The 57671-nt window shown below is 49.1% G+C and carries 49 protein-coding genes, 2 pseudogenes and 1 CRISPR repeat array (1 of these 52 running past the window's edge); of the genes and pseudogenes, 37 read left to right on the top strand and 14 right to left on the bottom strand.

Annotation, left to right across the window (positions count from 1 at the left end; genetic code table 11):
• Positions 1-333, bottom strand: the 5' portion of a protein-coding gene (locus tag JUF22_RS11835) for a MerR family transcriptional regulator (protein ID WP_203646528.1). 48 nt of this gene lie to the left of the window's left edge; 333 of the gene's 381 nt are visible here — the first part of the coding sequence; it begins with the start codon at positions 331-333; its stop codon lies beyond the left edge, outside the window.
• A gap of 70 nt (positions 334-403) precedes the next feature.
• On the opposite strand from JUF22_RS11835, the gene JUF22_RS11830 reads away from it, so the two are divergent.
• The 7 genes and pseudogenes from JUF22_RS11830 to JUF22_RS11795 all read left to right on the top strand — a co-directional run bounded on the left by JUF22_RS11830 (position 404) and on the right by JUF22_RS11795 (position 9923).
• Positions 404-1114 (top strand): SDR family NAD(P)-dependent oxidoreductase, encoded by a 711-nt coding sequence (locus JUF22_RS11830; RefSeq protein WP_203646527.1) that lies wholly within the window; start codon positions 404-406, stop codon positions 1112-1114.
• 108 nt (positions 1115-1222) lie between these two features.
• Positions 1223-1762: pseudogene (locus JUF22_RS11820) on the top strand (plasmid pRiA4b ORF-3 family protein).
• Positions 1763-2126: 364 nt separating this feature from the next.
• Positions 2127-3932 carry a MucBP domain-containing protein gene (locus tag JUF22_RS11815; RefSeq protein WP_203646522.1) on the top strand — a complete coding sequence of 602 codons (1806 nt, stop codon included), beginning with the start codon at positions 2127-2129 and terminating at the stop codon, positions 3930-3932.
• Positions 3933-4287: 355 nt separating this feature from the next.
• The gene (locus tag JUF22_RS11810) at positions 4288-6960 is read left to right on the top strand and encodes a SpaA isopeptide-forming pilin-related protein (RefSeq protein WP_203646515.1); all 2673 of its coding nucleotides are present in this window, start codon (positions 4288-4290) and stop codon (positions 6958-6960) included.
• Between the two features lie 3 nt (positions 6961-6963).
• Positions 6964-8403, top strand: a complete 1440-nt coding sequence (locus JUF22_RS11805) for a SpaA isopeptide-forming pilin-related protein (protein WP_203646503.1) — start codon at positions 6964-6966, stop codon at positions 8401-8403.
• 44 nt (positions 8404-8447) lie between these two features.
• The gene (locus JUF22_RS11800) at positions 8448-9230 is read left to right on the top strand and encodes a class C sortase (RefSeq protein WP_203646496.1); all 783 of its coding nucleotides are present in this window, start codon (positions 8448-8450) and stop codon (positions 9228-9230) included.
• Positions 9231-9923: a class A sortase gene (locus JUF22_RS11795; RefSeq protein ID WP_203646494.1), complete on the top strand. Its 693-nt coding sequence runs from the start codon at positions 9231-9233 to the stop codon at positions 9921-9923.
• A gap of 86 nt (positions 9924-10009) precedes the next feature.
• Here the strand turns inward: JUF22_RS11795 and JUF22_RS11790 are convergent, their stop codons facing one another.
• Complete coding sequence (locus tag JUF22_RS11790) at positions 10010-10567, bottom strand: hypothetical protein (protein WP_203646492.1); 558 nt, start codon at positions 10565-10567, stop codon at positions 10010-10012.
• 257 nt (positions 10568-10824) lie between these two features.
• Here JUF22_RS11790 and JUF22_RS11785 point away from each other — a divergent pair, with 257 nt between their 5' ends.
• Entirely contained in the window at positions 10825-12144 is a 1320-nt protein-coding gene (locus JUF22_RS11785) for a replication-associated recombination protein A (RefSeq protein ID WP_203646490.1), read from the top strand.
• Between the two features lie 46 nt (positions 12145-12190).
• Here JUF22_RS11785 and JUF22_RS11780 read toward each other — a convergent pair whose 3' ends face one another.
• Entirely contained in the window at positions 12191-12619 is a 429-nt protein-coding gene (locus tag JUF22_RS11780) for a nuclear transport factor 2 family protein (protein WP_203646488.1), read from the bottom strand.
• Between the two features lie 161 nt (positions 12620-12780).
• Between JUF22_RS11780 and JUF22_RS11775 the strand changes: the two genes are divergently transcribed.
• Complete coding sequence (locus JUF22_RS11775) at positions 12781-12945, top strand: hypothetical protein (protein WP_203646486.1); 165 nt, start codon at positions 12781-12783, stop codon at positions 12943-12945.
• A gap of 80 nt (positions 12946-13025) precedes the next feature.
• Here JUF22_RS11775 and JUF22_RS11770 read toward each other — a convergent pair whose 3' ends face one another.
• Entirely contained in the window at positions 13026-14195 is a 1170-nt protein-coding gene (locus tag JUF22_RS11770; protein ID WP_203646484.1) for a DUF2075 domain-containing protein, read from the bottom strand.
• A gap of 252 nt (positions 14196-14447) precedes the next feature.
• A CRISPR array of direct repeats spans positions 14448-14782; the repeat unit is 30 nt; unit sequence GTATTCCCCGCGGATGCGGGGGTGATCCTG.
• A gap of 173 nt (positions 14783-14955) precedes the next feature.
• Here JUF22_RS11770 and JUF22_RS11765 point away from each other — a divergent pair.
• The 3 genes from JUF22_RS11765 to JUF22_RS11755 all read left to right on the top strand — a co-directional run bounded on the left by JUF22_RS11765 (position 14956) and on the right by JUF22_RS11755 (position 16550).
• A complete protein-coding gene (locus JUF22_RS11765; protein ID WP_203646482.1) occupies positions 14956-15441 on the top strand; it encodes a hypothetical protein in 486 nt (161 codons plus the stop codon).
• A 36-nt stretch (positions 15442-15477) separates the two neighbouring features.
• The gene (locus tag JUF22_RS11760) at positions 15478-15960 is read left to right on the top strand and encodes a hypothetical protein (protein WP_203646480.1); all 483 of its coding nucleotides are present in this window, start codon (positions 15478-15480) and stop codon (positions 15958-15960) included.
• Between the two features lie 179 nt (positions 15961-16139).
• Positions 16140-16550 carry a UPF0158 family protein gene (locus tag JUF22_RS11755; protein WP_203646478.1) on the top strand — a complete coding sequence of 137 codons (411 nt, stop codon included), beginning with the start codon at positions 16140-16142 and terminating at the stop codon, positions 16548-16550.
• Between the two features lie 104 nt (positions 16551-16654).
• On the opposite strand, the gene JUF22_RS11750 is transcribed toward JUF22_RS11755, so the two are convergent.
• Positions 16655-17797: a hypothetical protein gene (locus JUF22_RS11750; protein ID WP_203646476.1), complete on the bottom strand. Its 1143-nt coding sequence runs from the start codon at positions 17795-17797 to the stop codon at positions 16655-16657.
• 289 nt (positions 17798-18086) lie between these two features.
• Here JUF22_RS11750 and JUF22_RS11745 point away from each other — a divergent pair, with 289 nt between their 5' ends.
• Positions 18087-18953 (top strand): hypothetical protein, encoded by an 867-nt coding sequence (locus JUF22_RS11745; RefSeq protein ID WP_203646473.1) that lies wholly within the window; start codon positions 18087-18089, stop codon positions 18951-18953.
• A 323-nt stretch (positions 18954-19276) separates the two neighbouring features.
• On the opposite strand, the gene JUF22_RS11740 is transcribed toward JUF22_RS11745, so the two are convergent.
• On the bottom strand, positions 19277-20287 hold the full coding sequence (locus JUF22_RS11740; protein ID WP_203646466.1) for an NADP-dependent oxidoreductase: 1011 nt from the start codon (positions 20285-20287) through the stop codon (positions 19277-19279).
• Between the two features lie 164 nt (positions 20288-20451).
• Between JUF22_RS11740 and JUF22_RS11735 the strand changes: the two genes are divergently transcribed.
• Together JUF22_RS11735 and JUF22_RS11730 are read left to right on the top strand one after the other, a co-directional pair.
• Positions 20452-20790 carry an ArsR/SmtB family transcription factor gene (locus tag JUF22_RS11735; protein ID WP_125765018.1) on the top strand — a complete coding sequence of 113 codons (339 nt, stop codon included), beginning with the start codon at positions 20452-20454 and terminating at the stop codon, positions 20788-20790.
• Complete coding sequence (locus JUF22_RS11730; RefSeq protein WP_203646664.1) at positions 20787-21470, top strand: type 1 glutamine amidotransferase domain-containing protein; 684 nt, start codon at positions 20787-20789, stop codon at positions 21468-21470. Before JUF22_RS11735 ends, JUF22_RS11730 begins: the two co-directional genes overlap by 4 nt.
• Positions 21471-21509: 39 nt before the next feature.
• On the opposite strand, the gene JUF22_RS11725 is transcribed toward JUF22_RS11730, so the two are convergent.
• A complete protein-coding gene (locus tag JUF22_RS11725) occupies positions 21510-21986 on the bottom strand; it encodes a MerR family transcriptional regulator (protein ID WP_203646464.1) in 477 nt (158 codons plus the stop codon).
• Between the two features lie 102 nt (positions 21987-22088).
• On the opposite strand from JUF22_RS11725, the gene JUF22_RS11720 reads away from it, so the two are divergent.
• The 7 genes from JUF22_RS11720 to JUF22_RS11690 all read left to right on the top strand — a co-directional run bounded on the left by JUF22_RS11720 (position 22089) and on the right by JUF22_RS11690 (position 29029).
• Entirely contained in the window at positions 22089-22826 is a 738-nt protein-coding gene (locus JUF22_RS11720; protein ID WP_203646462.1) for an SDR family oxidoreductase, read from the top strand.
• A 126-nt stretch (positions 22827-22952) separates the two neighbouring features.
• A complete protein-coding gene (locus tag JUF22_RS11715; protein ID WP_373306116.1) occupies positions 22953-23570 on the top strand; it encodes a sugar O-acetyltransferase in 618 nt (205 codons plus the stop codon).
• A 140-nt stretch (positions 23571-23710) separates the two neighbouring features.
• On the top strand, positions 23711-24208 hold the full coding sequence (locus JUF22_RS11710) for a hypothetical protein (protein WP_203646460.1): 498 nt from the start codon (positions 23711-23713) through the stop codon (positions 24206-24208).
• Between the two features lie 221 nt (positions 24209-24429).
• Positions 24430-25635, top strand: coding sequence for a hypothetical protein (locus JUF22_RS11705; RefSeq protein ID WP_203646458.1), 1206 nt, complete (start codon positions 24430-24432; stop codon positions 25633-25635).
• Positions 25636-25648: 13 nt separating this feature from the next.
• Entirely contained in the window at positions 25649-26146 is a 498-nt protein-coding gene (locus tag JUF22_RS11700) for a hypothetical protein (protein WP_203646451.1), read from the top strand.
• Between the two features lie 194 nt (positions 26147-26340).
• Positions 26341-27789 carry a carboxylesterase family protein gene (locus JUF22_RS11695; RefSeq protein ID WP_308439815.1) on the top strand — a complete coding sequence of 483 codons (1449 nt, stop codon included), beginning with the start codon at positions 26341-26343 and terminating at the stop codon, positions 27787-27789.
• Positions 27790-27862: 73 nt separating this feature from the next.
• Positions 27863-29029 (top strand): MFS transporter, encoded by a 1167-nt coding sequence (locus JUF22_RS11690; RefSeq protein ID WP_203646447.1) that lies wholly within the window; start codon positions 27863-27865, stop codon positions 29027-29029.
• Positions 29030-29124: 95 nt separating this feature from the next.
• Here JUF22_RS11690 and JUF22_RS11685 read toward each other — a convergent pair whose 3' ends face one another.
• The gene (locus tag JUF22_RS11685) at positions 29125-30480 is read right to left on the bottom strand and encodes an FAD-dependent oxidoreductase (protein ID WP_203646445.1); all 1356 of its coding nucleotides are present in this window, start codon (positions 30478-30480) and stop codon (positions 29125-29127) included.
• Between the two features lie 98 nt (positions 30481-30578).
• Between JUF22_RS11685 and JUF22_RS11680 the strand changes: the two genes are divergently transcribed.
• From JUF22_RS11680 to pepI, 9 genes are all read left to right on the top strand, one after another.
• Complete coding sequence (locus tag JUF22_RS11680) at positions 30579-31274, top strand: EAL domain-containing protein (protein WP_203646443.1); 696 nt, start codon at positions 30579-30581, stop codon at positions 31272-31274.
• A gap of 614 nt (positions 31275-31888) precedes the next feature.
• Positions 31889-33886 carry an Ig-like domain-containing protein gene (locus JUF22_RS11675; RefSeq protein WP_203646441.1) on the top strand — a complete coding sequence of 666 codons (1998 nt, stop codon included), beginning with the start codon at positions 31889-31891 and terminating at the stop codon, positions 33884-33886.
• 483 nt (positions 33887-34369) lie between these two features.
• Complete coding sequence (locus JUF22_RS11670; RefSeq protein ID WP_203646439.1) at positions 34370-36301, top strand: Ig-like domain-containing protein; 1932 nt, start codon at positions 34370-34372, stop codon at positions 36299-36301.
• 269 nt (positions 36302-36570) lie between these two features.
• Positions 36571-37035: a hypothetical protein gene (locus JUF22_RS11665; RefSeq protein WP_203646437.1), complete on the top strand. Its 465-nt coding sequence runs from the start codon at positions 36571-36573 to the stop codon at positions 37033-37035.
• Between the two features lie 24 nt (positions 37036-37059).
• The gene (locus JUF22_RS11660) at positions 37060-37578 is read left to right on the top strand and encodes a hypothetical protein (RefSeq protein ID WP_203646435.1); all 519 of its coding nucleotides are present in this window, start codon (positions 37060-37062) and stop codon (positions 37576-37578) included.
• Positions 37579-37722: 144 nt separating this feature from the next.
• The gene (locus JUF22_RS11655; protein ID WP_203646433.1) at positions 37723-39267 is read left to right on the top strand and encodes a hypothetical protein; all 1545 of its coding nucleotides are present in this window, start codon (positions 37723-37725) and stop codon (positions 39265-39267) included.
• Between the two features lie 23 nt (positions 39268-39290).
• Positions 39291-41252 (top strand): elongation factor G, encoded by a 1962-nt coding sequence (locus JUF22_RS11650; RefSeq protein WP_203646431.1) that lies wholly within the window; start codon positions 39291-39293, stop codon positions 41250-41252.
• Positions 41253-41524: 272 nt separating this feature from the next.
• Complete coding sequence (rsgA, locus tag JUF22_RS11645) at positions 41525-42595, top strand: ribosome small subunit-dependent GTPase A (protein ID WP_236000777.1); 1071 nt, start codon at positions 41525-41527, stop codon at positions 42593-42595.
• Between the two features lie 202 nt (positions 42596-42797).
• Positions 42798-43682: a proline iminopeptidase gene (gene pepI, locus JUF22_RS11640; RefSeq protein ID WP_203646422.1), complete on the top strand. Its 885-nt coding sequence runs from the start codon at positions 42798-42800 to the stop codon at positions 43680-43682.
• Between the two features lie 139 nt (positions 43683-43821).
• Here pepI and JUF22_RS11635 read toward each other — a convergent pair whose 3' ends face one another.
• The 3 genes and pseudogenes from JUF22_RS11635 to JUF22_RS11625 all read right to left on the bottom strand — a co-directional run bounded on the left by JUF22_RS11635 (position 43822) and on the right by JUF22_RS11625 (position 47277).
• Entirely contained in the window at positions 43822-44358 is a 537-nt protein-coding gene (locus JUF22_RS11635) for a hypothetical protein (protein WP_203646420.1), read from the bottom strand.
• Positions 44359-44492: 134 nt separating this feature from the next.
• Positions 44493-45713, bottom strand: a pseudogene (locus JUF22_RS11630) (RNA-guided endonuclease InsQ/TnpB family protein).
• A gap of 331 nt (positions 45714-46044) precedes the next feature.
• The gene (locus JUF22_RS11625) at positions 46045-47277 is read right to left on the bottom strand and encodes an MFS transporter (protein WP_203646418.1); all 1233 of its coding nucleotides are present in this window, start codon (positions 47275-47277) and stop codon (positions 46045-46047) included.
• Positions 47278-47677: 400 nt separating this feature from the next.
• Between JUF22_RS11625 and pyrF the strand changes: the two genes are divergently transcribed.
• Both pyrF and pyrE read left to right on the top strand, forming a co-directional pair.
• On the top strand, positions 47678-48394 hold the full coding sequence (gene pyrF, locus JUF22_RS11620) for an orotidine-5'-phosphate decarboxylase (RefSeq protein WP_203646416.1): 717 nt from the start codon (positions 47678-47680) through the stop codon (positions 48392-48394).
• Entirely contained in the window at positions 48391-49026 is a 636-nt protein-coding gene (gene pyrE, locus JUF22_RS11615) for an orotate phosphoribosyltransferase (protein WP_203646414.1), read from the top strand. The genes pyrF and pyrE overlap by 4 nt, the downstream gene beginning before the upstream one ends.
• An 87-nt stretch (positions 49027-49113) precedes the next feature.
• On the opposite strand, the gene JUF22_RS11610 is transcribed toward pyrE, so the two are convergent.
• Both JUF22_RS11610 and JUF22_RS11605 read right to left on the bottom strand, forming a co-directional pair.
• Positions 49114-49914, bottom strand: coding sequence for a M23 family metallopeptidase (locus tag JUF22_RS11610; protein ID WP_203646412.1), 801 nt, complete (start codon positions 49912-49914; stop codon positions 49114-49116).
• Positions 49915-50152: 238 nt separating this feature from the next.
• Complete coding sequence (locus JUF22_RS11605) at positions 50153-52918, bottom strand: YhgE/Pip domain-containing protein (protein ID WP_203646411.1); 2766 nt, start codon at positions 52916-52918, stop codon at positions 50153-50155.
• A 158-nt stretch (positions 52919-53076) separates the two neighbouring features.
• On the opposite strand from JUF22_RS11605, the gene JUF22_RS11600 reads away from it, so the two are divergent.
• Positions 53077-53658, top strand: coding sequence for a TetR/AcrR family transcriptional regulator (locus tag JUF22_RS11600; RefSeq protein ID WP_203646409.1), 582 nt, complete (start codon positions 53077-53079; stop codon positions 53656-53658).
• 103 nt (positions 53659-53761) lie between these two features.
• Complete coding sequence (locus JUF22_RS11595) at positions 53762-53920, top strand: hypothetical protein (RefSeq protein WP_203646407.1); 159 nt, start codon at positions 53762-53764, stop codon at positions 53918-53920.
• Between the two features lie 69 nt (positions 53921-53989).
• On the opposite strand, the gene yaaA is transcribed toward JUF22_RS11595, so the two are convergent.
• Positions 53990-54736 (bottom strand): peroxide stress protein YaaA, encoded by a 747-nt coding sequence (gene yaaA / locus JUF22_RS11590; protein WP_203646405.1) that lies wholly within the window; start codon positions 54734-54736, stop codon positions 53990-53992.
• Positions 54737-55199: 463 nt separating this feature from the next.
• Between yaaA and JUF22_RS11585 the strand changes: the two genes are divergently transcribed.
• Entirely contained in the window at positions 55200-56420 is a 1221-nt protein-coding gene (locus JUF22_RS11585; protein ID WP_203646403.1) for an RNA-guided endonuclease TnpB family protein, read from the top strand.
• Between the two features lie 408 nt (positions 56421-56828).
• Positions 56829-57023, top strand: coding sequence for a hypothetical protein (locus JUF22_RS11580; protein WP_203646401.1), 195 nt, complete (start codon positions 56829-56831; stop codon positions 57021-57023).
• Positions 57024-57671: the final 648 nt, after the last annotated feature.

Here is a 57671-nt window from a genome sequence, read left to right as displayed (position 1 = left end):
AATCACTTTCAGCTGCTCCTGCTTATCAGCGATTGCAGCGACGACTTGCTTACGCTGTTCGCGCATTAATTCAATTCGTTGCGGTAAGCTGCTAGCGCCTTCACGTACTAAAGCGGTGTAGTGTTGCAATTCAACAATCGACATGCCAGCCTCTCGCAAATAATGCAAATTGGTTATCCAGTGTAGGTCTTCATCATTAAAGATTCGCTGATTATTTTCATTGCGCTTTTCTGGTGGTAACAAGCCACATTCTAAGTAATATCGGACTGTTCGAATAGTAACATTAGCGGCTTTCGCAAACGCACCGATTCGCATCAATTTATTATTTGCCATTTCGACTTGACCTCCCGTTACGTTAGGCTGATATAGTAAATCCATCATAACAGAAAAGGAAGCTATGGATATGACTATTAAGACATTAATTACGGGTGCTGATCGCGGGATGGGTTATGAATTAGCCCTAGAACTTGGTTTGAAAGGCCAGTCTATCTATGTTGGTTCTAGGAATTTAGCGCGTGGCCAGGCCGCTGTTGCCCAGCTCGAGGCTGCTGGTGTGCAAGCTCAGGCGGTCCAGTTAGACGTGACCGACCATGAGTCGATTGTTGCCGCGAAAACGAGTATCGCTAATTTAGATATTCTCATCAATAATGCGGGTATTGCCGTTGATCATGAGACCAAGCCGTCAGAACTATCACTAGACGCAATTCGGCAAGATTTTAACGTAAATTATTTTGGCTTGATTGACGTCACGCAGGTCTTCTTACCACTTTTGAAGGCCGCACCGGCTGGCCGGATTATCAATATCTCCAGTGCGGTGGGGTCATTGACGCTGGCCAGCGATGCCAGTACCAGCATCCACAAGCTACAAGCATCTGGCTATCAGGCTTCTAAGTCAGCGGTCAATATGTTTACCGTCAAACTCGCCGCCGAACTTGAGGGGACGCCTGTTACGGTAAACGCCGTCAATCCTGGTTGGGTAGATACCAGTTTTGGTGGCGGTGGCGGTAATCGGACCGTGCAAGTGGGTGTGGCGCGGACTGTGGAATTGGCCACTTCTGATGCGTTGACTGATTCTGGCACGTTTTCGGATATTGATGGTATTGTGCCTTGGTAACCGGCTCAAAGCAAGGACGATTGACTTTCTAGATAGAATGCAATACATTGAAAATTATGGAACGGGTATTAGGTAAATATATAAACAAAAATTGGGAGACGTGACTACATGTCTGAAATTGCTGCACTAGAAATTTTAATCGAGCTAAAGGATGTTAAGCCGGCTGTTTCACGGAAGCTGATTGTTCCTGTGACAATTCGTTATGATCAGCTCCACGTGCTGCTACAATTGGCGTTTGGCTGAACCAATTCACATCTGTATAGTTTTCGAGTAGAGCATCAGCAGGACCGAGAATACGTGGGTTATGTAGATGATATGGATATCAGCGGGGAGCAAGTTCTAGCCAGTCAAGCCTATGTCTATCCGGATTTGCAGCAGAACGAAATTTTATACACGTATGATTTCGGCGAAGACTGGGAGCACGTGATTACCTTAAAGCGTGCTCTAACATTTGACGAACTTCAAGGTGTTCAGGTGCCAAGCTGTACCTGGAGTCGGGGAGCCAATCGTGCTGAAGATGGGCAGGATGCAGAGGATGCACTGGAATTCAATCGCCAAAGCTTGAATCAGGAACTTGCCTTATGGTCTCGTGCGGGGGAACAAATGATTCGGGCAGATGATTTGGGATTGATACCTAAGTATTATTAGAAGGGTTAATCGGTTGAAATACCAGCTTCGATAATGGGCCTCAAGTCTTACCAATACGTGGGTTATTTAAGTGCTAAAAGTCTCACGTTATTTTTTTAAGAACGGCATGATTCCGAAATTCTATCGGAATCATGCCGTTCAGTGTTTCTGGCGTTTTTAGGGTCTACATGACTTGAACGTTTTGACATTTTTTGCTAATCATTTTTGGTGTAAGACCCGTGCTTCTATGGGTGCAGAGTATGTTAAACTATGGTTGTTAGATAAAACGGTTTCATATAATACTTAGTTGAGTAGTTATTTATATATTGTGGTAATGAGTGGGAAAAGCAGATGGACTCAGCTAATACTAGGGAGGATGTAGTTCATGAAGCGAAGTGTGGTTGGTATTGCAGTAGCAGCGGGGGTAGCCTTTTTGGGTGTTCAGGTATTAGGAACGATGCCCGTGCTTCCTACGATTGGAACGGAGGTCGTTGCCCATGCGTCGGATGCAGAAACGGTTGTTGATTCGGGAACACTAGGGACGTGCCCATGGACCCTAACAGCTGATGGCGTTATGCATGTTAAAAGTGGGGAGTTACCGGAAGCAAAGCCGCAATATGAAGGTGGCGACCCTGTGACACCCTTCCTCAATATTCAAATACAAGAAAGCGGAGCCCCCAAGGAAAATGAATTTAATACAATTTCATTAGATGATAAAGTCACAACACCTGAAAATGCGTCATATCTATTTTCAGGGATCTTGGGCGACGAAACAGCACCACAGATAAAAAATTGGCAGAATTTGGATACTAGCAAATCAACCAACTTTGCTTTTATGTTTGATGCCAGTGCGCAGAACAGTGTTGACGCATCAAATCTTGATACGAGTAAAGCCACGGACATGCAGGGCATGTTTAGTTATACGAAAAAGGTTACGGGATATGAAAATCTTAAAACAAATGAAGTTACTATTATGAAAGGGATGTTTCAAGGTTATGGCGATCTAGATAATCCTTCGTCGTTAGATTTATCCAGCTTTGATGTCAGCAAGGTAAATGATGCTGACGGGGGATTTTCCGATATGTTTTCCAATTCCCATCTTAAGAGTATCAGTCTTGGAAATTGGCAGCCACAGGTACCTCTAACCGGAATATTTGATGGTGCAGACGTTTCCCAATTAACGCTAAGTTCAAAAGACAATCTGACCGGGTCAGAACTTTCCGATCTAGATCCAGACACCGACCCGGAACTGACTGACTACACTGGAAAATGGGAAAACAGTAACGATCAATACTTAAAACCTGATAATCCAAATAAAACCACGTATACGTCGGCTGATTTGATTAGCAAGTACAATGGGAGCACGGCGCCAGCTGGAAATCAAACGTATCAATGGGAACCAACAGTCACGCCAGGAAACCCCATTACGATTCATTACGTTGATCAGGATGGCAAAACAATTCAACCTGACAGCCAACTTCCTGGGACTTTAGGAGATAACTATACCGTTAATCCAGACACTATTAAGGGTTACCAGTATGTCAGTGCGACTAAGGGATCACTGAAGGGAACATATACGTCCAATCCGCAAGAGGTTACGTTGTCATATAAGGTGGCACCCGTGACACCAGTTACGCCAGGCGGTAATGGTGGTACGAGTAACGCAACAAGTGAGTCGTCAAACACAAATGATAGCTCCTCAACCGGTGATCAAGGTCATGCCGTCGTAATTGCACAAAAGGACCGGGCAATTTCGGCTGTTAAAAAGCTGGGGTTATACAGTACGCCAAACTTTAGTAAGAAGACGCGACAATTCTACTATGCTAAGCAGAAACGAACGTTGCGGCCCCAATTTGTGATTACTGGGGTTGCGCAATCCAAGAACGGCGTCAAGCGCTACTTGGTTCGAGACGTGAATACCGGCTCCAAGCGATATGGCAAGACCGGTTATATTACGGCTAAGCAGGCATTTACGGTGCATACGTATTACCAGCATAGTCCTAAACAAGTCAAAGTAATCTCGGGAACGAATGCGTATCGCGACAAAGCACTTAAGCAGCAAGTCAAGCATTTGAAGCGAGGGGAAGTATTGCGCGTAAAAAAGCTGGTTCGTTATCACTTAACGACGCGCTTGGTTCTCAATGATGGTAGTTTCATAACGAGTAATAAAACAAAGGTGATTGAAAAGTAACTGCTGCAGGTGAACTGAGAGTCATCGATTATAAGTAAGGAACAGTAGACTAGGCAGACTTGAATCGTAAATTTCGATTCGAGTCTGCCTAGTCTTTTTATGTCAGCCAATCATAGAATAAAAAAGATACCCGCGGCCGTCAGAACTACGTCATTCTTTAAGTGTGTCGTCGGGGGTAGTTAGCGAAATTGTTTAGAAATCGTCACAACAGTTTTAATGTGTAACACAGCAATGGTATTAATAATATAATAAAATACATATGATGTTCATAAGTTATTCACAAATCACTGATATTCTGAAATCACTCGAAAAAAGAAAACAGCTTGCAACCCACAGGGATAGGGAGGATTGCCTCATGAAAAAACTATTAGCAATTATTGCAGTGCTAGGATGTGTCCTAGGTTTGACCTCATACTTACGCATTCAAGCACAGGACCGAAACGACATTATTGAAAAGGCAACCCTCCAAGACCAAACGGGGCGAGTTGTTAAAAAGCTGACCAGCCATCAGGCACAGGACCTGCAAGTGGCACTGACCGTCAAGCTTCCTGCTGGGGAGACGATGGTGACGTTAGCCGATCAGGACAATGCCAAACTAATGACTGGAGAAATCACTGTAGATTCAAACCAGGAAGTTACGGCAATGGTTGATCAGAAGCGCCAACTTATTTTCAAGAATGGCCAAAGCCAGGATCAGACGGTAGATTTAGTGGTACCGATGAAGATCACGCCGGCACCACTCAGCAAGGACTTACAGTTGAAATTAAACGTTGCTGACCCAGACCAAGAATATGAATTAGAAAAAATTGCGGTTGTTTCTAAAGAAGCTGAAACGACAACCGAGGAAACTAAAGAAACAACGGGTGAAGCGGACGCAAAACTAGCAACGGAAACGAATGACGACACCAAAAAGGCTTCAGACAAAACGTCAGACACGAAAACGGCAAAGAAGTCCGAAAAGAAACCGACGAAGAAATCAGTTAAGCCGTCAACAAAGAAAGCGACAACGTCAAAGGACAGTAAGACTACCAAGGGTACACAGTCAAACCAGCAAACTGCTGGTAAGACCCAATCACAGAAGTCAGCGACGACTGACAGTGAAGAAGATGCGACAGAAGCTGAGGAAGATGAAGCAGTTCAGAAACGTATGGCAACTAAGCAGTTAACTGAGGCACCACCAGCAGTACCAACTGACTCAATTAGAATTAGTCGGGGTCAAGTGGAGATGGAAGAGTGGTCGAAAGAATTAAGCATTGGCGGAACATTACTAGAAAATACAACAGACGTCGAACTTATCAAAAAGGAATTGACTGATCCCAACATCAAAATTGACGGCTACTACGGTAGCTATGCCCCTGGAAAGTTTGACTTTTTTGAAACCCATTACCACTCTTCTTACCATAGGAAGAGCGCAGAGGATGGCTGGGGTGGGGATGGAGAAATCGCCTATGCGGTGGCAATTGATAACAAGCCAACGCTAAAAGCGACCGACAGTATCATCGTTTACTACCCAAATGTTGGATTCTATACTGAACAAGCCAATGTGGAAACGCCAGATCAACCGATGGGAGCCATTGTCGAAATTTCAAAGATTGAGTACCATAACGAGATTGATGGTGCACCCAAAAATGGCAGAATTTACATGGATTTTTCCAACAATTTCTACTCAGGACTTGTCTACAAAGGCATTCGGACTTTTGACATAGATGTGACGTTCGTAAACAAAGATGCATCTAAAGCACTCGACTTTCCCGATGGAGATGGCGATAAGTATCTAAATTACTTTACGTTCGGGTCCCTAAATGGTAATGATAAAGATCAACACGAGTGGGCTGGTACCAATTCAGGATTGAAAGGGAAATTAGCTGATGGTGCGTTTATAGAGAATCATGATGATATCTGGTATGAAGGTATTGGCGCCGGAGTCGCAAAGGGCAAAACTGGTGATTGGGGAGACTACCTCGGTTCCGTTGACTATGAACTTGGTGCAGTTTCCTTCCCAATGGTTGGGACAAAGCAACCGTTTATGTTAAGAAGTGATGCTGGGTTCACGTGGCAGTCCTTCTCCAGCGGATATGTTATGCCGTTGGAACAGCCAGACCCACAGAAGACGGTTCATTCAACAGGTGAAGTTAAACCAGAAAATAATGACTTAGATGGTGTGACTATTGATCGTGATGAGGAGGATACAGACTTCTTGTACTACACGATTTATCAACCGACGTATAAAATTCCGACTGAGTCTATTGCCAAGCCTAATGCGATTACCATGTGGGACGAATTACCAGCTGGCGTAACGGTTAATAAAAAGAACATTAAGTTGTTCAATACGACTGGCGAGAGAATTAGGATAAGACCACGCGATATTACCATCGAAGAAAATGGTAAGGTCACTTACAAGTTATCTAAGGCAGAAATTGAAGCGTTGACGTTCAATGGTGATTCCTTTGCCATTCAGATGAAGGTGAAGCTTGATTCTGACTTTGTCGGGACGTTGGAAAATGATGCTGAAATTGAATTTAATTCTGGCGAAAAACTTCTAACATGGAAAAAGAAGACGAATAGGGTAATCACACACTACTTCCGAGGAACGTACCAATTCGAAAAGATTGATAGCACCACTAAAAAGTCACTCGCCGGAGCAGAGTTTATCATTCAAGATAAAGATGATAACTACCTGAAGTTTGATACGAATGGTAAACGGACGGGTGAGGTTGCTGACAAAAATGAGGCAACCGTACTGAAGGGCGACGACAACGGAAACTTTAAGATCACAGGTCTCAAGACTGGCACGTACACGTTGATTGAAACTAAGGCGCCAGACGGTTACACGATTGGCGAACCTACTAAATTTACGATTTCAAGTGATAAACAGACTGGGCCGATTGAATCCAAGCAAGTTGAAAACGACCCAGAATACAGCTTACCCATCACTGGAGGCCACGGCATCATCTGGTTCATCATTGTTGGGCTCATGCTCATTCTATCGGCGCTCGCCATTTGGCGCACACACCCTAGAGGAGGATAACCCATGAAAATCACAAAATTAAGAAAACTAGTGCTCGCGGCCTTTGCCGTTTGTGGCTTGGCGCTGGGCGGACAAACAATCGCCCATGCTGCCGAGTCCGCAGCACCAGAAAAAGTTACGATAAAATTGCACAAGATGGATAATGCAACAACGATTGAAAACACCGGGGACGACTTGGGCGTTATGGAGGGGGTTAATCCCTATGACGCCAAGCAGTTTGGCTCAGTGACCTATCAGATTTATGATTTAACCGACTACCTTAAAGGTAGAAATATTGTTAGTGGTCAAATGAGTCATGAGGATTTTGAAGCAGCACGGAAAAAACTAGTTAACGAGATTACCAAAGAGCGGACGGAACCAGAAGCCGTGCTCAAAGCGCAACGAGCCTTCGTGAAGAAGAATAATTTGAAGAGCATCGCGACAGAAGCATTAAGTGATAATAGCGGTATTCTAACGTTCTCAGAAATCCAGAATAAAGGCTTCTATCTGATTTTGGAAACGAAGGCGCCTGTTAAGAATCTGAAGGCAATCTCCGCCCCCATACTCATCAGTTTACCGCTGAATAACAAGAACACGATTCATCTGTACCCCAAGAACCTGGTTGCCCGGAACGTCGACCCTACGATTCACAAGGTGGGACGTGACCCGGAGAATCCAACTAGTGGGGAAACTGTCACATTAAGCGGCGTGGTGTTCACCTTGGAAAAAGTGGGCAGTAATGAGACTCCCGAGAAACTGATAACCAATGAAGATGGAAACATCGTTTTCGGTGGGTTAGATGTTAGCACGGAGTATCGGCTGACGGAGGTTTCCAACGAAGAGCAACCCTGGTACAAGCAGACGCATAGCAAGGATGGTGACGTTCTGTCGTTGACTTTTATGGTTGATAAAAGAGGGTTCATCGAACCACTAGAAATGTTACCGGATAAGAATCACTTCACTATCAATAAGGACCAAATTGGCATCAAAAACGACCTGATTCTCGGTGGCGCTGAGTTCCAAAAGATCGACGCCAACAGCAAGCATGGCTTGGCTGGTGCGAAGTTTAAGGTCCAAAAAATCGATAATGCGGGCAAGACTTTCTGGGCCAAATTTGACGGTCAAACTTTTGTGAAATGGGTGACTGACGAAGGCGATGCCACTGAATTAACGTCAGGCTCTGATGGAAAGTTCAATTTCACCGGCGTCCCTTACGCTTACGACCAACGAAATGGCGAAGTGATCTACAACCTGGTAGAAACACAAGCGCCCGCTGGTTACGCGCTACTAAAGGATGCCACGCCGTTTAAAATTGGCGAGAATACAAAGCTCCAACCAATCGAAAACGAAAGCTACGCGCTGCCAACGACTGGTGGCATGGGCATCTGGCTCTTCCTGGTCATCGGGGCCCTCCTGATGGGTGGCGCCGGCTACCTATACTACCGGCAAAAGCGTTCAGCATAGATTGATTAACCACTTAGACAATTAAAGAAGGGAGAAACCCCCTCATGCGTAAATGGCTCATGATTTTACTATTCTGCGTTGGCCTGGGCCTGATTGGCTACCCGGCCGTCCGCAACCAAGTGACCGTTTGGCGTCAGCAGGGGGTTCTGGTGGCGTATAAGCGCCAGTTGCGGACGGCGAGTAAGACACAACGCCAAGTCCTCAAACAGGCCTTACAGCGGCAGGCAACGGACAAGCAGACGACCGCCTATGACCCGTTCAAGGATGAAAATGGCAGCTTCATTGACATGACGCCCCTAGCGCTGGTGGCGATTCCCAAGATTGACGTGGAACTGCCGGTATTTTCCGGCACGAGCGACCCCATTTTGCAAAAATATGCGGGGTTGGTTCACGGCACGGATATCCCGCAAGGCAAGCGTAATCAGCACAGTCTGATCACGGCACACAGGGGATTGACCAGCGCGAAACTCTTCACTGATCTGCCCCGGCTCCAACGCGGTGACCGGTTTTATTTGAAAAATGCCTACGGGCTGATGACGTATGAGGTCGCGACCATTCGGACCGTGAAGGCGGCCACCCGCCAACCGATTCTGCGGACGGCGAACCAGAATCAGGTCACACTGATGACCTGCACGCCGTACATGATCAACACCCATCGGCTCCTAGTCACCGGCCAGCGGATTCCGAACGAGACCCAGACGATTCCGCAAGGGAAAACGGTGTGGGACTGGTACAAAATTGTCCTGCTGATTCTGGCGGCAGTGCTCGTCATTGGGGGCACGTGGCTGGGTTATCGCCGCTACCGCCAAGCAAGGGAGGGAAGCTAAATGGCCACACGAAAACGACATGCCCAAAAGGGCGCCCTCTGGTTGCTGGCGATGTTTGTGATTGGGGCCGGGCTGATTCTGTTGGCCCTGACCCAGACCTTCTCGGTGGAGCAGCTGGGTGACACGGCGAAACGAGAAATGACGGTCGCGAGCATCCAGCGCGCGACTCAGGAAGCGAAGAAACAGCCGGATGCGTTCAACTACGCGAAGACGTCACAGCTGAATCCCCTCACGGTCGGCAGTTACGGCTTGCGTGAGCTGACCGGCAGGAGCACGTATGGTGCGGTGGGTCAGGTACGGGTTCCTGCGGTGGGGCTGGACTTGCCCATCGGCATTGGTGTCAGTAACTCAGTTCTGGTCCGGGGTGCGGGAACGCTTAAGGCGGACCAGCGCATGGGCCAGGGAAATTACGCCTTGGCCGGGCACTACATGACGCCGCGGCGCCTCCTGTTCTCACCCCTCGAGGGCGTGCGCAAGGGCAACGCCGTCTACCTCACGGATAAGCGCCAAATCTACCATTACCGCGTGACTCGGGTCCGGGTGATCGACCGCCACCAGGTGAGCGTCATCAACGATGTCCCCGGTCAGAAATTAGTGACGCTGGTGACCTGCGCCTCAGCGAAACGTGGCGAACCCAAGCGGCTGGTGGTACAGGGAAAATTGCAGTCGGTGAGACCGGCGACGATGGCTTGAGCGAATAGTTAATTGGATACAGTAAAGGCCCAGCATGTGCCGGGCCTTTTTAGGGGGTATTGGGATTGTTGGTAATTAAGATAACCTTATTTGCCACCGTAGAAATTGATGACGGTCATATGCTTAGTGCTCTTGTAAACAGGATGGCTATATTTCTTCTTGGTTAGGAGCATGACCCTAGACGAGTCTTCACTGACAACTGGGACATAGGCCAGGGCTGGGTGATGCTTGTACGTAACTGGGAGAACTTGGCCGCAATAGAATTGCGAAGACTTGAGATCTGAGCTGGGTTTTAGATTAATGGCGAAGTAGTACCAGCCTTTGAACGGTTTGCGTAAATCAACGTTAGGGTGGTTTTTCGCTTTACGTGACCACATCATTGACTTGGCGTACTTGATGGTACGGATACCCTTAGTCGTCTTCACGGTGAAGGATTTTTTGTTAACGACCAGCTTCTTGGGGTGCTTATCTTGAGAAAGTGCAAACCCGTACCACGTGCCGCGCAAAGCCTTTGGCGCCGTGCGCAAACTGTGTTTCGTGCCAAAGGTCCAAACGGTTTTGGCGTTGGCCGAGGTCGTTGCGACCCCCAGGAGACCTGTAGCGGCAAGTAAGACAAGCAGTGCCTTAATATGTAAATTTTTCAAAATGGTTCCCCTCCTTAGTGGCTTTAGTATACGAAAGTTAAGTGCCTGTTTAAAATGCGGATTGCCGGGAAGTCTGCTTTGGATTGGACGATGAAATTTGAGACAGAATAAATGGTAATAAAGATTTGCAGAAATATGTTTCGTCTCAACTTTTTAGCTAAAAAATCCACCCAATTCATTGACTGTCACGTAACGTCATAGTTTAGTATGGCAGATAGTGAGTCAGTTATTGGGTTTGAAAGTGGGGTGGATGTGCCATGAAACAAGAATCACTCTTTGCCGGTCAGCCGGAGAATACGCCGTTAGCCAGTCGCGTGCGGCCCAAGGATTTGGACCAGTTCGTGGGGCAACAGCATTTGCTGGGATCAGGCAAGATTTTACGTGAAATTATTGAAAATGACCAAGTGTCGTCCATGATTTTCTGGGGACCGCCGGGTGTTGGGAAGACGACCCTGGCGGAAATTATTGCCCGCAAGACGAAGTCCAGTTTCCTGAGCTTCAGTGCTGTCGACAGTAGCATCAGCAAGATTAAAAAGATTATGAAACAGGCCGAACTGGACCGCGAGATTGGGCAACAGACCATGGTCTTTGTGGACGAAATCCACCGGTTTAACAAGGCTCAGCAGGATGCTTTTTTGCCGTACGTTGAACGCGGGAGCATCATCCTGATTGGCGCGACCACGGAGAACCCGTCGTTTGAAATCAACTCGGCCTTGCTCTCACGCTGCAAGGTGTTCGTGCTCAAGGCGTTGAAGCAGGCCGACATCGTCACGTTGCTTGAGAATGCGCTCCACAATCCTGAAGGGTTTGGCAAGCAAACGATTAAAATTGGCGACGACGAGATTCAGGCCATCGCTAACTTTGCGGACGGGGATGCCCGGATGGCGCTGAACGTCCTGGAGATGGCCATTTTAAACGGCGACAAGGGCGAGCAGGCCACGACGGTCACCATGGCCGACCTGAGCCAATTGATCACGAAGAAGTTCGTGCTCTACGACAAAAATGGCGAAGAGCACTACAATATCATTTCCGCGCTGCACAAGTCGATGCGTAACAGTGATACCGACGCGGCCATTTACTGGCTGTCGCGGATGCTGGAGGGTGGCGAAGACCCGCTGTACATTGCGCGGCGACTGGTGCGCTTTGCCAGCGAGGACGTTGGGTTGGCGGATACCAATGCGCTCAACGTGGCCATCAATGTGTTCCAGGCCTGCCAGTTCCTGGGGATGCCCGAGTGTGACATTCACCTGATGGAGGCGGTGACCTACCTGTCGCTGGCGCCGAAGTCCAACGCCATTTACAAGGCCCGGCTTGCGGCGGCCAAGGACGTGAAACAGATGGCCAATGATCCCGTGCCGCTTCAGATTCGCAACGCCCCAACTAAGTTGATGAAAGAGTTAGGGTATGGCAAGGGTTATGAGCTGGCGCACTACGCCAAGGATAAATTGACGACGATGAAGACCATGCCACCTTCCTTAGAAGGGCATGAATACTATTTGCCAACGAGTGAAGGTCATGAGCAACGGTTCAAGGACCGGTTGGCACAGATTAAAGCCTGGCATCAACAGAATGGGTAGACGAAAAAGGCGTTGCAGAAAATCCTGCAACGCCTTTTGTCAGGGCTTAGACTAAAGTTTTCGTTTGACCAAAGTCCATATCCATTGGCCGGATGAAGGCCCAAGTGGAGTGGATGACTTTCCAGTCGTCACCCTCGCGTTCGTAGACTTCAATACAGTTGTAGCGCATGTCGTTCAGCGAGGTCTTGGCGTACAGCTGGTAGGTCAGGACGGCCATGTCGCCGTTGATCTGCACCCGGGGGTCCTCGAAGTCGTAGGAATCAGCGAAGAGCTTACCCTCAACGTGAGCCAGGACAAACTGCTTGATTTCGGCATAGGTGTCGACGCGGTGCGGCTTAGAGCTGTCAAAGTAGGAAAAGTTGGTTGGTGACCATAGGGTGAGGTAACCAGAGGCATCCCCCTTGAACCATTTGTCTAAGGCGCCCTTTTCCAGGGCAATAATTTCATCGGTTAAGGTATCGGTTTTGTTTGTCATGAGCGTTCTCCTTTGTTTGTTCAAGATAGACTCAGTCTAAACTATGCCGTCGCGTTACAGTCAAGGACGGGGTAACCGAAATCGAAAAATAATGGTTGATAATTGGTAAATAGGTGTACAATTTGAATTAATAATAGATTGAATAAAAGGGGGAGTCGCCCATGATGTTCGTCGTGGTGCTTGTACTGATTCTGCTAGTCCTCGCTATCGTCTATGGCGTGCGTTACCGGCAGTGGTGGCTGGTTATTTTGGCGGGGGTGGTCCTGCTGGCGATTGTTGTTTTTGAGATTGCGATGGAAATTGTGATTGTTGTCTTGGATGAATGAGCGTGGGTTTAAAATTAAATCCGTAATCAAATAGACCTACTGCGATTTTTACGCAGTGGGTCTATTGGGGTAACTGTGAATTACTTGGTTTCTTGTCCCAATTCCAACAACCGTTGGCGCAGGTCGTCATCGTAGGCCGTCAAATACAGGCCGTACTTCCCACGTTTCATCAACACGTTGAGGACGTTGGCGATGAAGTCCTTGTACTCGTCACGTGAGAATTTCATATCCTTACGCTTCTTGAAAATTTCTTTGTGAGAATATTTTTCGGGGATAATGGTCATGGTGTCGGTCGCTTTATCGTAACCGAATGAGGGGCCGATGATCATGCCGACGTAGTTCAGGTCGAAGCCTTGCAGCGTGTAGATCGTGCCGACCTGGGTGATGGAGCCTTCTCGCTTGGCCCAGTGGGTCCGTTGCGGATCCCATTCGTCCCAAGGGAGGCTGAACGAATCCATTTCCACGTTGTGGCGCCCGTCGATGCGAGGGAAACCAGAGGTGGCAACGACCCGGCTCATGCCGACCTCCTTGTTGCGCTTCTTGATATTTTCAAACAGCTCGCCCGCGGTGTCGAACATTTTAAATTCGAAATCGCTGTTGTTGGGGAAGGGCTTCAGGGGCTTTTCAGCCGACAAATCGTCCATCCAGTCGACCTGCTCGTCGCTGGCGACCATCCGGTATTGAAAGTTCATGTTAAATTGCTTGTGGGGATGATTGCCAATAGTCTTGTCGAGCAGTGGCCGGTCCCAGTACATCTTGGACTGGAAGACTTGGTCGAAATCGTAAACGACCACGACAACCTTGGCCAAAGCCATTAAGTCGGTTAACTGGTTTTGCCCGCGGTAGTGCGCGTAGGGTTCTGATTTGGAGTAAAGCAGGTGAGCTTCATCCACGAAGATGATGTCGTATTTTTTGTGATTCTTTTGCGCGTAGTTGATCAAAGAGGTTGGCCGGCGAATTTCACTAGCCTTCATGTTGGGGATGGATTCGGCCAGGTCCCGGTAGGCCTTGTACAGCTCGGGATGGTTGACCACCAGTGACGTCCGGTAGTGGCGGTCGGTCATGTACTGACGGACCAATTCCATCAAAACGACGGACTTCCCGGTCCCAGCCGCGCCTTCGATGACGGCAACGGAAGCCGTGTCGCCATTCAGGCCTTGCTTGATGTAGTCGTTGATATTGGTGATGACAGTCTTCTGGTCGTCGGAAAGGTCATCGACGAAGAACTGTTCTTGTAAAATTTTATTCATACTGGAACTCCTTATGCCGTTATGGGATTTATGAAAGACAATTATTAGTATAGCAGTTATATGGAGGGGTGCCGTTAAAATTGCTGGTAAACTGTCGAAAATGGAGGAATTCAGGGCTGGAAAAATGTTTCACTATAGCGGCAAAGAAATTGATTGTGGTTGGGGGAGGGCTGCTGTATGCTTAGGATACAAGTTAAATGAAAACTGGGGTTTGGTGATTTTCAAAGAGCGGTGTGACGGCGTTTGTTTAGTGTATTCCCCGCGGATGCGGGGGTGATCCCGGTTATGCTGCTTTAAAAGAATTAAATCTAAAGTATTCCCCGCGGATGCGGGGGTGATCCCTAGGCTGTTGGCGTAGAGCCTGAGCCAGTGGTGTATTCCCCGCGGATGCGGGGGTGATCCTGTATCGCAGCCCATTGTATCAATTAAGTTAGAGTATTCCCCGCGGATGCGGGGGTGATCCTGCGCAGATCCAGAAATTGCGGGTTATCAAGAGGTATTCCCCGCGGATGCGGGGGTGATCCTGAAAGTACGGCTAAGGCCGCACGAATTCACGTGTATTCCCCGCGAATGCGGGGGTGATTGTGTAATTGTAAGCCAAATTTTTGAGTTAATGTATCGTTAAAAAGTAAGAAAACTAAACGGTTGTCCATCATATATTGTCAGCACAAAAACATTTTACACTTATACAGTTAACGTTGTGCTATAATTATGGTGTGAGTTGGTAAGTAACAGTCATTTCTAGATGGAGGGATATACAATGAAAATTAAACATCTTGTAGCTGCTGTCTCAGTATGTTTTGGTGTTGCGGGGATGGCTACGACTATATCAGCCGCACAGCCAGCGAGTGCCGTGACCACTAGTAATAAAAATTTTCGTAAATATAAAACCATGCCGAAAGCTTTGCGTGGTACTTGGCAAACCAAGGGATATACTAAATATCGTAAGGGAATCAAGTCTAATGCTACATACAAATTTAATAAGAACTCATATACACTAGTCATGAAATTCAAAGGTGGTAGTGTGAAGTCTAAGACCATCCACTTCCCAAAGAGTCAAATCGGTGGCATGTGGTATGAGAAGCAAAGAAAAGTTTACGACGTTTTCCCAGGCGGGAAGATGTCCGATGCCAAGAAGGCCTACGCATCATACTTAACGCTAAAGCCAGTCCGTCGTAATGGGAAACGAGCTCTGGCCCTTTACCCAATTGGCGGCACCAAGATGACTTATTTCTACCGGAAGTAGATTCCATCTATTAAGTAACCAATTGGAGGGAAAATTATGAAAATTAAGCATTTAGTACTGGCAGTAGCCTTAAGCCTGGGACTAGTTGGAGCTGTTACTTCAGTCTCTCAGCCAGCCAGCGCGGCGGTTAATAATGCCAAGTATTACAAGACGTACAAGTCCATTCCTAAACCAGTTCGTGGTACGTGGCGGACTAAAGGCTATACCGAATACAGCGGTGAAAGCAAGAAGAAGGTACGCTGGACCTACTCCTTCAAGAAGCATACGTACTCACAGAAAGTGGATTTTCAAGGAAAGCGGAAGTCTAAGACCATTCACTTTTTAAAGAAAGAGATTCGTGACATTGACTACCGCTACAAGACCAAGCAATACGAGATTTACCCAACGGCAGTCAAGACGAAGAGTAAGCTTGCATATGCCTCTATCCTCTACTTAAAGCCGGTTCGGCATAATGGAAAAAAGGCGTTAGCGATGTATCCACTAACTGGTAAACACATTACTTACCTCTATCGCCAATAAAATTTCTGATCAAATGACAAGGGACCCAATTCTCACAACTGGATGGGTCCTTTGTTGCATAGTCATTAAGAAATGCGTACTTGTTTTTACCCGTTAATTTCACTAAAATTAAGCTGGGTAGCGCTCAACAAATGTTTCATGTGGAACATTTGCTTGAGCGAAAACGGAGGCCGCTTAAGATGGAAGTTAAGTTAGACGAGGTTATTGACGCGCTGGAGTCGACTGATGACGAAACACATTCCTATTACAACAGAGATACCGAAAAAGTAGAAATGGTCATTGAATTTGTGGACAATGAGGATTTAGCAGAAAAGATTGAAGAGAACTATGAGCATTACATCAAGTTACCGGATAACTATGAGATTGATGCATATGGGATGATGGCTGACTTTATCGACAGTTTGCCAGCGGGGGACCATCAAGATCAACTAGCCACTGGTATCGGTGGTCGGGGAGCGTTCCGCGTATTTCGACAGTTAGCGGATAGCTTTGGGTTAACGCAGCAATGGTATGACTTTCAGACTGCTGCGTACAAACGGTTAGCAATTGAATGGTGTGCGGACAACGACATTGTGATTGATGAGACGTAAATAATCGAAAAAATAAGGAATTCCAACAGTCACCATGACTATCGGAATTCCTTATTTTAGTCGTTACGATTGGTTGTCAGTCGTCAATTGATGCTTGAAAAAATCTATTCCGTCTTACCAATAACTAAACCATACCAATTACCCTTGCTGTAGCTGCCATCCTCGTTACCCTTGCCGCCCATGACGTTGTTGAGGACGTAGATTCCCAGCCGGTAGTTGGATAATTTGGCCCGCTTAGCCTTTGTGTACCCAGCCTGATTGAGGGCCTTTTCGACACCAGCTAATTTTTGCTTATTGGTCTGGGTTTTATGCTTCATTAAGTAAGTGGCGACCGTTTCGAAGGGGACGATGTGGGTGTATCCCTTGGTAGAAATGGCTTCAGGAGCATCTTCATCCCACGTGTCGTTGGTGGCAAAATTGTAAGCGGCAATTTGAGAAAGTCCCAAGTCAACCGGGGTGTTTGGAAAGAGTTTGATGATGGATCGTGCGAGCTTTTGATATTTACTTTGTTTGAGGTACTGCAAGTAATCCTTAGTCGCCACGAATTCGTCTGGATAAAGAATGTTTTGATTGTGGTGATCGGGAGTCTTGCCCTTTTGGACTTGGTCGCCGCGGACGTAGCCGTAGACGGTCTGCTTATTCACCTCAACGCCAACGTAGTAGTACCATTGGGGTGATTTACCATTATGAATCATCACGACTGAATGGCGCCGATACAGATTCTGGTTCGTATAGTTTTTTAGATTAACCCGTTTCTTGGTATGTGACCAGTTCCAGAGGTATACGTTTTTCTTGGTGACCGGAACGTGGTAGATATCACCGGCAAAGTCGGGCATTTTGTACCGGCGATGGGTTACCTGATAACCTTTAGGATTGAAGCCCTTGGTCAGGTTAGACTTGTAGACCCAGCCACGCTTATTGTCGGGCAGGTTGCTGACTTGAACCCAGTTGTGGTTCCCCTTATAGGTGCCAGTTGCCGTTTTGTACCAGGTATAAGTCGGATAGGTCTTGAGGTTGTAGAGCTTCTTAGTGTGGGTATCATTCCAAATGTAGGCGTTATTCTTGGTGCTTTTAGCATGATAGGCGACATCTGTGAACTTGTTGTACATAAAGCGGTCATCTTGCTTGACCTTTTTGAAGCTAATCTTTGGTTGCGAGCTAGTTGTTAGGCTTGCTGACGCCGTTGTTAGGCTCCCCAAGCCCAACGCCGCGCCAAGTAGTGTGAGGTAGATCAGTCTATTTTTCATGAAATTGTCCTCCCGGGATTATGAACTTATTACCAATGAGTTAAGTATAGGCGCTAATTGATTGTAGCTCAACTGGAATGCGGTCAAAGGCAGGGAGGCACCACTGTATTCGGCCTGTTAATGTGGCCTTTTAGGGAGCTAAATATCTCCAAAGATTTTGAGAAAAGTAAATATTGGCAGGATGCATGACATGATTTACTGGTTATGCCGTTCGGCAAATGGATCACTTATATGAAAATAAGTGGTATCATTAACTGATGTATTTAATTCTAGAGAGGAACATAAGCAAATGAAAAAACAGATGATGCGTTGGGTATTGGGACTTGTTGCGTTTGCGATGGTTAGTATTGGTGGGATGACTGCTCAAGCAGCTTCGCCAATGGTTAAAATTGGTGGTGTGAGTGTCGAACGCTCATTTCTCAATATTGGCACCTATTATCAGGCCACACGAGCAGCTAAAGCGACTGTTACATATTACAAGACGAGCAAGCCTGATACACAGTATACGAAAGTTATTACGTTGCCCAAGGGGACGATTATGTCGGGATGGATTATTCCCAAGCATAAGTTAGCGAAGGGACAATGGGGGAATGAACTCTCGTTAGTTGATGGAAATCTGAACTATACATTGGTGAATCAAGGCGCCAAGAAGGGCTATTTAGCTTCTGGAGTCGTTTCGTATGCGTTGAAGAAATTCAAAAAAGTTAAAACGCCAGCCTATATGCCAACCTATAGTTATGGTGATTTGTACTTGGGTGGTGCTAAGGCTACTCGAGAAAGTGATAGTCAGGTGAAACAAATCGTGCGTATCACAAGCAATGGGTATGTCGAGTTGATTCACCAAAATAAACGAACGAATAGCGACGGGGCTTTTGCTGGTAAGCCTAGTAGTCAAGCAAAAATCGTAAAGACCAAGGTTAAGGGAGCTACGCGCTATCTTTATTTGAACACGAAGATGAAGGGCGTTAAGACTACCCGTGTTGGTAAGAAAAGTGCGTATCAGTATCGCCTGGCCTTGAAGAACTTACATCAGCCACAGAACTTAAGTAGTTATGATGATGATCGTGGCGAAATTTACGTCTTTGACAGTTTGTACGCAGTTGGTGGTGTGACGTACTATACGTTAATTTGCAATGGTAGTGACATTGAAGACTAATTTATTTGCCTTGTGATTTAAACAGTCCGGTGCCCATGGGGCGGGTAAGCATTGCCTACCGTTATCGGCAATAAAATTTCTAAACACATATAAGGCCCAATTCATGTAGATGGATTGGACCTTTTTCACGTAATTTTTAGGATGATGTGAGTCTTACTATAATAATAGGATGACTCGAATGTTTCATGTAAAACGCTTAGTATTCAACGGAAGCTTGGTGGCTAACTTGATCATAAAATTCACTACCTGTTTTTATATGAAATTAAGACCCTAATATCGCCTGAAAAGTAGCTCGGTTGGCGCCGACAACAACGATAATCCCGTCAAACCATCGTTACCACAATCTTGCCGCGCGCATGTCCCTGATGTGAGTAGGCTAATGCTTCAGGCAGTTCAGTCAGCGGAAAGGTCCGGTCAATGATGGGGCGCAGGCGTTCTTGCGCAATCAGGTCCGTGAGAATCGTTAATTGGGCGTGGCTGGGTTTCATGAATAGAAAATGATACGAGACGTGAGCACGCTTAGCCGTTTGGGTTAGCCGGTGACTCGCCAACCGGATGAGCTGGCGTTTCCACCATGGCAATCCGTATGACCGGGCAAATTTAGCATCCGGCAGGCCTGAAATACTGACGACACGGCCACCCGGTTTCACGATTTGGAAGGCTCGCAACAGGTTGGGTCCCCCCAGCGTATCGAACACCGCGTCGTAACCTGACAAGGTCGTTGCGAAGTCTTCATGATGGTAGTCAATGACCTTGTCGGCCCCTAGTGATTGGACAAACGCCGTGTTTTTCTGACTAGTCGTGGTCGTGACCTTGGCGCCTAGTGTTTTGGCCAACTGGATTGCCACCGTCCCAATGCCACCGGCACCGGCTTGAATCAGGACGCGCTGTCCCGGTCGCAGGCGCAACAGGTCGTGAAGTGCCTGATAGCTGGTCAACCCCACCAGGGGAATCGCCGCGGCCTCGGTAAAACTGAGATTGCGGGGCTTCAATGCGATATCGGCCTGGTCAACAGCTAGATATTCAGCAAAGGTGCCAATGCGGTGCTTGCGGGGACGGCCGTAAACAGCATCGCCGACTTGAAAGTCAGTCACATGGGTACCGACTGCGACCACGGTTCCGGCAAAATCGCTGCCGATAATCAGTGGCATTTGATAAGGTAGCAAGAATTTGAGCCCGCCGGCCATCGTTTTTAAATCGATTGGATTAATGCTAGCCGCCTTGATTTGGACCAGGACATCGTTGGCGTTTGGTGTGGGTAGGGGGACGCGCTGAATGACCGGCACAGCCTGACGGTAATGGGTAATTAGAGCGGCACGCATAGTTTTTGTCATGAAAATAACCTCTTTTATGGTTTATATTTTTAAACGGATAAAAGGCATTATAGAACGTTGGTTTAAAAATATCAACCTTTTAATTGGCGAATACATTCAGTTGACAAGCGGATTAATACATGTTTTAATGGTTTAAAATAATAAACCAAAGAAGGCGATTCACTTTGCCAAGTTTGATAAAATTAAAGCATGAATTTACCCAATCTAGCGACTTTCTTGTGGCATTGGGTGATCAAAAGCGGCAAACCATTATCATTGCCTTGTTGGACGAAAAAGTGGTTCATCAGGGTCTACAGGTTACTGATTTAGTGGGAGTCACTGGGTTGTCCCGGCCAGCAGTTTCCCACCATTTAAAAATTTTACGGGACGCAAAATTGGTGGATTATCGCCGTGAAGGGACGAAAAATTTCTACTATCTGACGCACGATACCACTGCCATTGATCAATTGAAGACGCTCTTGGACCACGTAATGGAGATTATGACATGCAATCAACAACTATGAAGAAAATTTTAATCGTTGTAACGAATACGTTACGCTACGGCCAGACGGATGACCCAACCGGCTTGTGGCTAGGTGAGGCAACCGAGTTTGCCCAGATTTTGGAGCAGGCTGGTTATGTGGTCGACTACGTGAGTCCGCGTGGTGGGTTCGTCCCGTTGGACCCGCGGAGTATGAAATACACCGACGCCGAAATCATGGAAATGTACGCCACACCTGACTTTCAGCGCAAAGCACTCACGACATCGTTGGCACCCGAACAGATTGATCCGGCGGACTATGCAGCTATTTATTATGCCGGCGGTCATGGGGTGATGTGGGACTTCCCCGACAACCAACCGCTGCAGAATATAGCTGCCGGCATTTACGCCAATGGGGGTTACGTCACGTCCGTTTGTCACGGAATCGCTGGTCTATTGAACATTAAGACAGCGGCTGGTAATTATCTGATTGCTGATCATCAAGTGACGGGCTTCACCAAGGCAGAAGAAATTCTGGCTGGCAAGCAGCGCGTTGTGCCATTTTTTAATCAGATTGAGGCGGAGAAACGGGGGGCACATTTCCTGAAACGCCGGGCCTATCGCGAATACGCCGTACAGGATGATCGGTTGATCACTGGACAAAACCCGTTCTCGGCTAAAGCCGTTGGTCGATTGTTAGTGCAGAATTTACAAGCTAAATAAAAACACCTGTTACCCTGAAAAATGGGGTAACGGGTGTTTTTACAGTGCCCCCAAGTCCTTCGGCTGTGCACCGTTCGCTACCAGTCGATTGAACTCAGCGTGGACGGCTGGGTCGACGTGGTTGGTGCCGGGGAGGTAGTGGATGCTCTCGGTACCGGCCTGGAGTGCCGTTTTGTAGTACCACTTTTTCCAGCGCAAAAAGTCGAGGGTGTGTTGGAGTCGCGCCATCTTGGCCTCCAACTGAGCCTCGTGCTCCGCTAGAAAATCGTAGCGGTCGTGTAACGTGCTGTCGCCGGTCATACACAGATCGATGAAATGGCCGATCTGCTTAACGGGGACGCCGGCTTCCTTGAGGCAGACGATGACCTCCAGAAAATTAAAATCGTTATCTTTAAACCGGCGCCGGCCAGCTGCGTTGCGGTCAACGAAGGGCAGGAGTCCCTCCTTATCGTAGTAGCGCAGGGTGTAGGGGCTAATGTCGAGCTTATCTGCGACTTGTCCAATCGAGTATGTCATGAAAAAACCTTCTTTTTAAAATTTAGGCTTGACCTAGAGTTAACTCTAGATTCTATACTTGTGCCATTGATTAAACAAGCGAACATTTAGGAGGAACATTTCATGACTGAACAGAAACCATTAGTTGTTATCACCGGGGCCAGTTCTGGCTTTGGGGCCGAGGATGCCAAATTATTCAACGCGGCGGGTTACCCGTTATTGCTGTTGGGCCGGCGTTTAGCAAAGATTCAGGCGCTACCACTAGACTTCACCAACGTTCTGACCGCCGCTGTCGATGTGACGGACCAGGCCGCTTTGGCAGAAGCCATTCACACCGCCGAGGCCCAATACGGTCCGACCGACCTGTTGATCAACAACGCTGGTGTGATGCTGCTGGGGAACGTCACGCGCCAAGACCCCAAGGAATGGCAAACGATGCTCGACACCAACGTGATGGGCGTACTCAACGGCACCCAAATTGTCTTGCCCGGCATGATTGATCGCCAACACGGGACCATCATCAACATGTCTTCGATTGCTGGGTTCAAGGCGTTTGCCAATCATGCGGCCTACGTTGCCAGTAAGTTCGGTGTCCACGGCCTGTCCGAAACGATTCGCCAGGAGGTCGCCGGCGATAATGTCCGGATCTCATTGGTAGCCCCCGGGGCAGGGGAGACGGAACTGTTGACCCACGTGACCGATGCCGCGGCATTAAAGGATTACGAGGCCTGGAAGCAGACCATGGGTGGCTTGACGTTGGATGCCAAATACGTGGCGCAGACCGTGAAATTTATCTATGACATGCCGCAAGAAGTTAACATTCGTGAAATTGATTTGGCAGCGACCCGCCAAGATAGCTAATGTTCCACGTGAAACACGATGATTAATGAGCGCCCGGCCACACGGATTTCGTCTGTGGCCGGGCGTTTTTGCCGGGGTTGGGAGTATGGTATGATAGCGGTATCAAAAGCTGAAAGGATGACCCTGATGACTAACCGTGACAAGATGCATACCGGCGACCTGTACCTACCGGACGACCCCGCCATTGAAGTGGAACAGAAGCGCTACCTCGACCGGCTCTACGACTATAACCACACCCGGCCGAGCGAGCCAGCGAAGCAGCAAGAGATTCTCCATGAGCTGTTTGCCGACCTGGGTGAAAACTGCTACGTGGAACCGCCATTTCACGCCAACTTTGGTGGGCATCACGTTCATTTTGGCGTCAACGTCTACGCCAATTTCAACCTGACCATGGTCGATGACACCCACATCTACGTCGGTGATCACACCATGATTGGGCCCAACGTGACGCTGGCCACGGCCGGCCATCCCATCAACGCCGAGCTGCGTTCTCGGAATTATCAGTACAACATGCCAATTCACATTGGCCGCAACTGTTGGCTAGGCGCCGGCGTCATCGTGCTCCCGGGCATCACGATTGGCGATAACGTCGTCGTGGGCGCGGGGAGCATCGTCACCAAGGATCTGCCGGACAACGTGGTGGCGGTGGGCGACCCGTGCCACGTGCTCCGGCCAGTCAATGCGCATGACCGTGAGTTTTACTTTAAGGACCGCCGAATCGATCCAGACCTATTTGAAAAATGAAAATGACGCCAGCTTCGGACGAGTACCGAAGCTGGCGTTTTTGAATGAAATGCAGGTAATTTTTTCAAACGACATCATGTGTCATGCCAGAGGTGTACGCTAATCCTGTAACAAATACATAAACTGGAGGAGAGAGAAAAATGAAATTAACCCAAACACTAGCCCTCATCACGGTTACCACCGGATTGGGACTCGCTGGCGTCGTTACGTTGCCCGGCAATACCACGCAGGCGGCGGCCAAGTCGACGCTGAGGACCTTTCCCAAGGCCTTTCGGCATAACTGGTATAGGTCATCTAGTAAGCGTAGTACTGCCATGAAAATTACGGCTAAGACAGATTATATGCGCTACAATATGGGCACGGACTTTGTTAAATTTAACCTGCATGCGCACAAGTTGCCATTTCCCAACAACAAGAATAAATATAAGTCATTATGGATCTACGCCAAAAAGCAACATGGCACGATTCACATTGGCCTGTGGAATAAGAGTGTGACGCTGCCACTAGAAGGTAGCTACCGCGTCAGAACCAAGACTTATAAGAACCGGAAGATTAAGGTGCTCCAAGAAGTTTCTGGTGGACATGTTAATGGCACGTACTACACCACAAAGAAATTAGCGGACCACTTTAACAAGTAATAGTCGAATCAAAAACTAGGGATAACGTCGTTCATCAAGGTCGGCGTTATTCCTATTTTTTTAGGCAGTATCGGTCGTTTTCCCCTCCATAAATAAAAAAATATCCCCTTGCTAGTAGCAAACGACATGATGTGTCATGCCATTATTGTACGATAGGTGCATAATCAGTTGGCACAAAGTGAGAGTTGTTAAAATTAAGATGATTGAAGGGAATCAGCAATATGAGCGAAGAGAAAGCACAGGTCCGGACTAACGCGGACGTTCAACAGGTTTACCATGAGGCAGAGAAACTCAAAAAATCACGGGAGTGGCGGATGGCCCAGCACGATTGGACCGTCGACAAGCTACAAACCCTGCAGGCAATGGCGCTACCGGAATTGATTGAGCATTTACAAACAGTTGTCGCAACAAAAGTGGCGATGGACAATTTAAATACGGCCTATCAACGAAAGACAGACAACTTCTTGAACGCCTTTAATAATCACGTGAGCGATTTAGATGATAAATTTAGACAATACGCCTATTTAAATCAACATCCAGGTGAGATTGCCTACTGCCGAACTCACCACGTGAAGAGCTTGCCCACAACGAAGCCGATTAATAATCGGAGCACCAAGGTGGCTAAGATTGGGACGGTTGTGAGCTTTGCGGCGTGCTATATTTTAACCTTCCATAACAATTTTCTGATGAATTGGATAGTTACCGGACTACCACTGCTATTACTAATGATCATCGGCATGGTGGGCTTCCCACTGTTATACATAGCCGCCAAGTTTCATCTGCCTTTTTCTCAACCCTGGGCCATGTATCACAATCATCGTATCCTAGCCTTAGGCAAACGGATTCGGCGGGCAGATGAACGGTACTGTCAGGAGAATAACTGTGATGATGCATCGCTGCGAAAACAGTTCAAGTATGGTGAAAGTTTAGATGCCAATCGGGGACTTTATTTTGAGCAAATGAGTGGCGAATCAGACCAGACCAAAAACTATTTGGTGGGCTATGCCGCAACCTTGAAAACCCATGCGACTTACTTTCCGATGGATGATCTACAGGATGTTCGGCACGCCTTTCGAATTTACAAGTTACTCATGAACGGGCGGGCTTCAAGCTGGAAGGAAGCAACGGTCTTGGTCGATGAGGATGAACGAATCGACCGGCTGAAGAACACGTTGGTTGATGAGATTCGCTCGGCTAAAGGTGACATTATGCGCGCGATTAAACAAGCTAGCACGGAAATTACACAGGCAGTGGCGGCGACAACTGAGGCCATTGAAGGTGTCAAGAGTTCCGTGGACTATCAAACGGAACGCATGGAAAAGTGGAATGAAATTCAATTAGCAGTGATGGATTACCAAACGGATATTATGAAGGACAGCAATGATCGCATCAATCATTACTACGGTCGGGCACATAAGTACTATTAAGGAGCGTTCAGTTATGAAGTTAACCCAAGCACTAGCCCTCATCACGGTCACCACCGGATTGGGACTCGCCGGAGTCGTCACGTTACCCGGCAACACCACACAGGCAGCGGTCAAGTCGACGCTGAAGACCTTTCCCAAGGCCTTTCGGCATAACTGGTATACGTCAGGGGGAAAGTTCGGCAATGCTATGAAGATTAAAGCCAAAACGGTTGATATGCGATTCTATCATATTGCCAGTTTTTCTCGGTTTACACTGCATGCGCACAAGCTACCATTTCCCAATAACAAGAATAAATACAACGGATTATGGATCTACGCCAAAAAGCAACACGGCACGATTCACATTGGGTTGTGGAATAAGAGCGTGACGCTGCCACTAGAAGGCGGCTATCGGGTTAGAACCAAGACTTACAAGAACCGAAAGATTAAGGTGCTTCAAGAAGTTTCTGGTGGACACGTTAATGGCACGTATTACACCACGAAGAAATTAGCGGGTCACTTTAACAAGTAATGATCGAATCAAAAGCTAGGGATAACGTCATCCATCAAGGACAACGTTATCCCTAGTTTTTTACGCATCACCAGTGATAATAACCAAGAAGAACACAACACAGACAGCAGTTCTCCTACGTTTTAAAATTCTCCTTGACTGTAACGTTACGGGACAGTTTACAATAAAATCATACCGATTTAGAGCAACGAAAAATGCGGAAGAAGGAATTTAAAATGTCACATCCTAACCAAAAAAATGATAATGTTCAGGAATGGCTTGGCGTCCCTTATGGTACGGCTGAGCGGTTCCAAAAGGCACAACTTGTTCCGTTTGAGCCCAACCATGACTATAATCAAAGCGGCCCAGCGTCGTTGCAGTTAACAGATCCAGCTTTTTTAAATTCAGACAAGGGTGAAAGTGAAGATTGCTTAAACTTAAACATCTGGGCGCCAGATAATGTGCACGAAAAGCTGCCAGTCGTGGTTTATATCCACGGTGGTGGTTGGACATACGGTGCTAATTCGCAAGACACATCAGATTTATCGGGACTAGTCGCTAGTGGTAAGGTGATCGGTGTTTCCATTAATTACCGTCTGGGACCACTTGGCTGGCTCGAGCTATCCCAGTATGGTGGAAAATTTAAGGACGCCAGTAATTTAGGCTTGCAAGACATGGTCCTTGCCCTAAAGTGGATCCAGCAATACATTGGGGACTTTGGTGGGGATGCCAGCCAGGTGACGCTTACGGGCCATAGTGCCGGCTCATTTTCACTGTTGACGCTCTTAGCGGTCCCTGAAGCAGACGGCTTGTACACAAGATTAGCTGCATTTTCTGGTTATGCCGCCCGTTATATTCCAGCTTGGTGGGCGGAAGAGTTGGCGGATAAAGTGTTAAAAACACTGGATCTAACGTCACCAGAACAGTTATTAACAGTTGATACTAAGGCATTGATGAATGCCGTTAATCAAGTCTTGCCAACGGACGTTTTAAAACGCGGGAATCTAAATACTCTGTCAATTGGTATCGTCGATGATGAGTTTTTGCCAAATGGTGTGTTAAAAGCGCATCCCGCTGACGTGATTAAGAGTGGGGAGCATAAGGATGTTGATCTAATCATCACGTCAACCACCGCCGAAGCAAGCTGGTACGCCGCTAACATGCCAGACAATGTCGATCCTAAATCGATTGGAGCCGTCATTGATGAAATGGTTTACGATTGCCACATTCCTCGCAAACAAGCTGAGGCCATCGCCTTACATTGCGGTGCCGGCAAAGAGACGCCCCTTGAGGTCCGGACCCGCTTCTTTACGGATTATAACTTCACCTTACCGGCTATTCGGGAAGCTCATGATCATGCGCAAGCAGGTGGGCGCGTTTATCAATTGAGTGTGGGGCCGGCCGAAGGATCACCCGCTTATCATGGCACTGATATGTATGGGATTGTCGGCCAAGCCGCCCCTGATGCCAGTCAAGAACAACTGGATCGTGATAACTTTATTAGTCAAATGTTGCTGAGCTTTGCGACTGACCACCCTGAAAAGCTATGGTCACCAGTGAAGGCAGACCAATTAAATATCAAGGATATTGGTCAGCGGCCTTATCAAGGGAATGAACATGCTCAAACCGTGCTACAGCTATTTAAAGGTATTGCTCGGCCATAAGAGTGCGTAAAAATGCGGTTAAAAACGCCTTTTTTATTTGATTACAGGGGGGTTCAACAGAGAGGATTAGATTTTGACCAAGAAATTTTCGTTTTTTTCAAAAGACATTGTTTGCGTCATGTTAGCAACTTTCTTTTATCAATTTAGTATTCAGGCAGTTAATCCACTAATGAATGGGTATGCTCGTAATTTAGGGATTAATAGTGCTTTTGCTGGTATCATTGTGGGGATTATGAGTATCACGTCAATGTTGTTAAGACCCTTTGCTGGAAACTTAACCGATCGCATTTCTAAATATCGACTAGCCCTAATTGGGGGGAGTTTGTGTGCGGTTAGTGATTTTGGCTACCTATTTGCCGGCAACGTCTCTTGGTTATTAACCTTTAGAATCGTCAATGGGGTCGGTTTCGTTCTATGTACCATTTGCCTAGCGACCTGGATGGCCTTCCTAGTGCCACGCGAACATCTGGGCGCAGCGATGGGGTATTACGGCCTGTTAAACGCGCTGGCCATGGCGATTGCGCCGGCTCTAGCCATCAGTCTCTATCAACTGCTCGGCTATCAATTCATTCTCAGCCTGGCAGCCGTGAGCGCAGTGGCCATGGTCGTTGCCATCCAATTCATTGACGACCGTGCCAAACCAATCGTTGACGCAAAAGATCACCATTTCAAAATTATTCAACGTGATGCTTTACCAGTGGCCATTATTTTTTCACTACTGTCGATTCCCTACTTCGTTACCCAAGCAGATATTGTCATGTACGTGCAAGAACGCCATTTGAACGTTACGGTGAGCCTATTTTTCCTATGCTATTCGCTGGCGTTGATTGTGATTCGCATGCTGCTGAAAAATTATTTCGATACGATTTCATTTGGCGTTTGGTTTGCTGTCTGTATCATTGCCACAATCGGATATATCATCCTACTCACCATCATGCGAAATAACTTTGAGATGATTTTGGCAGCCGGTTTAATGGCGGTCGGGTTTGGGGTAATGGTGTCGGTTTCCCAGTCTACCTCGCTCTTATTAGCGCCCATAGAAGAACAGGGACTGGCGAACGCGACTTACTATTTGGGTAGTGATATTGGGATGTCTCTTGGTCCCATTATTGGGGGAATTCTCCCAACTATTTTCCCACTCAACTACTTTTACCCAGTGATGTTAGTGATTGTTCCGCTAACAGCCATTCTTTATCTGTGTAATCGCCGTAAACTTAATTCGGCCGTACAGGTTAATTAAAGCGACAGTGATTTGCGATGTTAAAAAAGTCTGTTGCCACTAGATTGTGCATCTAGTGGTAACAGACTTTTTAGTCTAACTCAATCTAATTGTTTTTAGCTCCGCCAGTAGCCATTCTCCTGTTCCACGGCCATTTGGCCCGCCAAGTTCAGGTAGTTAAACGGTTCGTTGAAATTAGGCGAGAACAGCATGTCTAGCAAGGCCAGTTGGTCAATGGTCCCGCCATTTTGAATCAGCGCGGATACCGTGTTGGCTGCCTGGGAAACGTCATGTTTGCAGAGCAACTGGGCGCCAAGAATTTGACGATTATTGCGGTCGTACAGCAACTCCACCGTGATGGGATGGGAGTCTGGCATGAAGCCTGGTCGGTACGTGCCGGTATACTCGACGTGTCCGACGTTCAGTTCCGCTGTCTGCGCTTGTGCCAGGGTCAATCCGGTGCAAGCCATGGTGTAATCGAAAATTTGCATGCCCGTGGTGACCTGGGTGCCCAGCGTCCGTAAACGCCGGTCTCCGACGTTGATGCCGGCGACGGTACCTTGCCGCACGGCTGTGGAGACCAGTGGGGCGTAGGTCACACCGGTCGACGGATTATCGCGACTGAGCACCGCATCGCCGGCCGCAAAAATATCGGGGTCGGAGGTCTGCAGGTAGTCGTCGACCAAAATCGCGCCGTTCTTGGCCATCTTGACCTGGCCGGCTAGGAGATCCGTTTGGGGAATCATGCCGGCACTAATAGCGGCCATGTCGACGTGGTAGTTGTCGTGGTTGGTTTCAATCAAGAGCTGGTCGTTCTCAGCGTCCTGAAAGGAGGTCACAACCGTGTTCGTTAAAACGCGAACCCCTTTGGCCGTTAAGAGCGCAGTAATTTTGTCCGCGATGGCCGGTTCGACGTAAGTGTTGAGCAAATGTGCTGGTTTCTGAATCAGCAGAACTTGATAGCCAGAGGTCGCGTAGCCTTCAGCCAGCTCAACGCCGACGTAGCCCCCGCCAACGATGGCGACACTCTGCTGACCAGCGGCGTAGGTGCACAGGTCGTGGGCCTCGTCGTAGGTTTTACACAGCAGGACTTTGGGATTCTCCACGCCGGAAATGGCGGGGATAGCCGTGACGGAACCGGTGGCCATGATGAGTTTATCGTAGGTGTCGCGTTCGATTTTTTTGGTAATTAAATCCTGGACCAACAAGCAGTGGGTCTTCGCGTTGATGCGAATGACGTCGTGATTGGTGGCCATGTTCACACCCTGCTTAACGAAGTCTGCGGGCTCGGCGTAACGCGCGTCGGCAAGGGCTTCCACGGTGCCTTCAATATGTAAATACGTGGCACAGGACAGGTATGAAATCGTGTTTTGCCGTTCATAAACGGTGATTTCAGCGTCGGGATAATAAGTTAAAATTTGTTTGACCGCAGCAATACCTGCGTGGGTACAGCCGATGACGACGACTTTCATAAGATTAATCATTTCTTTCTATTACTAATTGACTTCATTATAGTATACTGTTCAGTAAGGTAAAGCAATGCAAATTGTTTATGAGGGGGTAGTATTTTTTGGAACCAATCTATCGGTATTTTGTGCAACCACAGATTAATACGGAAACGAAAACAGTTTTTGGCTATGAACTCTTGATGAAGCAATTGACCCCTGACGGTTGGCGTTTACCGGAATCCTTTTCCGCTATCGACCCACAAATTGTGGCAGACCTGCTCGTGGCAACCACGAAGGTTCTGTCACCTAAAGTGCGTTATTGTTCAGTAAACGTTAACCGTGAGCAATTAATGACGACGTCAATTGCGTCCGCCATCACGAAAAGCCAGGAACAGATTTATCCGACGCGCTTGGTCGTTGAACTCACCGAAGATGATGGACCACAAAAGTATGCGGTTCAAGACCTGATTCCCCAGCTGAAAAAATTCATTGATCAGGGGATGGAACTGTCACTGGATGACGTCGGCACGGGTGATAATTATTTCACAGACATCCAGGATTTATTGCCGCTGGCGTCCGAAGTTAAATTTGCGTTACAAAACTTCAACCAAGGTTTCAGTGATCCCAAGATTCAGCAGCAGGTCCATTTCTGGCGCGCCATAACGGCAGAGTATGGGTTGCGTTTGGTGCTGGAAGGTATTGAGGATCACGAGGACAGTGTGCTGAGTAAGCGGTTGGGCATCCGGTTGAAGCAGGGGTACTACTTCAGCAAGCCACGCCTGCTCAAGCTCCCTGGCGATACGTTTGACGCGGGTTAAACCGGTTGTTACTTACGCCTCCGGGCTGGTGAAAACTGGGCCGTGACGCTGTGGGCGCACGTCTGGAGCCGAAGAGCGGTCTCCAGACTTACTTTGAGCCGGAAAGCGCGTCTCAAAGATAGCAATTACCTAAGCGAGAGACCCGCTAAGGTAATTCCCACGGCTGAGCCCATTTTCACCAGCCCTGCGGCTGACACGGGTTTAACCCGCCAAATGTATCGTCACCTAAATCTTTTGGCTTAGTTGATGCCTTGAGTTTACTCCAGGGGTCTATTGGTTGCTAATAACTTGACCCCAGACTTTCAAAGCAGGGCGCATAAACTTCAAAATAACGAAACTAACTGTCGCAACGCGTATCGTATCCTGGTACGCGTTTTTTCTGTGCAGTAAAACGATTAATTGTAGATAATAAAAATATTTTATACCTAGTGGTGGTATTTAATGATTACGGTAACTATAATGGGGCTAGATAAGTTGACTACTGGTAACTATTGCGAAAAACATAATGGGCGACTAACCATTGAATTGAAACAAAGTGGTCAATGATATTTACTTATAATCCAGCAAAACAAGCGATTTACTAAAATTAGTTCGGGGAGAAAGGGCGACGATGGATGACAAGGAAACAATGGCAGGAGCTACTGGTGGCGGCGTTATTGGTGGTATTGGCAATCGGGGTCTTACGTCGCCCACGTTCGCGGGTGCAAGCGGAAGCGGCGACTACGACTGTGCCGGGGAAGGGGACGCCTAGCGCTGCGCCGTTTGGGTTATTTGGGTTTTATTTGAACACGGGATTCAGTTTACAACCGGAGGACCGCTATACCTATGTTAATAATGCCAAGCTGTTGACGACCGATACGGCGCACTCGATGTGGGCAATATTTAATCTGACAGCTAAAGATCATTTTCAGTGGTACCAGTCAGTTGATGGTGGTAAGAATTGGACCAAAGCACAAGATGGCAATAAAGCCTCTGATAAGTATGGGACAACACCGGATTTGATTGTGACGCCCTCGAAGGAAGGTACCGTCTATTACCAAGCCTCGTTTCAGTACTACACTGTCTTGCCTATTTGGCCAGTGACGAACACTTATTTCTCTAAAGTAGCCGCAGTAACAACCCTACCGGCGCCAATCGATGCCAGTGCGGTCAAAGTTTCAATTGATAATAACTATCTATACAACAATCAGGATGTGGCGGCCTCGACGTTCGTTCACGGTCAGCCGACGCCAGCGAACGCGACGGGAAATATCACTTGGACCAGTAGTGATCCGACTATCGCGGCGGTGGATGCTAAAACGGGGAAGGTCACGGCAAATAAATCAGGCAAGGATGGTCAGGTGACCATCACGGGGACCGTCCAAAATGATGGTCTTGCCGACGTGAGCGATTCGGTCACACTGACCGTTGGTGGTGGTTTGGCAGATGAAACGGTTACGGAGGGGCAGTCCGCCGATTTCCACGTACTAGGGAATATCGATCAGAAGCCGGACAACGTTGCCTGGCACCGAGTTGACGCTAAAACTAAGGATGATAAAATTGTGGCCAACACGCAGAGCCTGGATTACCAGACTCCCGTGACCACGTTAACCGACAAGGGCGCCCTGTATTACGCTGAGGTCACGGTTACCATGTTAGATGAACAGGAAAAGCCGCAGACGCAGACAATCAAGACGCGTCGAGCTGAACTAACAGTTAATCCAAGCACGGTGCCGCAAGTCACCATTACCAGTGACATGAAAAATTTAACGGCCGCGGCGGAAGCGAACACCACTGCACAACAATTGTCTGGGTCCGTTAATCCGATTCGAAACGATGACACTGCCCATAATTTAACGAATATCGTGCAGGGTGATGAATGCAAAATTACAGGGACCATCATAGATGCCAATTGGGTTTATTCGACGATGGCCAGCGGGGAATTAACGTTTGAACTGCCTAGTAGTCTGAGTAATCAGCTGAAGTTTAAACTTAATGGGAATGACCAGGCAGTTGCTAAGCAAACGGTCGGGTCAGAGACGATATTTTCGGTTAGTGGTCTTGACTTCAGCCAGGTACTTTTCGGTAGTTACGATTACGAAATTGATTTCACCTCCCCCATCACGACTAACCAGCTCTACACCACCGGCTTGCGGTTGCGGGGAAGTGACAAGAACAATCAACCGCTGGGAACTTACAGTGGGCCCAGCCTCAGACTGAACTTTACGGACGGCGTTATCGACGCAACGGCCCATCCCATCACCTTTGGAACGCTGGATACAACCAGTCTAGGTAAAACGGTGGCGGGTCAAGTCATGGACGGTGGGAACCTGCTCGACGTCAGGGACAATCGACGCCGGCGCGACCAGGTGGCCGTTCAACTCCAACAGAGCACCCCCTTTTACAGTGGCGACCGGCCCTTGGCGGCAGACCTGTTCTACGACAGTGGCTCGCTGTCCTATCCACTGTCGAACGTTGCCCAAACCGTCATCAATGCTGGGGCCGGGATTGCGGTTCAGTCAATTGGGGCTAAAGGTGAGCACCTGAATCTGAAGCTGCTATATGCCGCCTACCAGGCTGGCCACTATACGGCAACACTAAATTGGACGTTTGCGACAGTTCCTAGTGTGTAAAAGTTTCACGTGAAACATCGTTACCTGTGACGATTAAAAAAGCGGCTAGTCTTACTACGCGTAGGGCTGGCCGCTTTTTGTCAATCAATAACGGCTATCTTATGCTTAAATTGTTAAAATAATTTACGATTAAAATGGTATTTGTTAAAAATAAAAAGTATAATAAAACCAGACAGAGTCGTTAATTTGTAACACCAGAAATGGCTGATTGACGAAATCTCACATAGACATCAGATGTTTGCTAAAAACTAGGTTGGCAAACGAATGATCGTCAGGACTTATTGGGTAATGGACTAGGCATTAATGACCGCAAAGTGTGACGGTTTTAACCACTATTTGGTTGAACTTTTTATCATAGTAATTTTAGGTTGAGAATTAAATTGATGGAGTCAATTGAGGTAGTGGGTACACGGAAACGTCAAGGCGGCTAATTTAGGAAATGCTGCCAGGGCACTCTTCGCGTGTGTAAAGGGAGACGATGCTATGACAAAGAAAAAATTAGGGCGTGTGTTGCTGATGTTAGCAGCATTGTTCGTTGCTGGCGGATTTTTCAATAGCACAAAGCGTGCGCCGGTCGCGGAAGCCGCGGTCACCGGCTACGGCACACCAACACCAGATATTAGTAGTTTTTTGTTTTGGTACACGGGTACAGGCTTTCGGCTGCAGCCACAGGATGAGTATACGGCGGCGGGGACGTCTAAGACGTTAACGACTGGGGTTGGGTATTCGTTTATGGATACCTGGTTTAATCCCTTGGCGTATAATCATTTTCAGTGGTACCAGTCAACTGATTCAGGGGCGAGTTGGCAATCAATCAAAGGGGCAACGAGTTCCAGCTTAACAGTTACACCAACTACGCCAGGAACGACGTATTATCAGGAACGTTTTGGGTATTACCTCTTCATTCCACCATTTACACAGAGCATGTATTACTATTCGCGAGTTGCTTCGGTTACGGCTTTAGGTGATCCCGTCAATGCGACAAGTTTGTCGGTTAAGGCGGATGACAATTACCTTTACAATAATCAAGATAATGCCGCAACAACCAATGTGCATGCGACACCAACGCCAGCTAATGCGACTGGGAGTGTGACTTGGAGTAGTAGTAATCCAAGCTTGGCTTCAGTTGATAAGGATGATGGGACCGTGACGGCCAATAAAGACGGTAAGTCTGGAACAGTGACCATCACCGGGACCATTAAAAACAACGATGGCACGACCAAGAGCGATTCTGTTGATATTAAAATTGGTGGTGGGTTGGACGACCAAACCGTTGATGCGGGGAAGACCGCGACCTTCAAGGTCCAAGGGACATTCCCATCGGCACCTAAATCTGTTGTTTGGTACCGTAAGGCTCCTGGCAGCAGTACCGCAACTAAGGTTGCCAGTGGAACCAGCTTGACGTACACAACGCCGGCGACGACCTCAGCGGACGATGGTGCGAGCTACTACGCTGAAGTGACGATTGCTTCGGACTCTAATTCAAAGACGATTACCACGAACACAGCTAATCTTAACGTGATGTTCAGTACATCTCCTAAGGTGTCAATTACCAGTAAAATTACGGACTTGACGGATAATACTGGGAACACCGACACTTACTTGAGTAACATTGTTGCTGGTGACAACGTTGAAGTTTCAGGGACCATTACGGATTCTAACCCGGACTCCACGCTGCAAGGTGGTGTCCTGAAGATTAAGGTACCTGAAAATATTGGCAGCACGTTCTTCTACATTGACGATAAGTTAGTCAATAATACGGCAAAGCCCGAAGATAATGGTTCTGGCGGTTATGATTACTATTTGGTCCAAGGGACTGCATTAAAATCAGATCGAATCGATTTTAGTAGCCAACAAACACATAAGTACAAAATTGATTTTCAATCACTAGAGACAACGAACACAGATTTTACAACTAATGTGAAAGTAGACGGCTACGATGATAAAACAGCAGGTACCATGCTGGATACCTACCAAAGTCAAAACCTAAGCATGAACTTTTCAGCCAATACGCTGACGGCGAAGGCCGGGAATGTCACTTTCGGATCACTCTCCTATGCCAACGTCAATCAGGACATTGAAGGTCAAGTTGAAGGTGGCGGCGACTTATTGGCCATTTCTGACGATCGGCGGACCAAGACGGGGACAACGATCACGCTGAGTCAAGCAACGCCATTTAGAACCAGTGATGGCAGTCACACGTTGGATGCCACCCTGAGTTATTCCAATGGGAGTTCGGCGATGCCGTTAACGGACAAAGCACAAACCGTTCAGTATTCCGGTCCTGGGATGACAGTGGGCTCGCTCAGTTCAGATCACGGGCAGAAATTAATATTGAACATGGCTAGTCAGGCTATCTACACGGGGAGTTATTCTTCGACGCTTGATTGGACCATTACGATGGCACCATCATAAAATGAATGATATGAAATGGTCGACAGGGATGTCGGCTATTTTTATGGCGTTTTTTGATGGGTAGGACTAATGTTTTCCTAATTAAAAACGCAATAAAACACCATCAATCCGACACCAAATGTCGACCAGCCCATCCGCCACAAACTCCCGAACGATAAGCGTTGACCGCTAAAATGTGAAAGCGTATTCTGAAATTAAGCGTGGCCCTCACGACTAACCGGAGCTAGTTAAGGGGCACATTTATTTCAGAAAATGGGGAGGACAAGAAAATGACAAAAAACTGGCAACGCGGCCTGCTCGTGGTGGGCCTAATGGTGGCCGGGCTCAGTGTGGGACAACCAACGACGGCCAATGCGGCGACCAAGCTGGCTGTCGTGCCCAAGGCCCTGCGTGGCACCTGGGTGACCCACTACCGCGACAGCAAGAGTTATGGCGTAGAAATCTTCACGGCCACGACCTGGCGGGAACGAATCGGGCGGACGAAGACTCAAGCGCTGCACGCGAAGGATAAATTCCGGTATCAGCTGCGACAGACCAAGCCAATCAATCAGCGGACCTTCACCTTAACGGGGACGCGTGGCCATTGGCAGGCCCATTATCGGTTAAACGATATGGCCTTCCCCAACCAAAGCATCTGGCTCAAGCAACGGCGGCTGAAGGGGAAGACCCAGCTCGTACTGACGGCGTTTAATCCAGCTCGCACAGATGTCTTTACCAAGGTCACTAAAAAATAATTATTAATAAATGGAGGAATTCCCATGAAACTGACGACTCTCGTGACCGCGACACTCCTGACCCTAACGCTAGGCGTTGCCGGGGTAGTGCTGACGCCAGCAACCACTGGCCATGCCAAAGCCAAGACTACCCTGAAGACCTTTCCCAAACAGTTACGCGGCACCTGGTACGCGGATGCCGGGAAAATCGATGGGTATCACTACTACAACGGGGTTCGCTTCACGGCCAAGCGATTCTATTTCCAAGCCAACGTGACCAAAAACTTTGTTGGCTTCCCGTTGCATGCCCATAAATTACCGTTCAACGGCACGAAGAAGGGCCATCTAGAATGGGCTTACGCGACGAAGCATCATGGCTTGGTGAAGGTAGCGCCGTGGAATCGTAACGTTACCCTACCACTGGCCGGGTACTATCGGAAGACCACAACGAAGATCAAAGGACACAAGGTCACCGTCGTCCAGCAAGTTTCCGCGAATAAGAAATACGTCAATTATCAATACTACGCCACTAAGAAATTGGCGCGGCAGTTTGCGAAACACTAATCAAATAACCTCGTAAGGGCAGTCGATGCGGCTGTCCTTTTTTCTTAGATTGGTCCTAGCAGGTGCATTCTATCGGTAGTTACGGTAAGATTGGCGTAATGACTTTTAACGGTAACGATGTTTTACCATTCGGGAGGGAATCGTATGACAAGTAGTGACATTGAAACGGCATGGCCCACTTTTCGGGCTGCCACGGCGTATAAGGTCTTAGAGATGTATCCGGAGCAAATTGTGAAGCAAGTTGTGTTTACCTTTACAAGTATGCTCCAGGAGGTCAATCACGTTGATGCTTGCCAATGGGATAACCAAATGGTAGCGGAAGGATTAACTGTTTTGAATCAGCAGGCCCAACAAGATAGTGATCCGCTGGCCCTGACAATTTTGAAGCTAAACTACAGCGTGTTAAAACCGTTCTTATTGTTTTGGGCGAAGGCTAAGGAAAGCCAGCTGCAGGTAAAACCGATTCGTCAATTTCTAAAAGAGTTCGAAGTGGTGACGGGGATGGATGGGAGTCCGATTGATGTGGATGCCCTATCAGTCCAGGATCCAATTCCGGATCAACCTTGGCTAGCACAATGGCAGGAGCGCACGGCGAACGACATTCAGCGTTACACGCAAGACTGGTTAACTGCGTACCTCACCAGTCCTGCATGGGCGCAGGATCAAGCGACAGGCGTGACAGAAGACCAGCTGGATAGACTATTAACGTATGTCGTGACGCAGGGGTATGATAAATACCGCAAGACACCGAAAAGTTGGAGTAAGAAAGTGCTGGCCGGGGTGTTGGACGAGGTCGTCGCTAATTTAGATTTGACGGCGGCAGAACTGTCCCTGACAATTCCGGCCATGGGTCATTTGCTAGAATTCGCCGGTGAGCAGGGCTGGTTAAACGCGAAGAAGGCCAGCACGTATCAACGGTATTTGACGGACCTTACACCGGAAACGATTGAGCGGGCCAAGGATGACAGTAATTTCGGCCCGGATAAACAAATCTTTAATGCCATGGTTGCTCAGGGCATCGACATCGAGGACGAAGCGGCAGTCAGAGCCTTTCTAGAACAGATCAAAGCGCAAGGCGGATTGGTAGATAGCAAATACGAGGGTGGTATGCGTCTGCCAGATGGCATTGACCTGACGGCTGACGAATATAACCTCCTGCTGGATGACGATGATCTGCTCTACACCTTTGCGGAAAGGTATGAGCCAGATCCAGGACAAGACTACCTGCGAAAGCATCACGTTATGACCTATGACGGGCGAAAATGGCAGGAAGACGATGCCGATAGTGCGCACGTCTTTGGCATCGTGGTGGGCTTACAAGTGTGGTTACGTCGACAAGACTATCAGCTATCTCAGCAGTGGCAGGTAGCTGAGAATACGCTGGCGATGGTTGCCGGTGTTGCTGATATGTTATATAGTCAGCACCTCATCACGTTGGAGCAGTCGACGCCAGCCATCTGGCAGGAGTTTGGCCGATGGATTCAGGACGCCACGCCAGATCCAGATGGCATGCGGGAGTTGATGCGCGCCATTGCTCACGTCCTGCAAGACGCCGGCTACATGGCACCCCAAGCAGGAGATAAACTGATTGCGGCCCTCACGACGGGGCAACCTAAACAACAGAAGAAGACCGGCAACGTGCTTTCATTTAAAGAAGCCCGCAAACGGCGCAAACATAAGAAACGTTAAGCCAATAAAAGGAGAACACTAACATGAAACACATCGTAGCGGGAATCGTTGCCCACGTTGATGCCGGCAAGACCACGCTATCGGAAGCGTTACTGTACCAGTCCGGCGCGGTGCGGCAACTGGGCAGAGTCGACAATGGGGATGCCTTCTTGGATCCGGACGACTTGGAAAAACAACGCGGCATCACCATCTTTTCTCACCAGGCCAGTTTGACGCATGACGACCTGCACCTCACCTTGCTGGACACCCCGGGACACGTGGACTTTGCCTCACAAACAGAACAGGTGCTCAGCGTCCTGGACTATGCCGTCCTGGTGGTTTCGGCCACCGACGGCATTCAGGGCTACACGCGGACCCTATGGCGGTTGCTCGACCACTACCAGGTGCCAACGTTTATTTTCGTGAATAAAATGGATGCCCCCACGGCAGACCGCGAGCGCGTCTTGAGTCAGCTGCAGGAGACCTTCTCTGCGGGTTGTGTGGCCTTCGCGGGGACGAGCTTACCGGACGAGTCAGCCGAAGACGTCGCCATGCAAGATGACGCGGTGTTGACGGACTACTTGGAGACCGGAGATCTCAGTGATGACACGGTTCGCCGCATGATTCAGCAACGAAAAGTCTTCCCTTGTTACTTCGGTGCAGCTTTGAAATTAGACGGCGTGGATGATTTTTTGTCTGGATTGTCTTACTGGACACAAGAGAACACCTATCCGGCTGAATTTGGCGCCAAGGTTTTTAAGATTTCTCACGACCAGGACGAACGGCTGACCTGGATTCGGGTGACCGGTGGTGAGTTGGCGAACAAGGCGGTCATTTTAGACGAGCAAAAAGTGAATCAGCTCCGTGTCTACAATGGGAGCAAGTTCACGATTCAGCCTAAGGTGGTTGCGGGGGAAGTTTGTGCAATTCCCAATCTCACGGGCACCCATCCAGGACAGGGCTTGGGACAGCAGGCGGCGGCCCGGACACCGGAGATTCAGCCGGTGCTGACCTATGCCGTGGATCCACGGGGCGCCGACCTACATCATTGTCTGACGGTGCTGCAGGAATTAGAGGATGAGGACCCACAGCTTCACGTGACCTGGTCCAACCAGCTCCAGGAAATTCGGGTCCAGATTATGGGCGCCGTTCAGTTAGAAATTTTGCAACAGATGCTCCATGATCGGTTTGACCTGGACATTGGATTTGGCGAGGGGAGCATCCTCTATCAGGAAACGATTACCCAGGCGGTCGAGGGCGTTGGTCATTTCGAACCGCTGCGGCACTACGCAGAGGTCCACCTCCTGATGACGCCGGCACCGCGGGGCAGTGGCTTAACGTTTGCCGCCAACTGCTCACTGGAAGTGCTGGGTAAGAACTGGCAACATCAGGTACTCACCAACCTGCGCGCCAAGAAGCAGTTGGGGGTCTTGACGGGTTCGCCACTCACCGACGTGAACATCACGTTGGTGACGGGGCGGGCCAGCATCGTCCACTCGGTCGGTGGAGACTTCCGGGAAGCCACGTGGCGCGCCGTACGACAGGGATTGATGATGTTGCGCGAACAAGGCGCCTGCCAACTCCTGGAACCTTGGTACCAATTCCGCTTGGAAGTTGGCCAGGACCAGGTGGGTCGGGCGATGAACGATATTCAACGGCTCCATGGGCAGTTTGATACGCCGGACGACACCGCTAGTCCCGACGGCATGGTCGTTTTGACTGGGACAGCTCCCGTCGCCGAAATGCAGGGATACTCGCAGGAAGTCTTGGCTTACACACATGGTCAGGGCCAACTGGAATGCCTGGTCGATGGCTATCGACCGTGTCATAATCAAGCGGAAATCGTGGCGGCCCAGGACTACGCGCCCGTCGCCGACCTCCCCAATACGCCGGACTCCGTGTTCTGCGCGCATGGGGCCGGCTATCCCGTTCCGTGGGATGAGGTGCCGGGGATGGCGCACGTGGATTATGCGTATTCGGCCGCGGATTTGCAGGCGTTAGGGTAGTCAACTAACGGTCAATTGACGCGGAATTCATTCCGTGATAATCTACCAACAACTAATATATCGGAGGAATTGCCAGATGTCAGTCGTTCAATAGGCGTTACGCAGGTTGCTAAGAAAGTGGTCAAACACCGCTGACTTTAGTGTGCCCGCAAATGCTTGAACGACGAAATAGACATCTGCGCCCTCATAAAATTTTTGGGGTGCAGTCACGACTGCGCCTTTTTTGTCGTCAGCCTTTCGGGTACCGTCACGAACGAAAGGATTTGAACGAGTTGAAAACTGATTTAAACGCGTATGGCTTAACTGAGCGAATCGCTCAACTGGCGGCGACGGAACCGACGTTGACCCTGGCCCGGGTGACCGAGCAACATAGAGAAACCTACCAAGTCATCAGCGCCACCGGACCAGTCGCCGCTGAACTAGGCGGGAAATTCCGGCACGCAACGAAGGTCGCCACGGATCTGCCAACGGTGGGAGACTGGGTGTTGACGACCGTGTCCCCGGACGACCAATTGGCCGTGATTCAGCAGGTCTTACCCCGCCAGAGTGTGCTGGAACGAGCAGCTGTTGGCAAAACCGGTGCCGGTCAGCTGATTGCGGCCAACGTCGACACCATCTTCATTTGTATGTCGCTGAATGCCAACTTTAACGGGCACCGCCTCGAGCGGTATCTAACGATGGCCTGGGATAGTGGGGCCGTGCCGGTCGTCGTCCTGACCAAGGCCGACCTGTGTGCCGATGTGGCTGAAAAATTGGCGGCGTTGGCCGACGTGACGCTGGGCGTGGACGTGATTACGTGCTCCGCCACCACGGGAGCGGGTGTCGCGGACTTGCGGGCCTACGTGACGGGCAATCAAACCGTGTCATTTATCGGGTCGTCTGGTGTTGGCAAGTCCACGCTGATCAATAGTTTGCTGGGCCGCGAGACGTTGGTCACCCGAGAAATTCGGACGGATGATAAGGGTCGGCACACCACCACGGCGCGGGAGTTGTTGCGGTTACCGAGTGGTGGCGTGGTCATCGACACCCCGGGGATGCGGGAACTCCAGGTCCAGGGCGGGGACCTGACCAAGGCGTTTGCGGATATCACCGCGCTGGTGGGTCAGTGTAAATTTCGTAACTGTACCCACCAAACGGAACCAGGATGCGCGGTGCAGGCGGCCATTGCGGCGGGTGACCTGAACGCCGAACGTTTAGCCAGTTACCGCAAGCTTGAGCTGGAAATGAGCTATAGTGACATGAGCGCCAGAGAACGGGAAAACGCCAAGATTCAACGGTTCTTCGGTGGTAAGAAGGAAATGAAGCAGGCCAGAAACCACATGCAACAGATTCGCCGGCGGTAATGTTTCATGTGAAACATCCCAAAGAATAGCTAAACGCCCCTATTTTCAGCGAGAATCCATGCTGAGAATGGGGGTGTTTTTAGGTTAGACGCACTACGGTAAGTTCTAGTGGCCATGGTTGTGGTAAGCTAGGCTAAGTTAGCGAATTACATAGGATTTGCTGCCGAGTGAGCGGTGGCCCAGAAGGGATTGACGAACTAAGATGGACATTCAAGAAGGATTCATGCCGTTTGGCGAGTACCAAACTTATTACCGCGTGGTCGGCGACTTACAGGCCGGGCCAACGCCCTTGTTACTGTTACACGGCGGACCGGGGTCGACGCATAACTATTTTGAAGCGTTTGATCAGTTGGCGGCGCAGACCGGTCGGCCAGTTGTGATGTATGACCAGTTGGGCTGTGGGCGGTCTTCTATGCCAGTGGACGACAGCCTGTGGCAGGCACCAACTTGGATGGCAGAATTGCAGGCGTTACGGGACTACTTGGGGCTGAAACGCGTCCACTTGCTCGGCCAATCTTGGGGTGGCATGCTGGCCATTATTTACCTGTGTGACCACCAGCCAGCAGGAATTCAGAGCCTGATTCTAGCCAGTACACTCTCTTCGGCCAAGCTCTGGCAACAGGAACAGCACCGGATGATTCGGTTCATGGCTTCAGCGGACCAGACGGCAATCGCCCAAGCCGAGGTCAGTGGCAATTACACGGTGCCGGCATATTTGGCGGCGAATGAGCGGTACATGCTGGCCCATGCAGCTGGGCCCGTGACGGCCAAGTCCCCCGAATTCTTGCGGCGGCCTAAGCGTTCTGGTACCGCGGCCTACAACGTGGCCTGGGGCCCGAACGAGTATTGCCCAACTGGGACGCTACAGGCTTATGATTACACGGACAAACTGGCGGAAATCACCACGCCAACACTAGTGACCAGCGGCACCAACGATTTGAGCACGCCACTAGTTGCCAAGACAATGGTCGATCACCTGCCGCATGCAGAGTGGTCGCTGTTTGCCCACAGTCGGCACATGGCCTTCATTGACGAGCCGACTGCTTATTTTGAACGGTTGACGCGGTGGTTGGCGGCCCATGATTAGGTGTGTGGTTAGTTAAGTAAGCGAGAACCTTCGGAATATTTCGGTCCCTTTCGGTATCATTTAGGCCGATATGATATCAAACGAGTCATAAAAAACGCATTGTCCGCCGTATTAAGTGGACAATGCGTTTTTGAATGGCTTATTTGCCAGGGTTGAAGTTAACGATTGTAAATGGTTTGGCTGAACGGTAAATAGCGTGTTTCTGCTTGGCGTGGGTGTAGACAACCAAACTGTGTTTGCCGAGAACATCAGGGTACCAGAGCAAAGCCTGCTTGTGTTTATACGTTGCTGGCCGGAGTATACCTGATTTGAAATCTTCGGTGCTAGGAAGATAATATTGGTAACGATACCAGCCATGCGTGACAGTTCTAAAGTCGACGCGGCCAGCTTGGAACGATTTTTTGGCTAACTTGATGGTTTGCCGTTTATGAGTCTTAGTGGTTTCAATTACGGCCGTTTTGGTAAAGGTTAGTTTGACGTTCTTCTTGAGCTTCTTGTTATAGGCGTACCAGGTGCCACGAACGGACTTAGGAACTTGGTGTTTAAGCTTCATCTTTGGCGTAAAGACACCGTAAAGGTTAATCGTTTTGGCCTGAGCTGGTGCCGGTTGGCCAACTACCAGTAGCCCGAGTGCGGTGGCCAGCGTTAAAGCGATGGGTGCAAGTTTTTTCGTCAATTGCCCCTGAATGAATTCAGAGGCTTGTCGCTCACGTGTCTTGCGACACAGTAGTCTAACATGCCCATTAAGCACTCCTACTCGTAGTGGCAACATCATCGGGTAATTGACAGCTACCCGTTTAACTGCCAGGTTTACCCAGCAGTTGTTAGCTTCTTAATCTTTGGGTGCTTGACACCGTTCAACCAGTCTTGCCCAAGCATTGCAATATTCATGGCTCCTAATCGGTCATCATTACAACGATACTGGCATTGTTTACACCAATATTCGTGAGTATCGTGATGCCGGTTGGTTTTCTCAACCAGCCCACACTTGGGACAGCGTTGTGAGGTGAATGCTGGACTCACTTTCAAAACAGTACTTTGAATAGCCTGAGTCTTATACGTTAAGAAAGATTCCAGCTGAAAGAATGCCCACGAACGATGACTATTGCGTAGAGATTTAGGCAGGTCATCGGTGTTAAACGTCACATTAGTTAAGTCTTCCAAAACAAAAAGTGTATGCGACCCATATGCCGCAACGAGTGTCTTAGCTAACCAATGATTCATATCGGTCATCTAACGGTTCTCTCGTTGCGCTAGGCGTTTCAGCTTCTTCTTGGCAGATTTAGTTCCCTTACTTTGTAATTGCCGACGGATTTCTAAGAAATTCTTCCGCTTACGTAAAATTTTTTGACCGTCAAAGAATAGCGTCTTCCCTTCACTATCAAAAGTAGTCGCTAGAAAGCGCAGACCACGGTCAATACCCACAATTTGAGGGCTATCCTTGGGATTGAAATCACTAGTTTCCTTTGTGATACCAATATGTAAAAACCACTTACCCTGGGTGTGGACCAGCTTAGCGGTACCCAGTTTCCAGTCGTCGGTGAAGTACTTCTCGAATCCTTTATCAGTGAACCCCAGTTTAGTTCGTTTACCTAGAGTGGTGATTGAGATCTGTTGCATCTTGTCTACAAAAGAGTAATTACTCTGACGTACCAAGTCTGCTTGTGGCCGATGAAACTGAATGGGGTTCACCAGCCAGTTCAGGTCTCTAAGAACTTGAACCCACTTTTATTCTTCGTTCTGGTAACGGTAAGGATGCTGCTTCATTTGTTCTCGGACGGTCTTGTAGAGAGCCACAACTGTCCGAAAAACAGATTGGACCATCTGACTGTTGAGCGGTGACTCTTGCCGAAGCTGTTTGTACAGCTGGTGATTTATTTTTAACCAACTTAACTGAAACTCATGGTCAAAAATCCATTGACTGACAATATTAGCTAATCGCTGATATTCTTGACTCATTGCAAGAAATTGATCTGCTTGATTCGTGTCCGGATAGAGTCTCAGCTTAATTGTCCGCCCTAATTCAACCAATGGATACCTCCCCTGAAGATTGGGCTAAGTATACCATATTTAGTCTCCTAGGGGAACGTATGTTTCAAAAAACATTAAGTTCTGGCATTCATCCCGCGATTAAAATCGCGGGTTTTCTGCCTGGTTTTTAATAAATAAACTGCCTCCTAAATATGTAGGTAATGCGAAATGTCTGACAGTTTAACTATAGCGGTGTGGGGTAGAATTTTCCAGGGTGGATAGTAAGGCATTCTACTACAAGGAGTAAAGGTTAAGACTGCCAAATGAAAAACCAGCAACGGCCAGTATTCGGCGTTGCTGGTTTATTTAGGTATTGCGTTAAATTTGCCGGTTACTCCTCGTTGACCTTGCCCATTTTCCGTAGGCTTGGAATCGTGAGCATGACCGTGAAACTGATGATGTAGAGTACGGACAGGAAGCCCATGACGACGGTCAGCGTGTAGTGATCCATCAGGAAGCCAATCACGACTGAGGAGAAGCCTCCAACTGCCCGGCCGACGTTAACGATGACGTTGTTGGCCGTTGAACGAATTTCCGTGGGGTAGAGTCGGCTGATGACCGCGCCGTAGCCACCAAACATGCCGTTGGAGAAGAAGCCGATGATGGCGCCGGCCAGAATCAGGGTCAGTTGGTTAAAGGCTAGGGTGATGCTGAAGACGGCGATGGCGGAGGCAATCAGGAAAATCCCAAATGCCCGCCGGGGACCGAAGTAATCGAGAATGGACCCGAACGTCATCATCCCAACGCTCATGCCGAGGATGGTGGCAATCATCCAGACAGAAGAGCCTGAGACCGTTAAGCCTAATTTTTGTTGCATAATGGCTGGCAACCAGTTCATCAGACCAAAGTAGCCGGCAATCTGCACGATGACCATGACCATTAAGGCCAGTGTTTGGTAGGCCAGTTGCGGCGTCTTGAACAGGGCACGAATCTGAACCGGTTTGCGTTCGGACTTGGGTGCCCGTTGTTCGGCCAAAAATTCATCACTTTCTCGTAGGTGACGCCGGATGAAGTAGGTCAAAGCGACTGGAACCAGGCCGAGGACGAACAGGGCCTTCCAACCCAGCGTCGGAATAATCATGGCGGCGGCAACCGCGGCGAGAATGGCGCCCATCTGTCCGCCAATGGCGGCAATCGAGGTCATCTTCCCAATCTTGTTACGCGAGAAGCTCTCGGCAATCAGCGTGATGCCGACACCATACTCCCCACCGGCCCCAACACCGGCTAGAAACCGGAAGATGTAGATCCAGGTGATGTTGCTAGCGAAGGCCATGGCGGCCGTTGCGAAGGCAAAGATGAAGATGGTGTGCGAGAAGATGCGGACCCGGCCGTAGCGGTCGGCCAAAATGCCGAACAAAACGCCACCCGCCAGCATGCCCAGGTTGGTAATCGATGAGATCAACCCGGCTTGGGCACCGCTGATGTGTAGATCAGCGATGATTGAGGATAGGGCAAAGGATAAAAACATGACGTCCATATTTTCCAAGGCGAATCCTGCTGAGGTTGAGGCAATCGTCCACTTCTGGTGCTTACTGAGCGCGTGGTTCTGCGTCGTGGTTTCCATATATTCAGTTCCTCCAAAATGAATGTTCACTGACATTCGTTATTTTTGCCGGTTACCCGGGCGTTGGCAATATTATGGCATGCCCGTCAGAAAAAAGCAACCGTTAATCCTGATATTAAATTAATTATACGGGTTTAACGATTGCTAAATAATTAGAAAGAAAAATTATTTTTGAACATAGATAGGTGAAAATTTATTTTCTCAGGTAAACCGTCTAACCTGAAATTTACGGTTGACGGTCGGTGATTTATCAGCTAAACTCATTACAAATAACAGTTAACTTAGCCCTGTGAGACTAAAACGACGAACGGTATGCCCCCCAGAAACGCTGGCAGTGGGCCTAAATCCGGCTAGTCCAACACAGGGCTAGCCGGATTTTTTCTGGAGAAAGGAACAAGACATGCGACCAGTCATTGTGGCATTAGATTTTGAAAATCAGCAGGTCGTCACCGACTTTTTAGATCAATTTCCAGAATCGGAACCGGTGATGGTCAAGGTGGGGATGGAATTGTTCTATGAAGCAGGTCCTAGTATTTTACGAACATTACGTGAACGGGGCCTCCAGATTTTCCTTGATTTGAAACTCTACGATATTCCCCATACCGTTGAACAAGCCATGCGCCAACTGGGCCGACAGGGCGTGGCCATGGTCACGGTTCATGCGGCCGGTGGCGCGGCGATGTTGGCGGCAGCACGTCGCGGTTTGGACCAGGGGAGTCAAGCCGTCGGGGTAGCGCCAGCCAAGTTATTAGCCATCACCCAACTGACCTCGACCACCGAAGCTCAAATGCAGGCTGAACAGCTGGTGACCGCGGACCTGCCAACGACCGTTGCGCACCTGGCCCAACTCGCTCAAACAAATGGGGCGGATGGCGTAATCTCTTCGGCACTGGAAGATCCGGCGATTCACGCGGCGACGAGCCCGGACTTTCTCTGTATCAATCCTGGCATTCGGTTAGCCACCGACGCAGCCAATGATCAAAAACGAGTGGTCACGCCAGCTAGAGCGGCTGCTCTGGGCAGCAATGGTTTGGTCGTGGGCCGGTCCATTACCCAGGCAGCGGACCCGGTCGCGGCGTATCACCAAGTCTTAACGGAATGGGAGCGAGGAAAATGATGACTTTAACAGATAAAATTGCAGCGGACCTCTTACATATCGGTGCGGTGACCCTGGCGCCCAACGACCCATTCCTGTGGGCGAGTGGCATGCAGGCGCCCATTTACACGGATAACCGGCAGACGATTGCCTACCCGGAAGTTCGCGCGGCGATTGCGGATGGCCTAGCGGCGCTGATTCAGGAAAAATACCCGGCGGCGACCGTCATTGGTGGTGTGGCAACGGCAGGGATTCCGCATGCAGCTCTGGTTGCCGACCGGTTGGACTTACCGATGAATTATGTGCGGTCAAAACCCAAGGACCATGGACGGGGCAAACAAATCGAAGGCCAGCTAACACCGACAGACCAAGTCGTCTTAATCGATGACTTAATCTCGACCGGGGGTAGCGTGTTGGCCGCAGCCAAGGCGGTTCAAGCCACCGGCGCCACGGTTCTGGGCGTTGTGGCAATCTTCTCCTACGAGTTGCCCGACAGTGTCGTGAACTTTCAAGCGGCCGGCTTGACCCTGACGCCCCTGACCACGTACAGCGCGTTGATCGACGAGGCCCGGTCCGAGGGTGATATGACCCCGGCCGAGTTTGCCTCGCTTCAACAGTGGCGCGAGGACCCGTGGGGCTGGCCCGGCAACTAATGTTTCACATGAAACAGCTAAAAAAGTCTAAACGAAAAGCAGTGATTTGCCCTAACTAGCGGGTAAATCACTGCTTTTTTAGGCCAATTAGGCCGCTGCTTTAATCAGTTTTAAAGGGTCTTTCCACGAATGCGCGTGGGGATTCTGCCAGTCATTTTGGGCACTGACCCAACTCTTGTGGTTGGTGACGCCCAGGTGCAGATGGCCGGTCGCTTGGGTCGCAATGACCTGACCGACCTTGACCGTATCGCCGACGTGCACGGTGTGGGTCGGGTGATCCATCGCAAATTCTTGGTAGATCACCTGGTCCCCGTTTGACGTCTCGGTGACCACGACGTCCTTGCCCAGTCCTAAAGGATAAGCGTCGGTCACGCCGCGCTTGGTGGGGTTACCCACGAAGATAACTTCACCAGCGTGGACGGCGCGAATTTTACTGCCAACCCCCGCGTTGAAGTCCACGCCGTCATGCCACGGGGAGTCCGCTAGGTCGCGGTCGCCGAAGGTTGAGGTGACGTGTTGACCACCCGTGTAGGGCCAGCCCCACTCAGCCGTTTGCTTGGCTGGTTGGGTGGTTTCCGCTGCCTTAGGCGTTGTGCTGGCTGCCGCCGTGGTTGCGGTGGTGAGGGCTAACTTATGGGTTGGCTTTTCACTAGCCGCAGTCGCCTTTGCTGGGAAATAAGCGACCCGCTTCGGTTGACTGGTTGCCAGCTCGGTTGGCGTATTGGCAATCGTTAGGGTTTCCGCTTCCGCCGTGCGGTCAGCGAAGAGGGGCAGGGTCAAGAGGACGCCTAACAATAGAAGGAGCGGAATGGCCCCCACGAGTAATTGACGTTGATAGCGATTTTTTAATGAACGTAAATGATTATATTTTTGATTCAGAGACGACATTGTTTTGGGGACCACCTTTTTTCCGTAATAGAAAGATTGTACCAGTGTTTTGCGGTTTATGCATTAAGAAATTGTGAAGATTTTGATTGGCACGGGGACACCAAGCTTAGAATTAGACGGTTAAAGACTGGTTAATTGGGGATTCTTTAGGACGTGTGAATAGTTGTCTTGAAGGTAAAAATAGTCAAAATAAACGGACCAACCGGTGTGATTTTACCCCGATTGATCCGTTTTTTGCCTAAATTTCTGAAATATCCATCTCATTAATTCTTCCGTGTCGCCGTGCGTAGAACAGAATGCCCATCGCCGAAAAGGCTAAGGCAATGACGAGCAAGACCAACATGTCGGGAATCGCTGAGTTGCCAATCATCAGCGTTTCTCGCAGTCCCGCGACCGAGTAGCTCATCGGCAGGTACGGGTGGATGGCCTGGAAGAAGCCGTTGGTCATCTGTAGCGGGTAGGTGCCGGCCGAGCCGCCGAGCTGGAGCACCAGGAGCACCATGCTGAAGAAGGCGCCAGGCTTGCCGAGGGTCAGATTTAGCCAGTAGACGATGCTCATGAAGGCCGCCCCGGTGACCAGGAGCATCAGCAGGGTTGCCCACGGATGAATCGGATTCAGGCCGTCGATGACCGCAAGTAGGCCGGTCATGAAGAGCGCTTCACCGAGCACGAAGGCACTCATGATAGAGGCCTTACCCAGCCACCAACGCCAGCCACTCCGCGGATATTTCCGGGGCGTGTACATATCAAACATCAGATTAAATGCCAGCGCACCCACGAAGAGGGAAACGGACATCATGTAGGGGGCCATGCCCGTGCCGTTGTCTGGCGCATCGTCGTGATCGGTGTGCGTGGTCGTGGTCGGCTGGGCAAATTGGCGGTAGGTCAACTGAGACGGGTGCACCGTAGCCCGCTGCCCCGCCTGATTCAGCGAGGTGGCTAGCTTGGTGGTGCCGGCCCGAACTGTCGCTGCACCGCTGGCCGCCCGAGTGGCTCCCGTGACCAATTTGTCAGCACCGGTCGTGACCTGGTCCGTGCCCGTGGTGGCGGTCTGCAGGCCGGTAGTCAGTTGCGGACCACTGGTTGCCAGGGTGGTGAGCCCGGTCGTCAGGTTCGTGGCCCCGTCGGCAAGTTGGGTGACGCCCTGAGTGAGTTGTGGCGTCTGCCCGTTCAGACTGGCGAGACCATTGGCGAGTGTTGTGGCGCCCGTGGTCAGGCTAGCGTTCTTGGCGGTTAACTGATGAGTTCCGGTCGCTAGTTGGGTGCTCCCGGTGGCAAGCTGGTGGGTGCCGCTGGTCAGTTGGCTACCCTGAGTTGTGAGTTGCGCCGTCCCACTGGCGAGTTGTGTGGCACCATTGGTGAGTTTTGTAACGCCACCGGTCAGGGATGGTGTGCTGGCATGTAGCGTTTGTAGACCCGTGGTGAGCGTTGTTAGCGCCTGATTTGCTTGTTGCAGACCGCTAGTCAGCGTATGCGCGTTGGTCGTCAGGGCGGTGAGGCCACTGCTGAGCTTAGATTGTGCGCTGGCGGCCGCAGTCAGACTGGCTTGTAGGTCATCGAGGGTGCTGGCTTGGGACCCGAGGCTGTCGAGGTCGTTACCGAGTTGTTTGGCGGCGGTCTGAACGGCGGTGAGAGCGGTGTTGTTATTGGTGTCGCTGACGGCCTTGACCATGGCAGCCTTCTGGGTGGCGGTCAAGTTTTGCGCATCGGCCGCTGCGGCCACCTTGTGTTGCAGTGCCGTGTTATCATCGGCGCTGGCAAGGGTCGTGAGCGCCGTCTGGAGGGCGGTTGCATCGGCTTTAACGGCGGTAGTGCTCTGAGAACTGCTGGTTAATTTGCTAACGGCGTTTTTTAACGCGGCCTGCTGGCTTTGCGAACTGCTGAGGCCAGTTTGGACCTGTTTGAGTCCATCAGCCAGGGCGGTACTCCCAGTAGTCAGTTTGGCAAAATTCGTGCCGAGGGTCTGGCTACCAGTCGCCAGTTGGTCGACGCTGTTGCTGAGTTGTTGGGCACTACCGTTCAACGTGGTTAGGTGACGGCTGAGGTTTTGGGCGCCGGTATTAACGGTTGTGACGCCGTTCACGTATCGGCTGGTGCCAGTCTGAACGCTGTGACTGCCGCTGGCCAGCTGTTCTGCCGCAGCGTTAATGTGGTTAGCGCCTGCGGTGTAGGCAGTTACGCCGCTACGGAGTTGCTGACCACCACTGGCAAGTTGCTGACTGGCGGTAATCAGGCGATGGGATTGGCTTAACAGCTGGTCAAGGCCAGTCGTCAGCTGTTGGCTGCCAGCTTGAGCCTGCTTGACGCCCGTGACGTACTGACTAAGCTTGCTGGTTAGGGTGTGCTCGCCGTTCGTTAGTTTGACGGAACTGGCGGCGAGGGTGTTAAGTCCCTGGGCAATCTGGTGGTCGGCGGCGGTCAATTTTTGACTACCCGTCGCGAGCTTGTGGCTTCCCGTGCCCGCGGTGGTCAGGCCGTGGCCCAGACGTTGAATATTGGTAAATAGCGTTCGAGCGTAGGTCCGCGTCACTTGAGCGCCCACGGCCTGTGCGGCGGACTGGGCAGCTGAGGCCGTCATTTTAGCAGCCGTAAAATTGTGGCCGGCACTGGTTTGGTAGTGGAGCACCATCTGGCGGGGCGTCTTAGCCATTAACGTGGTCGCGTTGTGGGAAAAATTGTGAGGAATCGTCACAATCATGTAGTACTTTCCGGTGGTCAGGCCATGTTGCGCGGTGGCCTCACTGGTGACGGGCGTGAATTTCATGGCATCGGATGTCTTGAGATTCTGAGTCAGGTCGTGCCCCGTCGTCAAACGTTTCCCCTGATAGCTGACGGGCTGGTCCTGATTGACCACGGCCACGGGGAGGTCGGCAAGCTTGCCGTACGGGTCCCACATCGATTTCAAAAAAGTTACGGCGTAGATGGACGGAATCAACATGATGACCACCAACACCACCAATAGTAATTTGTGCTTAAATAAATATCGCCATTCTGCGTGAATCATCGGCGACGCCCCCAATCTGTGGTATCCTGTGGGCAAGGATATGCCTCACATGTGGCTAAAGGATACCGAGTCGGCCGGGAGTCGTCCACAACAGATGGGACCACTCTGTGGATTAAGCCGCACTTTCGCCACAACTGGGGTCTAACGGGAGGGATTCGATGACGGATAGGCGAGTTGTGAGAACTAACCAGGCGCTGCGGGCGGCCTTCAGAAAGCTGGCGCAGCAGTATCGGTTTCGTGAAATTACGGTCCAACAGCTGACGGCGGAGGCCAATATTAACCGCAAAACTTTTTACCTACATTTTGACTCGATTGATGATTTAGCGGATAGCTTTACCGCGGAAATTGCTGATCAATTGTTGGGACTGCTCTTGCGGGAGCCCGCCAACCATGATCCCTTCCAACACCCGGGCGTTTGGTTCGATCGGCTGAGTGCGTACTTTGATGAGGCACCGACATTTTATACGTTTATTTTGACGTCGGACGACTACAGTTTTCTGTCACGGCGGGTCAAGCACCGGGTAGCGGCGGGGTTGGCGGCCGATTTTCAACAGGATTATCAGCTGAGCGCGACCGATGCCAAATTAGGCGTGAATTTCTTGATTGATAGCACGCTGACCCTCTTTCGGCTGTACATCACCAAGCAATTAGGCATCTCGAAGGCGGAATTCCGCCAGCGAATGGTGACGCTGAACCTAAAGGGGATGCAGGGGTTCTTGGCGTTGACCGGGGGCAAGTAGACGGATGGTCAAGCTTGGGGAAACCACTTTACTATCGCAGGTCTGTTGACAGCTAGTCGGCGATTGCCGCAGTATACTGGCAGCAATCAAGGGGGATGAGCGTATGACTTCCAAGTTTATGACAGCCCACGCAAGGGCTTGGCACTTCGGGTTAGCTGTTGGCATTGTCATCTTGGGTATCGTGGGGATTTATTTAGCGCGGGAACAGGTGGCTCAGATCATCGGCGAAAGCGTTAAGGGGTACTTAGTAGGTAGTCGTTGAAATTTTTTTAACCAATCATTTGGCAAACGAAAGAGGCCGTGGGCAAGTTGTCCATGACCTCAATTTTTTTTATTTTTGATAGATGAAAACTAAGGACGTTGCGGTCGACCGGTCTGGCGCAAAGGCCCAGTCGGGATGGTCAAAGGCGGTGACGTCGGCCGCGGTCTGGGCATTGTGTTCCGCCAGGTACCGGACCATTTCGCCGCGGGCCATCTTGGCGAGGGTCGCCTTGGTCACCAGTTTGCCATTGACCAAGCTGCCAAAGACCACGGTGATTAGCTGCTCGGGGTGTTGGAGGTAGGGCGTGATGGTCTTGGCGTATTCCTGCGAGGCCAGATTGATGATAGGCTCCGAGTCAGTAACCAGCGCGTGATACAGGCGGTCGCCCCAGAAATCGTACAGGTTGTGGGCGCCCGCAACCTGGAGCTTCGATTGCATTTCCAAACGGTAGGGCACGACGCCATCAAATGGACGCAGAATGCCGTAAAATCCAGAGAGGATGCGCAGATTGTCGCGGACGTAGGCCAGTGCCGGTGCGGTGAAGAGGTCGGGGGCCATGTATTGGTATTGAATTCCCGAGAAAGCCAAGAGAGCGGGCGTCAACTGGCGGTTTAGGTCGAGCTCCTGGAGCCACTGATAGTTGGGACGCGCCAGCTTGTCGCTACAGTGCCACAGGGCCTTGGCCGTGGGGTAGTCGAGTTGCCGGAGCTGGTCCAAAATCTCTTGGGTTTGCGCCAAGTACTGGGGGAGTGCGTCAATCCCAAAGGTATCGGGGTCGACGACCATCTTCTTGGCGGGAGCGATGATGATTTTCATGGGGAACCTTCTTTCAAAACGGGATTAGCCAGTGATTGATTACTGATAGTAAGTATACCGCAGTGAATCACCTATCTGACGTCATATTCAGCATTACGCTTTGCGTGAGCGATAAAGTCTTGGACTAATTTTTCATTGCTGGTGAAGTGGTCGGTGTAGAAGCGTTCATCCTGTTCGTTGTAACGGGCGAGTAGGGTATCGGCATCCGTGTTTGTAATAGCTTAGAAAAATCGCTGAAAATAGGGCGATGTTGTCGTTATTTTGGTTATCACACGTGGTCTTGATTGCCGCGTTGTCGGTCAATTTGAGTCATGAATTTAACTGTTTTATTAAAAACTAAGCAGAAAACCTGCGATTTTAATCGCGGGATGAATGCCAGAACTTAATAATTTTTCTTGAAACATACGTTCCCCTAGAAAGCCGAATATGGTATACTAAATCCAATCTACAGGGGAGGTATCCATTGGTTAAATTAGGGCGGACAATTAAGCTGAGACTCTATCTAGACACGAATCAAGCAGAACAATTTTTGGCAATGAGCCAGGAATATCAACGTGTAGCTAATATTGTTAGTCAATGGATTTTTGACCACGAGTTTCAGCTAAGTTGGTTAAAAATCAATCACCATCTGTACAAAATATTTAGACAAGAATCACCGCTCAACAGTCAGATGGTCCAATCTGTCTTTCGGACAGTGGTGGCTCGCTACAAGACAGTTCAAGAACAGATGAAACAGCATCCTTACTGTTACAAGAACGAAGAAGATAAATGGGTTCAAGTTCCTAGAGACCTGAACTGGTTGGTGACCCCCATCCAATTTCGACGACCACAAGCAGACTTGGTACGTCAGAGTAACTATTCTTTCGTAAATAGCATGCAACAGATCTCGATAACCACTCTAGGTAAACGGACTAAGTTGGGATTTACCAGCAAAGGATTTGAAAAATATTTTACCGAGGATTGGAAACTAGGTACCGCTAAGTTGGTCCACAATCGGGGTAAGTGGTTTTTACATATTGGCATCACAAAGGAAACTAGTGATTTCAATCCCAAGGATAACCCGCAAATTGTAGGTGTTGACCGTGGTCTGCGCTTTCTTGCAACCGCTTTTGATAGTGAAGGAAAAACACTATTCTTTGATGGCCAAAAAATCTTACTTAAGCGGAAGAAGTTCTTAGAGATCCGTCGGCAATTACAAAGCAAAGGTACCAAGTCTACCAAGAAAAAGCTGAAGCAACTGGCTCAACGAGAGAACCGCTGGATGACCGATGTGAATCATTGGCTAGCTAAGACACTCGTTGCGGCATATGGGTCGCATACACTTTTTGTTTTGGAAGACTTAACCAATGTGACGTTTAACACCGATGACCTGCCTAAATCTCTACGCAATAGTCATCGTTCGTGGGCATTTTTTCAGCTAGAATCTTTCTTAACGTATAAGGCTCAGGCTATTCAAAGTACTGTTTTGAAAGTGAGTCCAGCATTCACCTCACAGAGATGCCCCAAGTGCGGGCTAGTTGAGAAAAACAACCGGCATCACGATACTCACGAGTATTGGTGTGCCCAATGCCAATATCGTTGTAACGATGACCGATTAGGAGCCATGAATATTGCGATGCTTGGGCAAGACTGGTTGAATGGTGTTAAACGGCCAAAGATTAAGAAATTAACGACTATTGGGTAGATCCTGATAGTTAAACGGGTAGCCGTCAATTACCCGATGATGTTGCCACTACGAGTAGGAGTGCTTAGGCATGTTGGACTACTGTGTCGTCAGACACGTGAGCGACAAGCCTCTGAATTCATTCAGGGGCAATTGACAGCCCGTTGATTGGGAAGTGTTGTCTTAGTAAGTGCAAACATTATCTTTTCATGGAGCATGTCTGACTCTAGGCGCTTGCGCCTTGATTTTAGATTTAATTTCAAAAAAGCAGTCCACATTTGCTCACTTTTCGTTAGCGCTAATTGAGTTAAATGTTTTCAGATTTCATGTTGACTTAACTTTTGAGTTGCCAATTGAACATACGCAATTACAAATAACATTATAATCAAATTGCAGATTACAGATTTAACACTTGAAGGAGATGAAAAAATGAAATTGACTTTTAATAAATTTTTTTATAAAACGTGGGCGTTTTGGCTAAATCTTGGACTTATTATATTAATAATTTGGCCTGTATTTAAAGGTGAAGCCATACAATCAACTATTTCAAATTGGTTAATCTTAGGAATTGGAATTTTGGGAACATTATGCAGTTTAGCAAAATTCCCCCCAAAAAGTGCATAGAAATACACACCCAAGGTTAACTTTCTATGCACATAATCATTTTTCTTAACGATTTTATTTTCGTCACCAACATTGATATTAATCGAACGGGAAAAGCTTAGGTATCGACATTCAAGTTTACTGTGTTGTCAATTGGCCATGATATATTTGCACTAGCTGACTTGCTCAGCTTGATTTTGTTTTAATTAAAATTGACTATGATTAGTTCATTAAAAACGTTTGAAGATTGTTACGTTACTGCTTATTCCAAGCCGTCCCCAGACTATTCGAGACTGTTGACGCAGGTCTGCTGTTGTCATTGGTCAGTGCCTTTGCATTCACAAAGGCGAACATGGAATTTTGTTGAAAATTCAATATCCACAAGGTGACCGCCTGATCGTACAGCACAATTAAATTGTCTCATTGGTTATTAAACACGGGATTGTCAGTAGCTCAAGAAACATCCAATACCTAAGCTGTTACGTATGAATAATACCGGCGAAACTAGTTTTGTTGACTGAATGACAATAAAATGGGTGGATTAGTTGCAAAATCAACCAATTTACGGTTAGCAATCTCTGAATAATTTGTCGCACAAAAAACTCTCTGAGGGTGTCGCTTCGCTCTACCCTCGTAACCATATGGTGAAATGAACCGCCTTTCCCGGTA

Origin of the sequence: Levilactobacillus lanxiensis (assembly GCF_016861655.1) — a bacterium.
Taxonomy (GTDB): Bacteria; Bacillota; Bacilli; order Lactobacillales; family Lactobacillaceae; genus Levilactobacillus; species Levilactobacillus lanxiensis.
The sequence above is the reverse complement of the archived record's forward strand: the minus strand, read 5'-3'. Positions and strand labels throughout refer to the sequence as shown.

Coding starts and splice junctions, on each gene's coding strand:
- pepI (WP_203646422.1), top strand. CDS start 42,798: ATGGACATTCAAGAAGGATTCATGCCGTTTGGCGAGTACCAAACTTAT.
- JUF22_RS11755 (WP_203646478.1), top strand. CDS start 16,140: ATGGAAGTTAAGTTAGACGAGGTTATTGACGCGCTGGAGTCGACTGAT.
- JUF22_RS11785 (WP_203646490.1), top strand. CDS start 10,825: ATGAAACAAGAATCACTCTTTGCCGGTCAGCCGGAGAATACGCCGTTA.
- JUF22_RS11595 (WP_203646407.1), top strand. CDS start 53,762: ATGACTTCCAAGTTTATGACAGCCCACGCAAGGGCTTGGCACTTCGGG.
- JUF22_RS11710 (WP_203646460.1), top strand. CDS start 23,711: ATGAAATTAACCCAAACACTAGCCCTCATCACGGTTACCACCGGATTG.
- JUF22_RS11665 (WP_203646437.1), top strand. CDS start 36,571: ATGACAAAAAACTGGCAACGCGGCCTGCTCGTGGTGGGCCTAATGGTG.
- JUF22_RS11695 (WP_308439815.1), top strand. CDS start 26,341: ATGCGGAAGAAGGAATTTAAAATGTCACATCCTAACCAAAAAAATGAT.
- pyrE (WP_203646414.1), top strand. CDS start 48,391: ATGATGACTTTAACAGATAAAATTGCAGCGGACCTCTTACATATCGGT.
- JUF22_RS11805 (WP_203646503.1), top strand. CDS start 6,964: ATGAAAATCACAAAATTAAGAAAACTAGTGCTCGCGGCCTTTGCCGTT.
- JUF22_RS11725 (WP_203646464.1), bottom strand. CDS start 21,986: ATGACATACTCGATTGGACAAGTCGCAGATAAGCTCGACATTAGCCCC.
- JUF22_RS11815 (WP_203646522.1), top strand. CDS start 2,127: ATGAAGCGAAGTGTGGTTGGTATTGCAGTAGCAGCGGGGGTAGCCTTT.
- JUF22_RS11660 (WP_203646435.1), top strand. CDS start 37,060: ATGAAACTGACGACTCTCGTGACCGCGACACTCCTGACCCTAACGCTA.
- JUF22_RS11795 (WP_203646494.1), top strand. CDS start 9,231: ATGGCCACACGAAAACGACATGCCCAAAAGGGCGCCCTCTGGTTGCTG.
- JUF22_RS11600 (WP_203646409.1), top strand. CDS start 53,077: ATGACGGATAGGCGAGTTGTGAGAACTAACCAGGCGCTGCGGGCGGCC.
- JUF22_RS11765 (WP_203646482.1), top strand. CDS start 14,956: ATGAAAATTAAACATCTTGTAGCTGCTGTCTCAGTATGTTTTGGTGTT.
- JUF22_RS11670 (WP_203646439.1), top strand. CDS start 34,370: ATGACAAAGAAAAAATTAGGGCGTGTGTTGCTGATGTTAGCAGCATTG.
- JUF22_RS11675 (WP_203646441.1), top strand. CDS start 31,889: ATGACAAGGAAACAATGGCAGGAGCTACTGGTGGCGGCGTTATTGGTG.
- JUF22_RS11610 (WP_203646412.1), bottom strand. CDS start 49,914: ATGTCGTCTCTGAATCAAAAATATAATCATTTACGTTCATTAAAAAAT.
- yaaA (WP_203646405.1), bottom strand. CDS start 54,736: ATGAAAATCATCATCGCTCCCGCCAAGAAGATGGTCGTCGACCCCGAT.
- JUF22_RS11740 (WP_203646466.1), bottom strand. CDS start 20,287: ATGACAAAAACTATGCGTGCCGCTCTAATTACCCATTACCGTCAGGCT.
- JUF22_RS11700 (WP_203646451.1), top strand. CDS start 25,649: ATGAAGTTAACCCAAGCACTAGCCCTCATCACGGTCACCACCGGATTG.
- JUF22_RS11730 (WP_203646664.1), top strand. CDS start 20,787: ATGAAGAAAATTTTAATCGTTGTAACGAATACGTTACGCTACGGCCAG.
- JUF22_RS11800 (WP_203646496.1), top strand. CDS start 8,448: ATGCGTAAATGGCTCATGATTTTACTATTCTGCGTTGGCCTGGGCCTG.
- JUF22_RS11780 (WP_203646488.1), bottom strand. CDS start 12,619: ATGACAAACAAAACCGATACCTTAACCGATGAAATTATTGCCCTGGAA.
- JUF22_RS11715 (WP_373306116.1), top strand. CDS start 22,953: ATGACTAACCGTGACAAGATGCATACCGGCGACCTGTACCTACCGGAC.
- pyrF (WP_203646416.1), top strand. CDS start 47,678: ATGCGACCAGTCATTGTGGCATTAGATTTTGAAAATCAGCAGGTCGTC.
- JUF22_RS11775 (WP_203646486.1), top strand. CDS start 12,781: ATGATGTTCGTCGTGGTGCTTGTACTGATTCTGCTAGTCCTCGCTATC.
- JUF22_RS11760 (WP_203646480.1), top strand. CDS start 15,478: ATGAAAATTAAGCATTTAGTACTGGCAGTAGCCTTAAGCCTGGGACTA.
- JUF22_RS11705 (WP_203646458.1), top strand. CDS start 24,430: ATGAGCGAAGAGAAAGCACAGGTCCGGACTAACGCGGACGTTCAACAG.
- JUF22_RS11685 (WP_203646445.1), bottom strand. CDS start 30,480: ATGAAAGTCGTCGTCATCGGCTGTACCCACGCAGGTATTGCTGCGGTC.
- JUF22_RS11625 (WP_203646418.1), bottom strand. CDS start 47,277: ATGGAAACCACGACGCAGAACCACGCGCTCAGTAAGCACCAGAAGTGG.
- JUF22_RS11655 (WP_203646433.1), top strand. CDS start 37,723: ATGACAAGTAGTGACATTGAAACGGCATGGCCCACTTTTCGGGCTGCC.
- JUF22_RS11810 (WP_203646515.1), top strand. CDS start 4,288: ATGAAAAAACTATTAGCAATTATTGCAGTGCTAGGATGTGTCCTAGGT.
- JUF22_RS11650 (WP_203646431.1), top strand. CDS start 39,291: ATGAAACACATCGTAGCGGGAATCGTTGCCCACGTTGATGCCGGCAAG.
- JUF22_RS11770 (WP_203646484.1), bottom strand. CDS start 14,195: ATGAATAAAATTTTACAAGAACAGTTCTTCGTCGATGACCTTTCCGAC.
- JUF22_RS11580 (WP_203646401.1), top strand. CDS start 56,829: ATGAAATTGACTTTTAATAAATTTTTTTATAAAACGTGGGCGTTTTGG.
- JUF22_RS11605 (WP_203646411.1), bottom strand. CDS start 52,918: ATGATTCACGCAGAATGGCGATATTTATTTAAGCACAAATTACTATTG.
- JUF22_RS11720 (WP_203646462.1), top strand. CDS start 22,089: ATGACTGAACAGAAACCATTAGTTGTTATCACCGGGGCCAGTTCTGGC.
- JUF22_RS11830 (WP_203646527.1), top strand. CDS start 404: ATGACTATTAAGACATTAATTACGGGTGCTGATCGCGGGATGGGTTAT.
- JUF22_RS11745 (WP_203646473.1), top strand. CDS start 18,087: ATGAAAAAACAGATGATGCGTTGGGTATTGGGACTTGTTGCGTTTGCG.
- JUF22_RS11750 (WP_203646476.1), bottom strand. CDS start 17,797: ATGAAAAATAGACTGATCTACCTCACACTACTTGGCGCGGCGTTGGGC.